This window comes from Paenibacillus sp. Soil522, from assembly GCF_001428245.1.
Classification (GTDB): domain Bacteria; phylum Bacillota; class Bacilli; order Paenibacillales; family Paenibacillaceae; genus Pristimantibacillus.
In genome coordinates this window covers 1-57,671 of sequence record NZ_LMRV01000024.1, presented here as the reverse complement: position 1 = coordinate 57,671, position 57,671 = coordinate 1, and the positions used below count along the sequence as shown (strand labels likewise).

Below are 57,671 nucleotides of genomic sequence, written 5' to 3'. Positions count from 1 at the left end.
ACGACGTTATCCGGCGAATACTTGCAATCTATGCTGAAAGGGCTGGATGCTGCGGGTAACGGTACTTCCCTCTATTATTATCCGGGAGCCGAGATGATTGCAGATGGTACAGTGGACAGGATATTGATCCCTCAGCTTCGCGCAGGGGGCGTCTTTGATGTAAATATTTCATCCATTCATCCAAGGCTTACCGTACTCAAGATGAACGGTGAGCAGTATTTGGTCCAATCGGTAAGCAGTCCATCGCTTGGGGGCATGATTGTGAGCTATATCCGATTGGACGAGTTTCTGCGTCCCCTTCAAGAAGCAAGATGGCTTGTCAATGGCAGCCTGTTGTTTCTCTGTATTGCAGGCATTGCTATTTCGTATTTATTTTTCCGCCATTTCCGAATACCGTTCAACTATTTGGTTCGCAAGATCGAAAGCCTTGGAGAAGGCAATTATTCCATTAGAGCTACGGTCAAAACGAATAACGAGTTCGATTATTTATTTGAACGGTTTAACGATATGGCTTCACGGATTCAAGCATTAATCGAGAACGTGTATGAAGAAAAGGTTCGCACGCAAGAAGCGGAATATAAGCATTTACAGTCGCAGATTAACCCTCATTTTCTGTATAATTGTTTGTTTTACATCATAAGCATGGCGAACAAATCTCCTTCGGCCGTCATATCCATGGCCAAAAATCTGTCGCATTTTTACCGCTATATTACACGAAAGGCCGGTACGGAAACGACGCTTGAGGATGAAATCCGATTAATCGAGAGCTATTTGGAGGTGCAGTCGCTTCGCAACAAAAGATTAGCTTATACGATTGACATCCCATCCTCCATGCACGCTCTATCCGTACCTATCCTGCTTCTGCAGCCTCTTGCCGAAAACGCCGTCGTGCACGGCTTGGAACAGAAGCGTGACGCTGGAATTATACAAATTAAAGGCATGTCAACCGCGGAGCACTATATCATAGTGGTCGATGATGACGGCACTGGCCTTACAGACAAGGAGCTGCGGGCGCTGGAGGATCGCGTATTTAATACGGCCGCTCCCTCTGAGGAAATAGGCTGCGGCTTACGAAATGTGCATCATCGGCTTATCCATCGCTATGGGCCCGAATCCGGCCTCAGCTTCTCCAGAAATGAGTGGGGTGGCTTCCGGGTAACTGTTCAATTATCGCGCAGAGAGCAGGGAGATTAGTATGAACGTATTACTGGTAGATGATGAGGACTATGTACTCGATTATTTGGAGGAAGAAATTCCATGGCGGACGTTCGGCATATCTTCGGTATATCGAGCCAGCTCAGCCATGGAGGCAATCGACATTGCAAGGCAAGTAGAGCTATCCATCGTCATAACCGATATCCGAATGCCTGAGACGAGCGGACTGGAGCTGCTTGAAACGCTGCAGAAGCATTATCCCGGGACGAAGGTTATCTTATTGTCCGGGTACTCTGAATTTCATTATGCGAAGAAAGCCTTGCAGCTCGGCGCAGTCGATTATTTATTAAAGCCTGTAACCGAGGAAGAAATGACGAGCTGCCTTCGAAAGGCTTTAGCTAACCTTGAAACGGAGGAGCGGAACAGGAAAAATCTTTCTTCTGCCCAAGATGTGTTGAAGCTTGGACTTATTCGCATCCGCGAGCATTTGCTGCTTGATTTGCTGCTCGGCAAAAAATATGAAGCGAAGGAGCTTGAGCGGCAGCTTCATGCTTTGCAGCTTCCGTTTGAGCCCGATCAAAGCTGCGTGCTGGCTATGATTCGCATTGAAACGGGAGATGAGCCAGCGAGCCGCGAAGATTTCGAGCTGTTCAGTTATGCGGTTCTGAACATGGCGGAGGAAATACTTTTTGAGCAAATTAATGAAGTTCCCTCCCTCTGGACCTGCAAGGATACACATCGATTCATCATAGCGGTTATGCCCCTGCAACCATCCGAGCCTTATTCTGTACTGAAGCAACGGATTGGCAGCTTGAAGCAAGCGGTAGAAACCTTTATGAAGCGGACAGTATCTGTTTTGTTAACGCCCGTCACCTCCTTTAGGCTGGAGCTGCATCGTCAATATTTGCAGTCGCTAAATGTTTTCGGAAGAGTCATCGGCACGTCAAATAATCGCTTGATCGAGCTTCATGACAGCGAAGACGAGATCGCGTTAAAGCCGTTGACACGTCTTCATCAATCGCCTACTTTATTGCAGCTTATGGATGCCGGACGCTGGGAAGAGGTTCAAGGCAAACTTCAATCCATTTTGGAGGAGCTTGATATGCCTGCTTACCAGACGCAGCAGCATCTCATGGAGGTCGTGTATTACTTGTTTAGCAGCTTCTCGTATATTGCTCATAAGCAAGGTGATTCGTTCGCTGAGCTGATTGACAGCCCCACCTTCCTGCATGATCCGTTTTATTTTCACTCCACATACAGGATCAAGGAATGGGCATTTCCGCTCATTGAGCAATTCGAACGGGCGCTTCAGGAGCCGTCATCTGGAGGAAACCATATCATCAGGCAAATCCATAGCTTCATCGAAAAGCATTTGCAGGAAGACGTATCGCTTACCCGCGTTGGCGAGCATGTATACCTTCACCCTGTTTACCTGTCGCGGCTGTATAAGAAGGAAACGGGAGAAAGCTTGTCCTCCTACATTTCCCGAGTCCGTATGGAGAAAGCCGCGCTGCTCCTAAAGACAACGAACAAGAAGGTATCCGATATTTCCGAAGAGGTCGGCTATCAGAAAACACAATATTTTATAAGGCTGTTCAAGGAATATTACGACGTTACGCCGCAAGTCTACCGGAATCGATAAAAAAAAAGGCTGCGTCTAAGTAGAAAGTTACTCAGACCAGCCTTTTCTCAATTCTTATGGATTAACGCTCTTGTACCATGCGTTCACTTCTTGCTCGATCTGGTCGCCGCCCTTGCTCTTCCAATCCGCTACGAACGTATCGAATTTATCCAACGGCTCATTGCCATAAATAATTTTGGCAAATGTTTCAAGCTCCATCGTCTTTAAATTTTCGCCCTTGCTTCTCATCGTTTCCGTAGGCGCTCCCAAAAATTCGGTAGGCGCGTTAATGCCTGTCATTTCATAATTCAACGCACCGGCGCGCACCTGCTCCTCAGGCTGAATCAATATTTCTTTATGTGCTTTTGTCGTGGGTGTGTTCCCTTTGAAAATATAATCATAGTTTGCAGAGCCTTGGAAAGGAATGGCCGGAACGTTCCAGAACAGATTGTATTTGCTCGATGAAGCCACTTTCTCAAGCGGAGTAGGGAATTTTTTCGGATCATAAACAACCTCTCCATCAACGATAGCATAATCATAGCCTTCAAAGAATCCATTCTTGAAATCGCCCGTCTCGAATGCACTATCATATATTTTATCTAAATAGAGGAAGAATGCATCCATATGCTTAAAGTTTTTGTTAAACATCATAACCTTGCCTTCATTCACATAGCCGGTGTAGCGGGCGGATTTGCCGTCAACTCCTGCAGGCAGCATATATGCCCGAAGCTGCGCATCGGGATTAACGCCTTTTACGTCCCCAAGCGGCCAGCCATATGACCAGAATGGAGCGGCAATCATACCGGACTTCCCTTGAATGAAGCTTTCTGTCGCTTTTACTTCATCAACGGCAGCTAGTTCCGGATCTAAGTATCCTTTCTTGTACCATTCATTTAGTTTGCCAAGGCCTTGCTTGATTTCCGGCTGCACCGATCCATACTTCAAGCTGCCGTCTTCCGCTTTCTGCCATGCCCCTGGAATGAACTTGCCGGTAAAAGCACCAAATACAAAGCTGACATCCGACATCCAATTAGAAAATCCATTTCTCGCTGAAAAACTGAACCCAAACGTATCGTTCTTGTTATTGCCGTCCGGATCTTGAGTCGTAAATGCATCCATAACCGTCTCGAACTCTTCGATTGTTGTAGGCGCTTTCAACTTCAGCTTGTCCAGCCAATCCTGACGAATCCATAAAACAGGGTTTGTCCCGTCTCCACCGGAATAAATCGGAAGACCCAGCAGCTGCTTTCCATCTTTCACTTGATTCAGCGCTTCGCTGTTATCCGCATAAACCTTTTTAATCCGGTCTGATGCGTATTTTTCAAAATCCTCTCCAATATCCTTTACTTGCCCGGACTGAATCAAGTCCGCAATCAAGTTAGTGTCCTGGACAATAAATACATCGGGCAATTGATCTTTCGTCGTGAGTGAAAGTCTAATTTTTGTATGATAGGCTGCATTATCCGGTGTATCCCACAGATCTTTAATTTCTATGCCAAGCTTGTCTTTCGCCCATTTATTATGGACATTATTATTGATATCCTCTCCGTTGATAAAGGTATAGTCCGACCCTACAACACGAGCCGTCGTTATCGTAACGGGAGGTTCAAATTTCCCTTCGGCATTTTGGGCCGGCGCTTCTTCGTCAGCTGCTTTTGAAACATTATTCCCCCCATTCGAACAACCAACAACGGTTAAGATAGCAAGTATGAGCATGATCGCTATCCATTTACTTTTCATCATTGCATTTTCCCCTCTCTATTGTATATTTGCTGCCTATTTATCGTAGCAAACCGAGCCGTTTTCCGTATATGCCCCAATCTAAACAATTGTAGCCTTCATGTAAACTAACCCGAAAGTTGCGCTCTCATTCCTCGTCCGCTTAATTGCCCGCCAACCAAGCAAAAACAAATAAACGCAAGCCGATGATCGTGATGGGCTTTGCGTTTATTTGTTAGGCCGGATGTTTAATTAATGCTATTCACAAGCTTCATAACCGCATCTCTCGTTAATTTATTGCCGCCGGCCGCAATTAAATTAACCGTCGCATGCGCTAAGGTAAGCGGAATTTTACAGAAATCCAAGGCCGGACCGCCTTTTAATTCCACGATATAGGCATCCGCCAATTTCAGATTGCGGCGCGTATACTGGATCATCTCCTTCGGCCCCCAGCCATCAGGAAAAAAGTCTACGCCGCGTTCCAAATCCTCCGTGCGATTGCGAAGAATATTTACGGCTTGCAGCCCTCTGCCAAAAGCAACCGCTTTTATTTTGTCGGTTTTCGTACCGTCATACCAGAACCATATTTCGGACAGCATTTCCCCTACCATACCGGCTACGCTATAGGTGTAACGGTCCAAATCGTCCTCCGTTCGAATGTTCCAGCTCTCATGAACCCAATCAGCCATCTGCTTGGCCATCATCGCAATATAACGGTATACCACTTCGGCGACGGAAGGAGGACAAAGCTGTGCCCACTCGTCCAACTGCAAGGTAACGGCTGGCAGCACTTTGCTATATGGGGCCATTAGCTTTTGCGTGCCCGCGATAACGTCAGTGGATTGGAATATATCATGGATCCCGAGTAAGAGCTTCACCTTCAAATCATCCGCAATTATTTCATGATCCTCGATTTCATCAATAGCCCTCATGCATAGATAAGCAGACGCGACGGCTTCTTTTAATCCTTCTTTTAAACGGTTAATGGGAATATAAAAAGTTCGGCTCGTTTTCTTTAACATGATCATTGCATCATTCAAGATAAAAACTCCTTCATCATGGCAGCTTGGCTTTAGCTTATTTTACTAATATATTTATCATGATACCATACATAGATTTAGATGTGCACCGTTACTGCGATTTACAGCTCCTATCCGCTTAAGTTTTGGCAGCGCTTAATCTATACACTTCTATCCAGGGCCTTTATCCTTAGGCTATAACGTTAATATCTCCCAAAAAATGCGGTTTAATAATCATCCGCTGCATGCCGCGGAACAAAAATAAAAAACGCCTATCCATCGGCAAACTGCCGTTTGGATAGGCGCTTATATGCTTAAGATAAACTCACCGTTCGACCCGCTAAATACGCCTTAGTCTCCGTACCCCAGCGCCTTCAGCTGCTCGAATCCGCTATCCAGGTACGCTTTATAATTCATGGATGTCTCCAGCGTTTTGATGAACGCGTCGTATTCGCTAAGCGGACGCTTGTTATAAATAAATTTCGCGATCTCTTCCTCGATATACCGGATGGCGTCTGCCGAATTAAAGCCTTCGGGATTATCGACAAATCCGTTGAGTGCTTTGATGCGAGGCTGGTCGTTAGAGAACTTGATGAAATCGGACTGCATGGCGAATTTCGCCTGCAAATATTCCATTTCCGGCCTTCCGGTAAATTGATACAGCCAGGAATAACCGACGTCGCCTGCCTTATCCGTCATTTTCGGCATCCCGTTATCGAGGGTGAAATGCGTGTCCTTCACTCCGAATTGAACGAGCATCGAGCCGCCGTCCGGATTCGAGATATAGTTCAACAGATCGAAGACGCGCTGCAGCTTCTCCGGATCCTTTTCCAATGCCTTCGGAACAGCAACCCGCCCCGGTGCCGCGCCAATATCCCACGGGCCGTCGAATTGTCCTGCTGGTCCGCTCGGCGCGGCCATTTGCACCCACTCCGCATTCGGATTAACGGTCTTGATTTGATCAACAAATTGCTGCTTCGTCATATTCGGCCAATCGATATAGACAATGCCCGCTTGCCCCTTAATTGCTTTCTCCTGATGCTGCAGTCCGCTGTTGGCCAGCAGCTCGGGATCAACCGAACCTGAAGCGATCATCTGCTGAATGAACGATAGTGCGTCTTTCATTGCCGGATCGTACAAGGCATTAACGACAGCTCCATCCTTCTCGTAGAAATTTCCAGGCATACCGACGTCGACAGGCATACCTACGCCGAATGCTCCGAATACGGTAGAAAATGCGCCCAGCTTTGCTCCCGTCAAACCAAACGTGTCCGGTTTTCCGTTGCCATCAGGATCCTGAGTGGTAAAGGCCTTGGCTACGTCCGCTAATTGTTCAATAGTCGTCGGTACCTGCAGCTTCAGCTTATCCAGCCAATCTTTGCGGATCCAAAGGGTATTATAAGGAATTTGCGGCGATTTGGTAACGGCAAAAACTTTTCCGTCCACCATGCTCTTCTTAACGCTTTCTTCGCCGATGTAGTTCACCGTCTGCTGCAATTTATCCATATAAGGCGTCAAATCAAGCAACAAGCCTTGATTGGAAAATTGGACGAGCTGCTGCCGGTTGTCCACCATGAACAAGTCCGGAAAATTGCCGGAGGACATGCGCACATTCAACTGGTTAATATAATCATCTTTCGAAGGATAGACGGTCAGGCTCAGGTCAATGTTTAGCGCCTTGTCCAGCTCCTGCTTAATGATATCCTTATCTGGCGTTGGGAGGTTATTGCCGATCCCGATGATTTCCAGCTTAACCGGCTTACCGCTAGCTTCTTTACCCGGCTCAGCGGAAGTGCCTGGCGTGTTACTCTCGTTTGTACCGTTGCCTCCCGAACAGCCCGCAAGCAAAGCTCCTAACAGTGAAATGGTTAACAGAAAAGAAAACATTTTTCTCATCATTTTATCCCCTTTCTTATCACTATCTATTGAATAGCCCCGTATAGCTGGTCAGTTATTCATACGGCAGCTAGATCAACCTTTAATCGATCCGAGAAGCATCCCCTTCGTAAAGTGCTTCTGAAGGAAAGGATAAATAACGATAACAGGCAAACTTGCAATCATGACGGAAGCCATCTGCATCGTCTGGGTAGGCAACACGTTCTCTGCATTCTCAAGCGGCTGCTGGCTTTGTATCAAAATTTCTCTGACGATGACCTGCAGCGGGAACAGTGTCCTATCGGTCACATAGAAGATCGCTTGAAAAAACTCGTTCCAATGACCGACTAAATAAAACAATCCGACAGTAAGCAGTACCGGAATCGAGAGCGGTATGACGATCTGGAGCAAAATCCGGAATTCTTTAGCGCCGTCCATCCTTGCGGATTCGAACAATTCTTCGGGAAGCCCCTCGAAGAAGCTCTTCATAATGAGCACGTTAAAGCTCCATACGGCGTTTGGCAGGATCATCGCCCAAATCGAGTCGAGCAGCCCCATCGATTTTACTACCAAGTAGGTCGGAATAATTCCTCCGCTAAACAATAAGGTAAACACGATCATGAGAAGAAAAAACTGTCTGCCCGGCAGATTTTTACGGCTGAGCGGATAAGCCATTAATCCGGTCAATACGATATTGACAGCCGTACCGATAACCGTAATGAGAACCGTAATTTGAAACGCCTTCGGTATGTTCGACTCCGTTAACAGCGTGCGGTAAGCAGTGAAAGTGATCTCCCTTGGGAACAAAATAAATCCGCCGTTGCGCAGCACTTCACCGAATGGAGTGATGGATACCGATAACACATAAAGCATCGGAAGAATGGCGGCAAGACCGCAAAGCCCGAGAATGACATATACGATGCCGTTAAATATTTTATCGTCCAAGCTTTTTACCATATTCCTCCACCCCACCTTTTCGCCAGCCGGTTAGCTCCGAGCACCAGTATCAGTCCGATGAGAGACTTGAACAATCCGACTGCCGACGCCAAGCTGAAATTCAATTGCTGCAAGCCTGTTCGATATACCCAAGTGTCCAATATGTCGGCGACCGGGTACACCTGAATGTTGTACAAAATATAAATTTGATCGAAGCCGGCATCGAGCAGGTGGCCCAGCTTCAGTATAAAAAGCAAGATGATGATGCTTTGAATTCCTGGAAGCGATATATGCCATATCATCCGCAGCCGACTCGCGCCGTCCACCTTGGCCGCCTCGTAAAGCGTAGGATCGATGCCTGCCATTGCTGCCAAGTAGATGATCGCGCCCCAGCCAAGATTTTGCCATACTTCGGAACCGACCAGGATTCCGCGGAAATAGTCCGTCGAGGTCAAGAAAGGAATGGACTGGCCGCCTGCCTCCACGATCCATCGGTTTACAAGTCCCCCATTCTGGGAAAGCAGCGTCAGCAAAATACCGAAAATAATAACCCATGATAAGAAATGCGGCAAATAAGTGAACGTTTGGACAATTGACTTCAACCAGCGAATGCGGCATTCGTTCAGCAGCAGGGCGAGCAAGATTGGAGGAAATGTCCCAAAGATTAGCTTGTAACAGCTAATTAATAACGTATTCGTCAATAGCTGACTGAAATAAGGCGACTGATAAAAATCCTGGAAATGCTTATACCAAGGGTCTGCCCAGCCGCTTCCCGTTATGCCGTCCATGATCGAGAAGTTTTTGAAAGCAATGATGACTCCGTACATCGGAAAATACCGGAAAATTATAAAATAAATCACACCCGGAAGCAGCATGATGTAGAAAGCCCGGAAACGCCAGACGGTTCTCAGAACCGACTGCAGCTTCGTTTGCTGGGCAGGCTGTATCCGTACGGTGGATATATACCTTCGATTGGCTTCCATGTAATCCCTCCTTTTATGAATGCGCTTCCAATCTATGTTTTAAGTATAAACACTGCCTCAAGCGGCCGATATACATAAAAACGTAAAAAGTGTATGAATTTCTGTGAACGATTCTAAACAGCACAATAACCTTCATATGCGTGAAGGTTATTGTTAAATGCGGATATTAAACTCGTTAGGGTAAAACCATAATCGGTTTGCTGCCTCTTGCCCATGGTATCCGGCTACCGCCATCCTATGACGCCTATGCAAAAAGGCCAACCAGATCATTCTGGCTGACCTCATAATACGAAAGCCGCCCCGTGGGGCGGCTTCAAATCCATCATTTCCGCTTAGCTCAAAACACCTAAACGCTCATCATGTTCGGTAAGAACAGGGATATCCACGCGGATTACGGTTCCAACGCCATGAGCGCTTCCTATTCGCAGGCCATATGGTGCGCCATGATGAATACGGATTCTGTCGTGCACATTGCGTAAACCGATTCCGGTAAACCGGTATTTGGAGCGTTCCTGTTCAAAATTGTCGTGCAGCGCTTTACGAACTTCGATTTGTGAAATGCCGATGCCGTTATCGCGAACATAAAGCCTGATAATACCCCGCTCCAGCTTCCCTTTAATGACAATTAGCCCTCCCTTATGCGGTAAAATGCCATGAAACAAGGCATTCTCGACAAGCGGCTGCAGCGTCAGCTTCAGAATCCGGTATTGCAGCAGGCAGGGCTCAATATCCAGCTCGTATTTATACTGGTTGCCATAACGCACCTGTTGGATGTACATATACATGCGCAGCCCTTCCAATTCTTCTTCGATCGAGACATATTCCGATTGTTTATCGAAGCTGAAGGCTAACAGCTTGACCAGGGATCTAATCGTCTCGCGCACCTCATGAATCCTCTGCTGCTTGGCAAGGCTGCTTATGCAGGCCAGCGTATTATATAGAAAATGAGGCGCGATTTGGCTCCGCAGCATTTTCAGCTCATATTCCTTTTTCTGCTCTTCCGCCGACTTCGTCTTTTGCAGCAGCGTTTGAATCCGCTCCAGCATGTCATTATAGCTCTGTGTCAGCCGGCCGATCTCATCCTTTCTTGTAACGGGCAGTTTAGCGACAACCTGGACATCGTTTAACCGGTCCATCTTCTCCACGAACCGGCGAATTGGTCTTGTGAAGGAGCGGCTCAGCAGGTAGGCGCTTAATAGCAGTACAATCATCCACACAATGCTGGCTGTGCGGTAATTGTTATAAAGCTTCTGTAAATCCTGATAAAAATAGTCTTCCTCAATAAACGCGGCCAAGGACCAGCCAAGACGATTTTTCGCCGACTTTACGGCCACAAGCGGCTCGGAGCCGGTTCCTTCGATTTCGCTGACCCCTATCTTAAGTGAAGCCAGCTGCTCCCGAAAGCTGTCCTGCAGCACAGGAGGATACGTCCCCGCCTGAAAAGGAAGCAGCTTATCCCGGGGATCAAACCGGTTAATGATGTTCCCGTCTCTCGTTATTAAAGCATACGATTGATAGATCATCGGAGTGATTCGCTCCGTAAGAATACCCAGATTCACCTCGGCAACGATAACGCCCTTCACTTGCCAGTTTAAATCGGTAACCGGCAAAACATATGCCAGCGTTTGGCCGGACATCGGCGAATAATAGGGCTCGCTTACGTTAATCGCTCCGTAATTCTCCAGCGCAAGCTTATACAGCTCCGGCAGCATCGGATTGCCTATAATATCGTAATTTACCTGTGCATTCGAAAATACTTTCCCGTCGGTACGGATCAAATAAAGCGTCTTTGCTATCGAACTGTTATAATTCGCAAATTTACGCAGGGTGTCGGCGGCAAGCGACTCGTTGCCTTCCTCGAGCAGATCGGAACGGGTAGACAGCTGCAGGAGCATATTTTCAACATTGTCGAGGCTGGCATCAATATATTGATTCGTCCGGCCTACAAGCAGCTCGGCATCGCGAATGACTTGATTTTTCAACAGATTTTCAGCCTCACTGAGATTGCGCCACGCAAGCACCATCACGAGCACAAGCGTCACAACGAATAAATAGATAAACTGCTTCGTGGCAAGACCGAGGCCACTGTACCAATTGACCAACCTAAACATATCCTCTATCCCCCCGTATCCAAGCTCGCAGGCCGATTAAGGATTCCGTTTATAATCCGTCGGAGACACCCCTGTCCAATTGCGAAACGTAACGGTAAAATAGCGATAGCTCGGAATTCCGACCTCTTCCGCGATCTCGTACACCTTTTTGTTCGTTCGTTTCAGCAGCTCGACCGCCTTCTCCATCCGCAGCCTTGTAATATATTGATTTACGGTATCGCCCGTCTCTTCGCGAAATAAACGGCTGACATAATGCGGGCTTAAGCCGACCTGCTCGGCAATGATCCGTAGTGAGATAGGCTGCTTCATGTTTTCTTGAATCCATTGGATCGCGGAGCGGATTTCGACGCGCGAGCATGTCCCGCCGCTCCCGGCTGCTGTAATATTATGAACCAGGCAAACAATCATTTGCTGCAAGGATTGCGCTCCCATCAATTGCGTGACGGCCCGGCTGTCGAGCTCGGCACCCTCATGCACCTTCAGCCATTCCATTTGCCAATTCAGCATGCGCTGCTTGAGCTGCTGAGGCCGGATGCGCCGCGCTGCACACCACTCGGGAAATTCCCCTTGCAGGCAGTTCTTTAGAAGTGCAGCAGACCTGCTGGCCATTCTTAGCAGCTCATTCATTTCCTTCGTATGCTTATCCGTCATCCCGGTCAAAAAAAGCGGTCTGCCTATCAACACGCCGCTCACAGGCAAGCCATCGTAAAAAAGCGCTTCCTTCCATTCGGTCGTATAGGCTAGTGAATAAGCAAGCTCTTCCTTCGAATTGAACGGTTCGCTGACAATCGCATGCACCGTTACGATTGCTTCAGGCAGATCTGCATATTCCTCCATAATGACAGCCAACGTTTGCACGACTCCGCGAAACGATTCAGCCGCATGAGCTTCGGATTGCTGCGCCGCCACAAGAATGAAATATTCCTTCTCGCCAGTCGGCAGCCAAGTCAGCCATTTTGGATCAGATTCTTCTCTGTCATTCAACGTCTGATGAATGCGCTGCCTTGCGGAAATGTAAGACGCATCCGGCGCATCAATGATCAGGCGTACCAACAAATAAGGCATCGCTCCATCCAGTCCGAAATGCTTCCAATCCGCGCTGCTGAGCTCATGACCAATCAGAAGCTTGCCGAACGCTGCCGCTTGCAGCAGCCGCCGTTCAAATTTTTCATTTTCCCGCAAACGGCGATCCTTCTCGACCGCTTCTCTTACTTTGATCAAAGCCTGCTTCATTTCCTCTTCTTCCATCGATACCTTTAATAGATATTCAAGAGCTCCAAGCCGGAGCGCATCCTGAACATAATGAAAATCGCTGTGACAGGTCAGTAAAATAATTTGAATGGCAGGATATCTTTGCCTAAGCTCCCGTATGAGTGTAATTCCGTCCATAATCGGCATCGTGATATCCGTAACGACGACATCCGGCGCGCAGACCCCGCACATTTGAAGCGCTTCTTCGCCATTGCCGGCCTCGCCGATTAAGACGGCGCCGCAGTTCTCCCATGGGAAAAGGCGAAGCTCCTGCCTAAGCGGAACCTCGTCATCGACAATTAGAATGTTCAACGGTTTTGCAGCCATGATATCGTCTCCTTTCAATTCGCTAAAGCCATTACTAGTTTATGACGTAAGCGATTCCAAAAGCAACAGGTTAGGATAAAGAATAGACTCTGATCTCGTAAATCTCCGCACGCGGACTGCCATTCGTCGCTTCTACGCATAGTTTTAGTTTGTCGGATATAATCGCGTCCTTGAGGCGATGCACTTTTTTTCGTTTATAATTATTCTGCTCCGTTACGATCGTAACCCACTCTTCGGCAATGTAAGCTTGAATCCGATAGCTTTGCACAACTTCGGGAATGGCCGCGAAAGGTGTTCGATGATGATGCAGGTTGATTAGATCTTCATTTACGTCATCATTAAAGGTTAGATGAATTTCTCCAATTTCCTGCTCATTATCCCAATTTAATTGTATCCATTCTTCAGTACCTACGGATAAGTTTCTGGATACCCAGATATGCGGGCCTGCAAAAGGCCGGATATAACCGTCGGTAACCTGGCTTGCCGCGTATGACTCCGTATTTGGCGTTACCCGCAAACATACCGGCCGTCGGTTCCAATTACGCATGCTCCATTGCGCCACCGGCTGATCGGGCTGATGATCCTCCAGCAGCGAGGATACGACCGGCCGGGGTCCCTTCTCGAAGCAAAGCACGCCGGTTAACGGCTCGTCCGATCCGTGCAGCGTGATGGCCTCATTCGTTTTGACAATAACAAAAGCGTTGCAAGCTGACTCCGGCTGCCAATTCAGGTCGAGTTTAACCCACTGTTTATTGCCTGCAGCAACGGTTGCGGAGGCTGACTTCACCCACTGCTTGGGCACATAATTCTCCCCTATGCCAGTATGCCACAGCTCCGCCTCAAGCGTCGTCATTTGCTTTGCATCGACGAGCAGCTCCACCGAGGCCAGCTCAGGATGAACCGGGAACAATATACCGATATCCTTATCGAGCGGATTTGTATATACGGCGGTTTCAATCGCAATCCTCTCCAGCGTGCTGGATGTGGTAACACGGGCGAATTTCGCCAGATCGTCCGGATCATCTCCGGCCACTCCGATAATTGACGCATCCTGCCTCAGCATAACCTGCTGCAAATCATTCATATATTCGCGGTTAAGCATACGCGGAGTAATTCCTTTCTGAAGGGAAAGCGCAGCGCCGCTGCCTGCCGCTTCCCCGATAACGGCACAGGTCGCCATCACTCTTGTCGTGCCGAAGGCGACATGTGTCGCGCTGATGTCCCGGCCCGCAAACAGCATATTGCGGACATTGTTTGAATACAAGCTTCTGAACGGGATGTGGTAGACACCGTCCGAATAGAGATGCTTGGAACCGCTTTCTGCCGAGTACATGCCTTGCGGGGGATGAAGGTCGATCGACCAGCCCCCGAAGGCGATACGGTCTTCGAATGGCTCCTGCGCGATGATATCGTTCTGGTTCAGCACATAATCCCCGAGAAAACGCCGATATTCCCGTTTACCGGGAATCGATCCGACCCATTCCAACGTCATCTTTTCCGCATCGAATTGGCCTGAATTTTTAATATAGTCCCATATCCCGTAAATAACCGACCACAGCTCATCGCGTATTCTTTCGTTGTCATGGACCGTATCCAATTCTCCGCCCCATTCGATCCACCAATAGTGACATCCCGAATCCCCGCTGCGGATGACCCGCTTCATCGGAATCGTCGTTTGCGTGATGTCCTTGGCAAAGCTGGGCGGAATAAATTTGACCGGCCGGTCGGCCTCCTTCGTATAAAAGAGCAGCGTGCTGCCGAGCGTAATGTCATCAGCCTCCTCCGGCGCCCAATCCTCGTTGTATTCATCCTTCGCTTCACGGCCGATTCTGTATTTCGCTCCGGCAAGGAAACCGACGAGACCGTCGCCGGTACAATCGATGTACATGCTGCTGTCGAAACGGATTTTACGCTCTGAGCCCATCATCCAGCCTGTTACGGCTCGAATGACCCGGTCATTCTCCGGTCCGTCCGCTTCCACCTCATGTACATCGGTGTTGAGAAACAAACGGATATTTTTCTCTGCGCGAACGGTCTCAAGCACAACAAGATCCCATAAATATGGATTCCCTTCGGGGTTACGGTATTGGTTTTCGACGAACATTTCACCCATGATGCCGGTTTCTCTTGCAAAACGCTGCGTTCCATGCGCCGTTGCGCCGCATACCCATACCCTGACCTCACTGCTTGAATTGCCACCGAGAACCGGTCTGTTATTTACTAAGGATACAGTCTGCCCAAGGCGGGCAGCAGCGACGGCGGCACATACACCGGCAAGCCCTCCGCCGATAACGGTAATATCGGATACAATATGTTCACTCTTCATAAGACAATCCCTCCATTAAATAGATTTGAATTCATCATAATATGGAGGCTAGTGCTTTAACATGCACTGCGCTATCATATAACCATATACTTTATTTCACCCTTGGAGGTGCAGCTAGATGATACTTCAAAGCTCAAGCTTTTATCCTATTCTTTCTCATCATATATTTTGGAACAGCAAATCCCGGTTTCAATTAAGCGTGGATACATATGAGTATTGGGTGCTGTTTGCAGTGGAGAGCGGGAGCTTCGCCTATCGGATTGGGGAAGCGGAGGGAACGGCCCGCATGGGAGACGTTATCGTCTGTCCGCCGGGCCTCAGCTTTCATCGCAGCGTAATCCATGCATTAACTTTTCATTTCATCGGTTTTACGCTCGAATCGCTTTCAAGCGATACACTCGGCAAGGCTGAACGCAAACAGGCCGTTCAGCTTCAGCTGGCCGAATCGGCGTACAAGCTGAACATTCAGCACCGCAATCGTCTGGCCGAGAACTTGAAGATCCTGAAGAAGCATTCCCTAAATACCGAAGATCGGAATTCATATTGGCAAAATCATGTGCTGAACGATATTTGGCAATTTTGCCGGCAGACTGCAACCGCCCCCGTCAATCAGGAGATGAAACTTACTGATCCGCTTATTGAACAGGCCAAGATCTTTATTCAGCAAAATTGCTATGAGGATTTTAGCATGCACAATCTTGCAGCTGAGCTCGGAATTAGTCCGGTGCAGCTTAGCCGCAGGTTTCAGAGAAGCGTAGGAACAGCGCCGTCCCGCTACCTGGCCGCTCTTCGAATAAATAAGGCCAAATCACTGCTGACCGAAACCCGCTTGTCCCTGGAGCAAATTGCCCAGGCATGCGGATACAGCAACGGATTTTATTTAAGCCGCATATTTACAAAAAAAATGAAGATAAGCCCCTCAGAATATCGGAAGCTGAATCGGGTATAAGCGCTGTTACGCAAAAAATCCCCGAAGGACATATTCCTTCGGGGCTTGCTTTGGATATTTCACATTTACTTTTTACCAGGTCCTACATGGTTTGCACAAGCGGCCTTGCGTTTACAGCGCACACTTTAAAGCCAGGCATTCTGCATGTCGGATCCAGTGCTTGATTCGTAATTTTGTTAACATTTTGAATATCGCCCCAATGCATGGGAACAAATACGGTATCCTCCCGAATCTCCCTCGTCAGCTTGCTGCGGACTACGATGCTTCCGCGCTTCGACTCCAGCCGTATTAACGAATCATCCTCGATCCGGTATTTCTGAGCTGTTTTCGGGTGAATTTCCATGAAGGATTCAAAGCTGCGTGCTGCCAGCGTATGGCTTCTCCGGGTTTGAACGCCGGTCAAATAATGCGAGAGAACGCGGCCGGTTGTCAAATATAGCGGAAACTCCTCGCTTACCTGTTCATCAGGGAAGTGATTGTTTACCGCAATCAGCTCCGCCTTACCGTCCGGATGCGCGAATGTCTTCTCGAATAACCGCTTCTCACCCGGATGATCGAGGCTTGGACAAGGCCAATAAACCCCTTCATCACGCCGCAGCCGGTCATAGGTGATGCCATAGTAATCAGCAATTCCGCCGCGGCTCGCAATACGAAGCTCCTCGAAAATTTGCTCTGCAGCCGTATAGGAGAAATAAGCTTCTTTTCCAAGGATATGGGCGATGCCGCACAAGATTTCCCAATCATGCTTCACTTCGCCCGTCACTGCCCGGCTTGCCTCCCGCAGCAGAACGCGGCCTTCCAAGTTCGTTAACGTGCCTTCATTCTCCAAATAAGAAGAAGTAGGCAAAATTAAATCAGCCAACCGTGCCGTTTCCGAGAGGAACATGTCGGCAACGACGAGGAACTGCAGCTTGCGCAGACCCTCTTCCACCAGGTTTGCGTTAGGATTGGATACGATCGGATTGGAGCCCATGACAAACAGCGCACGAATCTCCTCTTGATAGATTTTCTCCATCATTTCATAAGCGGAGACGCCTTTTCCGGGCAAATCGTCAGGCTGTACGCCCCATACGTCTGCGATATAAGCGCGATCAGCCGGATTTTCAATCGAACGGTAACCCGGAAGCTGATCGGCCTTTTGACCATGCTCTCTGCCCCCTTGGCCGTTTGCTTGGCCGGTGACCGCACCGTAACCGCAGCCTTCTTTACCGATCTTACCTGTAATCAGCACCATATTAAGGAAGTTCCGCACGGCCATATAACCATCCGTCTGCTGCTCTACGCCTCTTGCGGTAAATACCATTCCGGTTGCTGCTTTGCCGAAAGATTCGGCCGCTAGGCGAATTTGCGCAAGCGGAACGCCCGTAATATCCGCAATATCGTTCAAGTCAACAGTCGCAAGATGCTCCTGCAGCTCATTAAAGCCTTTGGTGCGGTCGCGGGTAAACGATTCATCCACATAACCTTCGTCCATCAGCACTTTCAGCATGCCGTTGACTAATGCGGCGTCCATCCCCGGTTTTACCTTTAAATGCAAATCCGCCAACTCGGTCGTGCCAGTATTTCTTGGATCAATGGCAATTATGAATGCGCCGTTCTCCTTCGCCCTCGTAAAATAAGGCATTAACGTAGGCTGGCATTCCGCAATATTTGTCCCCGCCAAAATGATGCACTTCGCTGATGAAATTTCGGATAGCTGGTTGGTCAATCCACGGTCAATTCCGAACGCCTTATTGCCGGCCGAAGCTGCCGCGGACATACAAAACCGGCCATTGTAATCGATATATTTGGTTCGCAGCGCGACCCGCGCGAATTTTCCGAGCAAATAAGCGGATTCGTTAGTCAGTGATCCTCCGCCATATACGCCAATCGCATCGCTTCCGAACTGCTGTCCAATTTCCGTAAAGTTGGATTGAATCAGCTGGTATGCCTCCTCCCAGCTGATTCTCACGAATGCTCCATCCACTTTCGCCATCGGGTAAGTAATACGTTCGCTGCTGAGAGCATGCTGATACGCGTTCATGCCTTTGATGCATAACCGGCCTTCCGAAGCGGCATTCGGCTTCGGAAGTACGGTATACGTATTTCGTTCGGCGCCAAAATGCTCCATGACCTGCATTTTACATTGCACGCTGCAAAAAGGACACTGTGTGTCCATAATATGATCATATTGTGCAGATGCTTCTGCTTTATTAGTAAGTACCGTTAATGGTTTCATCTGATCACCTTATCACTGCAGCTGTCGGCTGCTGATTTGCTTGCTCCGGCGAATCTGAAAGCGTCTTCTCCATGCGGCTTCCTAATATTTGCAAGAGATACGGATCAAATAACGCTTCTCTAATTTGCATCAGGCCGAGCCGTTCAATCCATTGCGGCACCCGCTCAGCATAATAACCTGTTTCTCTGTAATACTGCAGGAATGCAGCTACAAGCGTCTGCAGCATCTCATCCGTTTCTGCTGTATATAACAGCTGGCCCGGCTTAACATGGCGTTCTCCGCTGCCGCCTACATAAATCTCCCATCCACCGGGCGCTCCAACGATTCCGATATCCTTCGTAAGCGATCCTGCATGGTTGTGAGGGCTGGCGGAAACCCCGATTTTGATTTCATGCGGCACTTGCAGCCGCTCCAGCTTCTTCTCCAAGGCGACCCCGAGTGCGATCGAATCCTGCATGGCATCTACGGCGTATTGAATACCGCTGCATGTTCCAACCGTGCCCACCGTCTTCCCGTATACCGGTCCGCTGTTCGGTAAATTCAGATCTGTCATAACGTCCTTGACATCCGCTGCCGCAATACCGAACAGGCCAAGCTGTGGTCCTTCCAGCAGCTTCACGAGCGGAATTTCAAATTTCTCAACAATGTCCGCAATTTGCCGCAGCTGTTCCGCGGTCGTTATGCCTCCATGCATTTTAGGCATAACCGCATAGGTGCCATCGGCTTGCCTTCCCATCGGCACACTCTCGTCTGCATGCAGCACAGCCGAGCCATGTACGCCTAGATAGTAATGCAGCGCAGGGCGGCATACGTCGCAACCCGCCTCCGTTTGCCAATCCAATGCGGACCTGATTTCAGCCGTATCGGCGAAACGGCGGTTCTGAATCTCCAGCATAAGCTCATCGTGGCTATATGTTGTGCAGGCGCAGACGGTTTCTTTCTCAATCGTCTGCTCAAAGCCGTGAAGGTGCACGTAATCCAAAATGCTGCTGACCATCGTTTTGCAGCTGCCGCATGAGCTGGATGCTTTCGTACATTTTTTCACTTCATCTACCGTTTGCAAGCCTTGCTCCCTAATAGCCTGCATAATCGTCCCTTTAGTAACCCCGTTGCAAGAGCACACCAGTTCCTTATCGGACATGGCCGCGATTAAAGAGTCCCCCGCTTCCTGGCCGCGTGCTCCGGCACCGTTCATTTCTTTCTCGTAGACAGAAATATCCGTCTGCTGCTTGATCATGCCAAGAAGCTTCGTGCCCTCGCTAATGTCGCCAAACAAAACCGCTCCGACAATTTTATTATCGCGGATGACAATTTTTTTGTACGTATTGCGGATACCGTCAATCCATTTCAACGACTTTACCTCGTCGCTGTCCATAAATTCGCCGGCAGAGAATACGTCTACTCCCGAAACTTTCAGCTGGGTTGCCAGCACTGAACCATGATAGCCTTCGTTTTCCGTACCGCACAACGTTTTTGCAAGTACCTTCCCCTGCTCATAAAGCGGCGCGACCAGCCCGTATACAATGCCGCGATGTTCCGCGCATTCGCCGACCGCATAAACATTCGGCACATTCGTCTGCATAAAATCGTTAACGACGATAGCGCGGTTCGTTTCGATCTTACCGTCCTTAGCCAGCTGTACGTTAGGTCTGACGCCTACTGCCATGACAAGCAGATCGGCATCGGTTTTGGTGCCGTCTTTGAACTTCAGCCCCACGATACGGCTCCGTCCGATTATCTCTTCCGATTGCTTCTCGAGCAAAAAGCGCATTCCTTGCTTTTCGAGCTCAGCCTGCAGCATTTTGGCTGCTGTCCGGTCGAGCTGTCTTTCCATGATACTGTCAAAAATATGAACGACATCCACTCTCATGCCGAGGTTTAACAATCCGCGAGCCGCCTCAAGCCCAAGCAAGCCTCCGCCGATGACAACCGCTTTCTCATATTTTTTGGAGGTTTCGACCATCGTTTCACAATCGCGAATATCCCGGAAAGCGGTAACGCCCTTTTTATTTGCACCCGGCAGGGGCAGCATAAAAGGCAAAGAACCCGTAGCAAAAATAAGCTCATCATAGATGACGCTTTTCCCGGATTCGGTTACGACACTCTTGCGTTCCGTATCTACATTCGTTACCGTTTCATTTGTGAAAAGCTGGATATGATTGTCTTTATACCACTGCCAGTCATTGATCGTAATATCTTCTATCGTCGTGTCGCCCTGCAGCACCTTCGATAACAAAATGCGGTTATAGTTCGGATGGGGCTCTTTGCCGAAAATCGTAATTTCAAAAGCTTCCCGATCGATGTTTAATATTTCTTCGACGCAGCGTACGCCCGCCATTCCGTTTCCGATCACAACTAATTTTCTTTTCGCCATCATTAAACCTCCATTTAGATAGAAACGACTGCACCGCCTTTAAATAGAAAGAGCAGAACCGTTCGCATCTCCGGTTTTTTCCGGTACGCGCTGCCGGCACCGGGCATCTATGCTGTATACTCCATGCTCTTCTGAACTCCCGTTTGTTTCGGCCTTCTGGTAAAGTAATTAAGGATTAAACATGCCAGGGCAAATATCATCATAAAAATAAATCCCAAATTGTATTGACCTGTCATGTCTTTGACGAAACCGAGTACGATCGGCGGAAAAAATCCGCCAATGCCGCCTGCGGCGCCGACAATTCCCGTAACCGCTCCTGTATTTCCGGAAGATATTTCGGGCACCATTTTGAACACGGCCCCATTGCCTAAACCAAGCAGTAAGGAAATAAACAAACATAGGAAGCTGAAATAGACGAAATGATTAAGCGTTATAGATAAGAGAAGAGCTGCAGCTATAATCCCGCAAAAGACATACGTTAATACTTTCCTGCTGCCGAAGCGGTCAGCCAAATAGCCGCCTGCCGGCCGAATCAGCGTAGCCGCCAAAACAAAACCCGCAGTCCGGAGTCCCGCATCGAAAGCGCTTAGCTGAAACAGATCTTTAAGAAACGTCGGCAGATAAACGCTAAAAGCGACAAAACCGCCGAAGGTCAGAAAATAAAAGATAGACAAATACCAAGTTGCTTTATCCTTCATGACGGATAATGATTGTTTCAAGGTTTTTGGTTCGGCCGGCTTCGGAGCATCCGTGGTAAACGTGTGGAAAACCAAAGCCATAACCGCGATACCTATTGCCAGGCTAAAAAATACCCATGAAATGCCGTACGCCGATGATATGGAGGGAAGCAGAAAATTTGCTCCCGCTCCCCCTAAATTGCCCATACCGGCAATGCCCAATATAAATCCCTGGCTTTGCGGCGGATACCATCTGGATACAAAAGTTAATGAGATAGCAAACGTGGTGCCCGCCATACCGATAAATAAGGCGCAGACCAGCATCCATACATAAGAATCAGCAAATCCGGCCGCTACCACAGGCAGGATCAAGAACAGCATCGTGAGCGTGAACACTTTCCTGCCACCATGACGGTCAGTTAAAATACCCATCGGAATCCGCATAATCGATCCGAGCAGAACAGGAGTTGCAATCAGAATGCTCTTCTCAAGCGTACTCAGATTGAAAAGCTCCTGAATCTGCCCTGCAATCGGCGGAAACACTGACCAGATCATGAAGGACACGGTCATAGCGAACGTTGAATATATAAGTGCTTTTGTTTGATTCATTGCCATTGGTCCGTTCTCCCCGATGTCTCCCTTAGGATGCTTGATAGGCCTTATCTTCCACGTATAGAATTAAATCGCCGCTTTCAGCGTCCGCTTCAACCTTGAAGGAAACGACACAGCCTTCATCCGGGTCTTGTACCTTGCCGTCGTTCAAATCGATTTTCCAATCATGCAGCGGACAAAATACGTGATGATCGCATACGATACCTTCGGAAAGCTTGCCTCCTTTATGCGGACATTTATTTTCAATCGCTTTTATTTCACCGTTCGATAGCTTGAACAAAGCAATTTCCAAATCCCCGATAGAGATTACTCTTGAACGCATGCTCTCAATTTCAGAAATATGACCGATTTTAACTTGTTTCATGCTGATGACACCCTTTCTAGTTCATTGTGGGAATAGGTAGATTTTCGAATGTTGTGCGCAATTTATCAGTTTCCACAATTTCTTTCCATGGATCTTGGGTCAGGCTGAGCGCAAGTTCAATCCGCTCGACGAGTGCCAATCGGTCTTCTTTCTTCTCCAAGGCAGCCTTAATCGTATCCAGGCCGACTCTTTCAAGCCATTCCGCCGTACGTTCGTTATATTTGCCGGTTTCACGGTAATACTGCATGTACGCTCCCGTCCATTCCAGAACCTCTTCCTCCGTCTTCACCTTAACGAGCAGGTCGGTGACTCTTACTTTCGTACCGCCGTTTCCGCCGACATGAATTTCCCATCCGCCGTCGATCGCAACGACGCCCAAATCCTTGATCGTCGCTTCCGCACAGTTACGAGGGCAGCCTGATACGGCCATCTTAAATTTCGCCGGTGTGCTCAAACGTTCGAAGCGCTTCTCCATTTCGATACCCATGGCCATCGAATCCTGCGTTCCGAATCTGCAGAACGTCGATCCTACGCATGTTTTAACCGTACGCAGCGTTTTACCGTATGCGTAACCCGACGGCATGTCGAGATCCGTCCACATCGAAGGCAAGTCTTCCTTCTTAACGCCCAGAAGGTCGATCCTCTGTCCGCCTGTAATTTTTACTAGCGGCACTTCATATTTCACCGCTACTTCGGCAATTTTCTTCAGATCCTGCGGTGTCGTTACCCCGCCGTAAATTCTCGGAACAACAGAGTACGTGCCGTCCTTCTGAATATTGGCATGATTTCTTTCATTAACGAATCTTGATTGGCGCTCGTCCTCGTGATCCTCCGGCCATACCATGCCGAGGTAGTAGTTCAAGGCCGGACGGCATTTCGAGCAGCCTTCCGGATTGTTCCAATTCAGAACGTGCATAACTTCCTTAGAAGTCGTTAATTTCATTTCGCGGATACCGTCAACCACTTCATCACGACTAAGCGTTGTACAGCCGCAAATGCCTTCCTTGACCGTTTTCACGCCGTCCGCGCCAAGTACATACGTCAGCACATCTGCAATTAGCGGTTTACAGCCGCCACAGGAAGCTGAAGCCTTCGTACACGCTTTAATATCATTGACGCTCGTGCATCCTTTTTCATTGATCGCAGTTACAACTGCGCCTTTAGAAACGCCGTTACATCCGCAAACAATTTCATCATCGCTCATCGAGGCAATCAAATCAGCGTTGGAAGGAGCCGATCCGCCCGAGCCGAGCAATATTTCTTTTTCTTTCCCCGTTACATCCTCGCCGCTGCGGATCATGGCGAACAGGCGCGCGCCGTCGCTTATATCGCCGAATAACACAGAGCCGACAACCTTGCCGCCCTGAATGACGACTTTCTTGTATACGCCGCCGAACTCATCCTGCACACGAACAGCGCGTGTATCAACATCATCCAAGTATTGACCCGCCGAAAACACATCCACACCCGAAACCTTCAGCTTCGTAGAAACGACGGAGCCGTGATAGCCGTCCGTTTCTAGGCCCGCCAGTTTCTTAGCAAGCACGGCGGCTTGCTCGTACAATGGCGCGACTAGTCCGTACGAAATGCCGCGGTGCTCCACGCATTCGCCAACCGAGTAAACATTCGGAATATTCGTTTCCATGAAATCGTTGACGAGAATACCGCGGTTAACTTCAATGCCGCTCTTCTTAGCCATCGCCATGTTAGGTTTAATGCCGACTGCCATAACGAGAAGATCTGCAGGCTCTTCGGAGCCGTCCGTAAATCTTAGACCCGTTACCCGCTCTTTCCCTAAAATCTTCTCTGTATGTTTGCCGAGAAGGAATTTCATACCTTGCTCCTGAAGTTCCTTCCGCAGCATAATCCCAGCCGTTTCGTCCAGCTGTCTGTTCATCAAAATTTTGTTGCTATGAACGACGGACACTTCCATATTCAGATTCAGCAGTCCCCGCGCCGCTTCCAATCCGAGCAAACCGCCGCCGATAACAACCGCTTTTTTGTACTTTTTCGCTGTCTCCATCATCGTTTCGCAATCTTTAATGTCGCGGAATGCGATAACGCCTTTTTTGTCCGCGCCTGGCAGCGGAAGCATGAAAGGCAGCGAGCCGGTTGCAATAATGACATCATCGTAAGGTACTTTAATGCCGCTTTCGGTGCTTACGATCTTGCGTTTCGTGTCGATGTTGCTTACCGTATGCCCCGCGTGGAGAATAATGTTGTTTTCTCTATACCAGTCCCAACTATTGATAACAATATCATTCATATCCGCATCGCCTGCAAGAACAGATGACAGCATGATTCGATTATAGTTCGGATGAGGTTCGCTTCCGAAGATGGTAATGTCATACCGGTTCGGGACCAGCTTCAAAATCTGCTCGATACAATTCACACCCGCCATACCGTTACCTATCAAAACCAGCTTCTTCTTCATCCCATTCACACTCCTAAATAGTTAAGCATTCGTAAATTTGACCATCGATATTTAAGATAAGCTCTCAACTTGACGTCATATATACTCACACATTTAATCCTTACCTCTAATTTAACGCATTTTGACGTATATTTCAATGAAAATTTGTGAGGTAATTTAACATTTGTAACAAAATGACGTATGTTATAAATTCTAAATGTATAATCGTTCGCTTTTTACCCGATTTTAGCACTTGAATGCGTCATCAATTGTATATTGATTCCAGCAACTTCGAAATGTGAACACTTGTTTTCTTATTATGTTAATTTATCTCACACTTACAAGTGATGATTCTACGGCAAGGCGTATGGATCTTTTGCGATTCAGAACTTAAATAAGCGAAAAATCTGTTTAAACAAGAAAAAGGTGTTTCCTTGTGAAGGAAACACCTCTTTCACATATTCCCGGTATTCAGGCTTCGAACATAAATGAAGTTTATTGTCGTTTGCTTGCGATTATATTAACGTTCAAGAAAAACAGATTATACGGAAAGTTTAGTCAACTTCCAGTACTGTTCGTTTCCTACAAATGCCTCGTTAAGATTACTTACACAATCGTCTTCTACCTTATTATAATTAACTACTGACAGCATACCTGCAATAATAAATAACAATTTCATCGCAACCACTCCTCATGACTATTAGTTGAAACCAACGATGCGTAAAATTATATAACACGAGAACCACGTTTTTTTCTTTGCGTAATTGTTTATATGTCACATAATATAACACGGCCGTTAAAGAGTCAATTCATGAGGATAACAAATGCTATTCGGTTTTATTATAGAGATGTTCATTTATTCTAATAAAGTGGAGTAGCAATAGCCCGGCTGTACAATTACGGTCGAGATTTCTGAGAGTATGCAAAAAAGCCACGTCATCTGACGTGGCTTTTGCGTGAGGCTGCACAAATTTAGATGAAGATACTCAATACCATAACGAGGGCAAAAGCCGTAAAGCCGAGAATAGTTTCCATTACTGTCCACGTTTTCAACGTTTGCGGTACGGATAAATTCAAGTACTCCTTAACGATCCAGAAGCCGGAATCGTTAACATGGGACAAAATAATGGAACCTGCTCCTGTAGCGAGAACAAGCAGCTCCGGACTAACACCAGGCATCGTTGCCGCTATCGGGGCAACAATTCCGGCAGCGGTCGTCATTGCGACAGTTGCCGAGCCAACGGCTGCCCGTATGAGGCCGGCGATTACAAATGCAAGCACAAGCGGCGACAAATTCGCATTTTGGGCAAAGCCGGCAATCGCATCGCCTACGCCGCTGGCAGTCAAAATTTTGTTAAAGCCGCCGCCCGCGCCGATCAGCAGGATGATGGAAGCTACCGGACCAAGACAATCATTCGTGAATTTCAACAGCTCATTGCTGTTGAAGCCGCGTGCATAGCCGAAGGAGTAGAGTGAGAACAGCAGCGCGAGCAGCAGGGCAATAATCGGACTTCCAATGAAGTCAATGACCTGTCTGAAGATGTTTGTTTCCGGCAGTATCAGGTCGACAACTGTCGCCAGAAGCATGATAATAACCGGCAGCAAAATCGTAAAGATCGTAATGCCGAAGCCCGGCAGTTCTTTTTCTTTCGTTTCGGTAAACTGCGCCATCAGATCGCTCGAGGCTTCCGACTTGATGCGCTTCGCAATCCAAGAACCGTAAAGCGGACCGGCAATTGCGGCCGCCGGCAAGGATACGATTAGCGCCAGAAATATCGTTTTTCCGATATTGGCATTGAAGATGCCTACCGCCAGCATCGCTGCCGGATGAGGAGGAATGAGACTGTGCACGACGGCCAAGCCCGCAACGAGTGAAAGTCCGATTTTAATCAGCGAGGTGCCCGTGTGCTTGGCAATTACGAATACGAGCGGGAATAAAAGCACAAGTCCGACCTGAAAGAACACCGGTATACCACAGATAACAGCAACGACCATCATCGCCCAGTGGACATTTTTCTCACCGAATACGCGCACCATCGTTTTGGCAACCCGTTCGGCACCGCCTGATTCGGCCATCAGCTTGCCCAGCATCGTACCGAGTCCTAATACAATCGCTATAAAACCAAGAACGTTAGCTACCCCTTCTTGAAAGGCCTTGACGATACCCGTCAACGGCATTCCCGAAATGAGCCCCATAAATACAGCTCCTACAATAAGAGCGATAAAAGGATTCATTTTCACTTTAGCGATAAGCAGGATCAAACCAATAATAGAAATGACCGCATACAGCAGCAAACTTGCATCATGACTGAGTCCAAATATAGAATACATCGTTATAACCCCCCATTTAATGTAAACGCTCTCTTGTTAAGAAATGAAAACAGGGTCAAGCCCTGTTTGCAAACAATGAAACGAAGCGGCTCATGGCCGGTACAATAGCGTTCTCCAGCTCAGCCATAACTGACGACAGATGAGTGCTTGGATAAGCTGCCACATGATCTTTCAGAAACGATACGGCAGCCAGCGAAATTTCGGTATTTACATTAATTTTACAAATGCCGCGTTTGATCGTTTCGACAATGATGGCATCCGGTGTGCCGGAGCCGCCATGCAGCACAAGCGGAATGTCAATTGCAGCGCGGATTTGCTCCAGCAGCTGAAGATTAATGTTCGGCTCGCCGCTGTACATGCCGTGTACCGTACCGATGGCTGCCGCCAGAAAGTCGACACCCGTTTCCGCTACGAACTGCTTGGCATCAGCCGGGTTAGTCATTGTTCCGCTGCCTTCTTCCTCGTCTGAGAAAGAACCTCTTGCGAGCGAGCCAATCTCCGCTTCTACGGATACGCCCGCAATGTGTGCGATCGAGACGATCTCTTTTGTTTGTTCAACATTTTGCTCAAAGCTGTACTTGGAGCCGTCGTACATAACGGAAGAAAAACCGCTGGCAATCGCACGCTCAATCGATTCCTTCTCGTAAGCATGGTCCAGGTGAAGCGCAACCGGAACGGATGATTTGGCTCCGATAGCCTTGACCATGGCAGCGAAGCCTTCAACATCAACGGTAGGGAAATAGCGTTCCCCGAGAGCAATCATAACCGGCATACTCTGGCTTTCAGCCGCGCGGACAGCTGCTTGTACCGTTTCCTGATTGTATACATTGAACGCAGCTACCGCATAATTTCCTTGCTGTGCCGCTGTCAGCATTTCTTTAGTATTCACGATCACGAACGGCTTCACTCCTTTCTCTTTTAATTTGTTCGGTTGTTCTATGGGCGACTATTAGCTCTGCTATTTATTCTCGATTTTCTCGACCGTCTCAAGCAGCGTCCGCTCCCCGCCTACATTGCCCGGAAACACGATGTAAGGAATGCCGCTGAATTTGGCCTCATCCCCGGTTTGCCACACGGGAATGCCCGCCGCAACCTGGCCAAGCACACGCGCCTTGCGGATGGCAAGACCCTTTGTCGCCACATCGCTGGAAGTAATGCCTCCTTTGGCAATAATAAACTTCGGAACGACCTTAAGAGACTGCACAATTTCAACAAGCGCTCCCGATACCGTCTGGCTTATTTTGAAATTGTCGGCTACGTTATCTACTGCGATGAGCTTGCGGCTGCTGAATACGACGACATTGCTGCCTTCGGCAATATGTCTGTTCGCTTGAGCAATGACGCGGCCAATCTCAAGTTTGTACGCTGCAGGATCGAGAACCTGCTCTACGTCGATCTCCAGCGCAACGATACCCGGAAAAGTGAGCAAATGCCCCAGCTGGCGCGTTGTTTTCTGCACATAAGATCCTACGACGACAATGCCGCCATGGCTCTCCTGTCCGCTTGCAATCAGCTTCTCCTTCGGGAGGTATTCCTGATCCGAGATGCCGGCATATGATTTCACGAACGATGCCGCTGTGCGGAAAATAAACGATTTGCCTTCCTCCTCCGCTTGCAGCAGAGCGAGCGAGAGCACATCCATGTCCGCGTAAGTTAGCGCGTTGACGATTACCGGCACATTGCCCACAGCTCCCAGCAGCACTTCTTTGACCGCTTCCGGTCCCTTGCGCAACTGATCCAGAGAAATAACGAGGCATTGTTCACTTTTGATACGGCCCTCTGTCTTCTCTTCTACCCATGCAGTCAAGTTGCCGTTCTCGTAGCCAAACACTTTATCCTTGGCGAATTCCGTCTCTTGCACGGGAATAAGCTTTTCTCCCTCTAGCATGTAGTGGGTGTTATCATACGTTACGCGTCCAGCCTCGAAGAAAGCAGGGATAATAAGCTGGCCGTCGTAGCTTTGACCGCTCAGGCGCGACACTTCCTCGGAAAGGACATCCGTTTCAAGCGGGTAATACCCGCGCAGCATGGAATCGCTGCGGCTGACAAAGGTAAACGACTTGCCCTTCTCGCTCGCAACCGCTTGCACGTTGCGGGCAATCTCACGATTGATCCGCTCTGCGGTTTCAGCGTCAAGTCCCCGGGTATTTGTCAAAATATAAAAGAGCGATTCTGGAGCATCGAACGCCTCCGACAGCAGTTCTTTATCCCACTCCGTCAATACATCAATGTCATGAACCGTCTGAACGCCTGTTGGATCATCGTCCAGCACGATAATTTTCCGGTTCCGGGAGTCGTTGAGCCGTTTGATTTCCTGCCGCAGACCGCTGTTATCCCATTCGGCCGGCAGCTTCGCCTGTACAGCTGCAAGCGTAGTATGTTTCGCCTCGCTAATCATGTTATATCCACCTCATTTTGAATGACTTAACATCACTATTTCATAACCGTGTGAAACTTTACTGTTGCCCAAGCATTTGTTACACGCCTTTAACCTCAACGCCTGCAAGCTTCTCGAAATATTGCACGATGCCGCCATGATCATCGGCAGCTTTGCCATCGACTTTAAGCGCGTGGAAAATTTCCAGCAGCTGGCTACTCAGCGGCAGCGGCACTCCGATATCATGAGCGGTTTCCATCACATTAGTCATGTCTTTAAGGTTAATATCGATGCGTCCGCCGGCTACGAAGTTACGCTTCAGAATGAGCGGTACTTTAGCATCGAGTACGGCGCTGCCCGCCAGACCGCCGCGAATGGCCTTGTACATCTTCTCGACATTGATTCCCGCTTTCGCCGCGAATACGAGCGCTTCCGACATCGCCGCGATGTTGAGATTGACGATAATCTGATTAGCCAGCTTCGCTGTTGCGCCGCAGCCATTGTCGCCGACCAGCGTAACATCTTCTCCGAGTACGTGAAGCACATCCTGAACGCTGTCAAATACGCTCTCACTGCCGCCAACCATTATCGCAAGCGTACCGTTGATTGCTTTCGGCTCGCCTCCGCTTACTGGCGCATCCAGCATGGAAAGACCAGCATTAACCGCTTTCACGGACAGCTCCTTGGATACAACCGGCGAGATCGAGCTCATATCGATGATGACGCTTCCTTTAGATGCCCCATTCAAAATCCCGTTCTCACCCAAAATAACTTCTTTGACATGCTGGGAATTCGGCAGCATCGTAAATATAATCTCGCTGTGCTCAGCAACTTCCTTAGGCGATGCCGCTGCCCTGGCTCCTTCGGCCGCAAGTGCTGTGACAGCCTCTTTATTAATATCGAATACGCTCAGTTCATAGCCAGCTTTCAGCAGGTTTGATGACATCGGGCGGCCCATAATACCCAAACCGATAAATCCGATTCTCTTCTTCATGTTGTTATCCCTCCAACTCATATTGTAAACGTTATCAATCTCTATCACTTCCCATATTGTAAACAATAATTATGATTTTGTATACAATTATTTTATTATGGAATACATTTTTAATAAAACGAGCGATAAATGATTGTTTAAAGCCGAGCTTTTCGCTAAAGTAGACAGTAGAGGTGAATAAGCATGCAACGCAGCAACCATAAATCCATAACGGCATATCAACAGTCTTACAAAGAGATAAGAGACATGATTCTGAACGGAACGCTTGCCCAGGGAACTAAGCTGATCGAGGAGAAGCTTGCCGCCGAGCTCAACGTCAGCCGCACACCCATCCGCGAGTCCATCCGCAAGCTGGAGCAGGAAGGGCTTGTCGTCAATAAGCGAGTCGTGAAGCTGTCGGAAACCGATTTGCGCAACACCTTCGAGCTGAGAAAGCTGATCGAAGGACATGCGGCACAGTGTGCTGCTTCCTACTTATCTGAGAAAGAGCTGCTGGCTCTGGAGCAATGCGTGGAGATCGGCCGCTCCGGCGAGCTGGACGAAATTATGGAAGCCAACAAAGAGTTCCATGAAATCATCATGCGTGCCAGCAACAATTCGCTCATGATCGATTTATTCGACCGCATGCAGTCCGTTATTTATCTGTTCCGGCACACGGTCGTCTATCATCACCGCCCCTTTCTCATTGATGAGCACCATGAAATCTGTGAAGCCATAAAGGCGCACAACGGCAATATCGCAGAGCAGCTGATGAAAGAACATCTGCAGTCTGATCTGGAGTTTTGCTTACACCTTATCCGTTAGCATCTTTGCATTTCCATCAAACGATACGCATTATGATCTCCTAGCTTTGCACAAAAAAAACGGCTCTTCCATCTCCATGATGGAAGAGCCGTTTTTTTTTGATAAAGCATATTTCATTCGAACTATAATGAATAAAAGGATGGACTTCCGGTAAATTAAAGATGGACTGGCTATGGGAATCGGAATGAAGTAAAATTTTATATTTTTTTGCCTCTTGCCCGTTATTGCCCCTTGCCAAGAAAGCGCCAAAAGTTCCGGTTCAACATATCATCCAAATCTCTTTTTATTTCCTCTTCTGTCACGTTCCAACCGCTATGATGCAGCTTTTCGTATTTGTCCGCCAGCACATTCCCGATGATTTTTCGCGAATGCTCCCATTTATAGATCAGCTGCTCGAAGACACGGCAGTCAGAGTGCTGCGGGATCATCGAAGTACCTAGCAGCTCCAAGCGGAATCGCGTCATTTCCTCAACCATGGATTCGATATGCAAAAACCACCAGCAGCCGAAAATCATCAGGTTGCGGAACTTACGGGCAAGCACCGTCAATTCATGCTGGTTTTCTCTTGCCAGCATCGTAATAAGAAACTTCTGATCCGGATAACGGCGGCATAATGCTTCAACTGCCGACACGTCTGACAGCATGCTCATATCGCCTGCCAATCCAAGCGATGGATTCACTTTTCTCCGGACGCCTATCATAAGCGCAAAAGGAATATTTTGCTCTTGGCATACCGGTACCATAACCTCGTCAATCATCTTGCTTCGATGATCTTCGGCCGGATATTTAAAGTCGCCAGGCATGGAAACCGCAAGGTAGAGAGCATCCATTTGAATAATCCATTCCGATAGAAAACGGCGGGATTCCGCTTTCGTCCGTTCTGTCCACTCAGCTTGCACATCATAACCAAGACTTTGAAGCTCGCTCACGGCATGAGGCCAGTCATTTAGCAGCGCATCAACCCGAAGCGCCGCATAAAATCGGGGATCTGTTTTTCCTTTTCCTGACAGCCAGATTGGACGTTCTGCGGGATCGAACGGGTCGTTAGTCATAACGATTTTTTCGATCCCCGCGATTTGCATCACAGTATCGACCTGTTCATACACGGTACGTTTCTCGAGTGCCTTACGGTAATCGTTCAGGTTACGCGAGGATACGTCCAGTCCAAGGCGTTTAAGAATCGTAATAAAGCCGCTAGCAGCCTCGCTTACCGGAGAATGATCAAGGAATAGCAATTTCCATATCCAATCCGCTTGCTCACGCTTCGACATAGACCAGAAGTGACTGTATTCTTCCTCTGACCAGCGGAACGATTCCGAAATCAAATAATGATAAGTCAGTAAATCATCTATGCCCCACAAAAGCAAATTTCCAAATTCAGGCGCATATAAATGCGTATGCATATCGGTGACGGGCATGCTGAGAGCCAAGCGCTCAACAGTGTGCCGAAGGTCAGCCAAACTAACAACCGTTTGAGTATTCATTTTCATTTCCCCTTTTTTTAGTTATTTCATTGTTCGTGATAATTGCCTTCTCTCCATTTATGTTATATCCAAGACAATAACAACATTGTTAAAAAAGACCGCAATTACTTTATCAAATAGCTTACTCCAAGAACAAAACTGAACAAGCAAGCCGCATACATCGTAATTGGAAGCATGGGACGAATTTTTTTGGATAAATCATGAAACCAAATACTTATAATGGCTATAATTGCATGGGAAATAAGTAAACCGCAGCTGAAGGCCGTGACTGCAAAAATCCCGTGATTAACCGCCGCGGCTCCGGCCACAGTTGTGAACAGCAAAAGCTGAGTCGGTGTTTCCGCACCAATGCCATGTATGATTCCGATCGTAAATACATTCCGCCGCGTAAACGTAAACGGCTCGCTGTTTCTCCGCCTAAGCTTCTGAAACATGCTAATCCCGCGACTCCAATAGGCAGCTTTACCGTTTCGTCTTCCAAGCAGCATAAGGACCGACATGAATATTAGGGTAAGCCCCACCGCTTTGCCCATCAGATGGTCGGCCCAAATAGGCACGGTCCAGGCAAACAGCAAAATGCTGCAGCCCAAAATAAAAATGACAGTCTCATGACCGCCCGCGTACCAAAGTGACAGCTTCAACCTTTCTTTTTTCGAACCTATGCTCCCGCCGGTTATGTCGGCCAAAGCCGCTATATGGTCATAATCAATACCATGACGTAAACCAAGCAATATTGACAACGCTAACAAACCTATAAACTCCACTAATATCCTCCTATTCGTTTAACCGTTTATATACTTCGCGATAGACGGTTTCGAGAGGAACTCCAAACGTTCTTGCTGCTTGAGCCGCATCTTCAAATTCTGGAGATTGGCGAATGATCCTCTCTCCGGCAACAGCCTGCTTCACCCGAATGGACCCAAAAGGGGTTTGCACTTGAATCCACTGACGTTCAAGCGCTCTTCGCTGCCATTCGCTCCTGCGTACGCCGAAGGTGGACGTTTCCGCGAGGAGCGTCTCTTCACAACGATCGCTGTTTGCCGGATAGCATAGAACACTAACGAGGACACCAGGACGATTTTTTTTCATATATACCGGAGTATGAAAAACATCGAGCGCTCCGGCTTCAAACAGCTTTTCCATCGCATAACCTAGCGTCTCTCCCGTCGAATCATCCACCTGCGCTTCGAGTACGACAATCGTCTCTATAGAGCTTTCCTTCTGCTCCTGCTGAAATAATATCGCTCTTACAACGTTCGGATGGTCGAAATTTTTGGTGCCTGCGCCATATCCAATTCGGTCAATCGTCCCAGCAGGCAATGGACCGAAGTCAGAGGCCAGCGCTTTGACGATCCCGGCGCCGGTTGGCGTCGTCAATTCACCCATAGCCGTGAACGAAGATAAAGGTACGCCGCGCAGCAGCTCCGCCGTCGCAGGAGCCGGAATCGGATACAAACCGTGAGCCATACGGAGCCTGCCAGTTCCTGTTGGTACGGGAGAAACGATTATTTTGCCGGCATTGAGGCTCTCGAGAGCCAAGCAAACGCCAATAACGTCCAAAATGGAGTCCATAGCTCCCACTTCGTGAAAATGGACGTCGGCCGGGTCCATGCCATGGATCTTGCCTTCCGCTTCGGCGATTAGGCGGAATATCGTCAGACTCCTCTCTTTAACACGCTCAGGCAAGCTTGAAACCTCGATCATCCGAAGAATGTCGGAAGCTTTTCTATGCTCATGAGTGTGTTCATATGTGTGTTCATGAGTGTGTTCATGAGTGTGTTCATGAGTGTGTCCATGAGTGTGTTCATGAGTGTGTTCATGTGAATGCCCATGTGAATGATCATGAGAGTGCGCATGTGAATGCTCATGATGCGTATGAGACTCAACAGAAATAAGCTTTTCATAATGGTGATGGTTGTGATCATGATGGTGATCATGGTGATGCTGATGCTGCTGTAAATGACCTTCATTACGTACAATCTGATCAAAGTTTAGCTTCAGCCATTTCGCCGAAATTCCCCTTCGGTCCACCTGTACGAATTGCATCGTAAATGGATCGATAGGCAATTTCGCTAAATGGCTGATAATGTAATCCCGATCTGCACCCAGGTCCACCAAAGCGGACAGCGCCATATCTCCTGCGATGCCAGAAATACAATCCAAATAGACCGTCCTCATCCTAAGTGCCCTCCGCTACCAATTGTAAAATCATAGCTGCTTGAAAGCCCGCACCGAAGCCGTTATCGATGTTGACTACCGTAACGCCGGCTGCGCATGAGGTCATCATAGCAAGCAGCGTTGTAATGCCTTGTAAATTTGCACCGTATCCGATTGACGTAGGTACGGCTATAACCGGTCTGCGGACGAGTCCTCCGACTACGCTAACCAAGGCGCCCTCCATACCGGCGACCCCGATCACAACCGAAGCTTCCCTTATCCGTTCCTTTTGGCTAAGCAGCCGGTCGATTCCAGCGACGCCGACGTCAAATATCCGATCAACCTTGCAGCCCATCCATTCAGCTGTCCCTGCCGCTTCCTCTGCCACCGGGATATCTGAAGTTCCTCCGGTCAGCACCGCTACCTTTCCCGGGAGCATCCGCGGTGATTGACCTAGGGCGATTAGTCGAGATTTTTCATCATAACTCGCTTCCGGGTACCTTGCGGTCACCCGCTCCGCCATCTCGAATGTCGCCCGGGTAACAAGAGCCCTGCCGTGAATCTCCACGAGCCGGGAGAAGATCGTTTCAACCTGATCCACTGTTTTTCCCTGCCCAAAAACGACCTCCGGATGTCCCGTCCGTTCGCTGCGTCCCACATCAAGCTTGCAGAATCCAAGATCCTCAAACTCATTCATATCGCCGAGCCTCCACGTTCAAGCACTTTATTCATACTGCCGCTGCGATAACCGGAAAGGTCCATTGCCACATAGATAAAACCAAGCTCTTTCAGTCTGTCTGAAATGTTCGAGGCATGACTAATGAGCAGCTCCATTGCTCCTGGCTCCACTTCGATGCGGGCGATATCACCATGACTTCTTACCCTTACTTGACCAAAGCCAATTGAACGAATATAACGTTCGGCTTCTCCGACACGACCAAGCTTTTCGATCGTGATGGTCTCTCCGTATGCGATCCGGGAGGAAAGACAAGCGAATGATGGCTTATCCCAAGTTGCGAGTCCATGCTCACGGGATAGATCCCGGATTTCTTCTTTATAAAGGCCCGCTTCCTGCAAAGGTCCTCGCACGCCTCGTTCTTTCGCCGCTTGAACCCCTGGCCTATGCTCATTCATGTCGTCTGCAATAAGCCCATAGACGATATGACGGTAAGCCCCGTCCTTTACAAACGGTTCTAAATGCTCGAATAAGCTCTTTTTGCAAAAATAACAACGGTTTGCGTTATTCTCTTTGTAGCCTGGAATATTCAGCTCAGACGTCTCTATCACCTTATGATCCGCTCCCAGACTCTCCGCCAGCTTAATCGCTTCCGCAAGCTCTTCCGTGGGGTACGTTTCCGAATCAGCAGTAACGGCCAAGACACGCTCGCTTCCAAGCGTCTTTACTGCGGCATCCAGTAGAAAAGTGCTGTCAACGCCTCCTGAGAACGCAACGACTACGGATTCCATTTCAGTTAGAATCGCTTGCAGCTTGCTATATTTATCATGCATAGTTTTGACCCCTCCTTTAGCTAAAGTCACCCAGCAGATGTAAGCTGCATTCTGCACTCATTTTGGTAAATAACCTTCCTCGTCGAACTTCCACTCGTAAGGACCTTCCAAAATTTCAATGCGTGGATTGCTTTTTGCTTCCTCAAGCAGTGCTTCGGAAATTTCAATGGTTCCGAGATGAAGCGTATCGCGAATACGAACCAGCTTACACTGTGAATAATCCAGAATGTTACAGGTTTTGATGGCGGCTTTTATGGCATCACGGTCATTCTCAAGCGTTGTCGCCTGTTTCGTAGGCGCACAGACTGTTGAGGTTAGCCCATTCGCATAAGTGGCGGGCCAATCTGTCTTGCTGACTAAGCGGCTCGTCGTAAAATCGGCTGTGCCTACCCCATTGGCATTGCCCTGGGACTCCGGCGTCAGGTCGAGGACAACCATCTTGTTCACCTCAGGTCCCCCATGCGCATAAGGTGTCGGGTATCTGCCCGTAATATTCGGGTCGGCTCCATCTCCGCTGATGTTCTTACCGATGTAATCGATAACGAGAACGTCCAGATCGGAAAAAAGAATTTGCGGGAGCCGGCTCTTCGCCTCTACCAGCAGCTCCTTCTCTCTTTCCTCCATCGTATCTGTTCCAAGTACCTCAATCCGGCAGATTTGGTCGTACGCATTTTCCACAATCGCTACCCCAAACCGGATCGGAAGCTTCTCGATCATAACAAGGGCCATTGCCGGTACGTTCTCCGCCATATATTTAAAGCCGAGCTGGTGGCAAGCCTCCGCTCCCTTCTGCTTTCCTAGCCCGATAGAAATCATTTTAAACATACCGCTTTCAATTGCCCCTCGAAAAGCGGTATGCGGCTTAATACGGTTAATCACGACGATTGCGTCAGCCTCCGTAGCTGCGATTTTGTCACAGTAAACCGGCAAGCCATTCGGCAGGCGATCCAGCAGGACAACCTCCATCGATGATCGAACCGGGCAACCCATCCGTTCCTCGTCTATACCTAGATGGGCAAGCACCTCCGACTGCCCTTCCGCTGTCGCTCCTCCATGACTTCCCATACATGGCACAATGAAAGGTTCTGCACCGATCCTCTTCAACTCGTCGATGACTGTCCTGGTCAGCTCATCAATTCGGGAAATCCCACGGCTTCCGACGGCCACCGCAACCTTCTGGCCTGCAGTAATCCCCTTCATGGAATCAGCCGTTCGCAGCTGCTCAATCAATTCTCCGATCGGATCCACAAGTATCGTGTCGTCAAACGATTGACGAATCTTCACTAACCTTGGAATCGGCGTATTCTCAACTAGCTTTCTAAGAATTTCACTCATATGGTCATCGCTCCAAATCCGCCATCTACTCGTAATAAAGTGCCCGTGACAAACGAAGATGCTTTTGGCGAAGCCAAGTAAACAACCGTTCCCTTAAGCTCCTCCGGATCTCCAAAGCGGTTCATTGGCGTATGCCGCATAATCGATTCCACTCTGTCTGGAGATAATATTTTTTTATTTTGCTCAGCAGGGAAGAAACCTGGAATGATCGCGTTAACCCTTACCTTGTCCGGAGCAAATTCACGAGCTAAAAATTGCGTAACGCTATTCACTCCCGCCTTCGACGCGGAATAAGTAAACACCCGTGAAAGCGGTGGTTCAGATGATACGGAAGAAATATTTATAATGGAACCGCCATCCCCTTGTTCAATCATCCTTTTGCCAAAAACTTGGCTTGCCAGCACCACGCTTTTCAGGTTAACATCCATGATTCGGTCCCATTCATCCATTTCTAAGTCAAAAAACGGCGTCGGACTGTTCGTTCCTGAGGCATTAACGAGGGTATCTACGCGTCCGCCCCATAACAGCACGTCATTCAAAACAGACTCAAGCTCTTCCTTCTTAGTCGCATCCGCCTGGAATGAGATCGCCGTTCCGCCATTTTGTTCTATTTGCTCGCAAACGAGCCTTGCTTTCTCCATGTCTCTGCCGATGACAGCTACTTTTGATCCTGCTTCTGCAAGCGCAGACGACATAGCACTGCCTAACACACCATTGCCGCCGATAACGACTGATACCGTATTTTGTAAATCAAACATGAGTCAATCCCCCTTAAACACAAATTAACAACGTTGTTATTTTTATGATATCCGATTATACTAGTACTGTCCAGACGAAAAACATACCGCTTTCTTTGGCTAAACCTGTATATTATGATAAAGTGAACGACATAAAATAGTACTCGTAAACGTTCCTTCCGGAGGGCTTCCATGGTAACGATCAAAGATATCGCAGAGCGAGCAGGCGTCAGCTTCTCCACAGTCTCCAAGGCGTTAAGAGACAGTCCGCTCGTTCAAAACAAAACAAAACAGCATATCCTTTCAATCGCAAAGGAGATGGGTTACCAGCCCAACATCGCAGCCCGGAGTCTCGTCTCCAAAAGAAGCGGTGCAATAGGCGTCGTATGGCCATCCATCGAGCGCGCTGCGCTCTCCACCCTCATTACGAAAATAAATGAACAACTCGAAAAGCAAGGCTACGTCACATTACTATCGATGAGCAATATCGATTCAGCGATTGAAATCTTCCGCAGGTATCAGGTGGACGCGATTCTTGTCTTCGGGGATAGGGATAGTGATTCCAGCTCCATGTACTTAAATCCGCTGCAAATACCGATTCTTACCTATGGGGCTGCCGGTTATTCGCCGTATTCGGCGGTTGATGTAAACCGGGGCCAAGCCGTTCGGCTAGCCGTTGGTCATTTGGCGGAATTGGGACATAAAGAGATCGCCTATATAGGGAATCCTCAGTCGCCTGATCCGCTGCAAACCGTGAAAATCGAAGCATTCCGAGAGGAGCTCAGACTTCTGGAGCTTCCATTCGATAACGACTCCATTCTCCAGATGAACGGCCTGGAATTTCACGACGGATATATGGCCGCGCGGGCGATGCTCGACAAGCCGATACGTCCGACTGCTGTCATCAGCGGCGGCATCGATCTGACCCGCGGCATTCTTAGAGCCGTCGGCGAGCGCGGGCTCACCGTGCCACATGATATCTCTATCGTTAGTTACGATAATTTGCCACAGATGGCAGACCTTGAAATTCCGATGACGGTGGTAGGCGTTGCCGTAGCCAACATAACAACCGTAATCGCAACAACGATTCTCGAGCTTATAGAAGCCCCGGATTCGCTTAAGACCGTTTACTTGGAGCCAGAACTGGTTGTGCGCGCTTCCACCTCCCGACGGAAAGATTAATTATATGGGTGGACGAATCCCTATTATTCTTCTGCCCGATTAGTTGAACGATATCATGCTATCCGGTTACGGTTAAGGTTCATTTCGTCGAACTGACGGATTGTAACTAGTGTACGATGTAGCGGAGAAGGTCGGATATGTTGGTGTTAAGCATTTCTCCCATGTGTTCAAGCAGTACTACCAAATACCTCCGGGCGAATACCAGGAGACACACAGCTCCAAATAAAAGAAGGGAAGGCACCTGCATGCAGGCGCCTTCCCTTCTTTTTGTTATACGAGACGATGTTTCTATTCTTTATTAAGAGGCCAGTGACGATTGTCTGCCGAAAAATAAATTAATTTCCCTTTCAGCACTTTCAATTGAATCGGAACCGTGAATAATATTGCTTGCTACGTCCGTTGCAAAGTCGCCGCGAATCGTACCTAAAGCTGCATCTGCAGGATTTGTTGCTCCAATTATAGACCGCGATTGTTTGACGGCGTTCTTGCCTTCCCACACCATTGCAAATACAGGGCCCGCGGAAATAAAATCGACCAGCTCTCCAAAAAATGGTTTTTCTTTCAGATCAGAATAGTGCGTTTCTGCCTTCTCCCTCGAAACCACCATCAGCTTGGCATCCCGCAGAGTGAAGCCCTTCCGTTCAAACCTCAAAACAATATCACCGATAAGACCCCTGTTTACTCCATCAGGCTTAATCATAATAAACGTTTGTTCCATCGTAATACCCTCCATTAATTTAGTTGAACATACAGGCATTGGCTATCCATACCGTTCATTAGACAGCGGCTGTAATATCCTTCTCTTTCTGATAATGTATAGCTGCTTGCGCAGCGGCAATTCGGGCCAAAGGAATTCGATAAGGTGAACAGCTCACATAATCCAACCCAATTTCGTGGCAATAGAAGATGGACTTAAGATCACCGCCATGCTCCCCGCAAATTCCGGTTTTAATGCGGGGTTTCACGCTGCGCCCTGAAGCAACGGCCAATTCAATCAGCTGCCCGACGCCTTCTGTATCCAGCACCTGAAACGGATTATGCTGCAAAATTTTATGATCAAGATAATGAGCAAGGAATTTATGCTCTGCATCATCGCGGCTATACCCGAAAGTCATTTGGGTCAAATCATTGGTGCCGAAAGAAAAAAAGTCAGCATGTGCAGCAATTCTTTTAGCCGTCAGTGCAGCGCGCGGCACCTCGATCATCGTACCAACTTTGTAAGGGCAGTAACGTATTTTTTCCTTGCCGAGCACTTGTAAAGCTACCCTGTCAACGAGTTCCCGCATGACCTTTAATTCAGTAACGTCCCCAACCAGCGGGATCATTAATTCCGGGATAACATCAACTCCCTCGTCTAAGCAGCGGGACACTGCCTTGAAGATGGCTTCGATTTGCATATCATAAATTTCCGGATATACAATCCCGACTCTGCATCCACGCTGGCCTAACATCGGATTTTTTTCTTGCAATGCATCGACCTTTTGGATCATTTCGCTTATCTGCTGCCGTTCCGCCCGCAGAGCCTTCTTCTCTTCTGCTAATACAGCAAGCTGCTCCTGACGCTCAACATACAGCTTTTGCTCGTGCAGCTCATCGAGATTGGGTAAAAATTCATGAAGCGGCGGATCCAGTAACCGGATCGTCACAGGAAGCCCGGACATCGACTTGAACAATTCATAAAAATCGGATTGCTGCATCGGTAGTATTTTTTCCAAAGCCGCTTTTCGCTCATCGATTGACTCCGCCAATATCATCCGCTGCACAACAGGCAGTCTGGCTGGAGAAAAAAACATATGCTCGGTCCGGCAAAGTCCGATACCTTCTGCACCAAGGCGCCGTGCCACTGCCGCATCACGGGGAGTATCCGCATTTGCCAATACCCTCAAATCTCGAACTTCATCACTCCAACGAAGAATTTCCTCCAGCTCCCTTGACATTTCTGCTTCACGCAAAGGAACCTTCCCTTCGATTATACGTCCTGTTCCACCGTCCAAAGTAATCCAATCACCTTCGCTCAGGACAGATGAACCTGCATACATCACCTTGTTTACCGGATCAATTCGAACAGCCTCGCATCCGCATACACAAGATCTCCCCATTCCGCGAGCTACGACTGCAGCATGGCTGGTTAATCCTCCTCTGCTGGTAAACACGCCCTCAGAAACTAACATGCCTTGAATATCCTCAGGAGTCGTCTCCGGCCTAGCCAGAATGACTTTTTTACCGGCTTTGCTCCATTCAACGGCTTGCTCGGTATCGAATACAAGCTGGCCCGTCGAAGCGCCGGGAGACGCTGCCAAACCAACGGCTAATACATTTTGAACCTTGGATTCGTCCAGGCCTCTATGCAGCAATTGATCAAGATGGGATGCTTCGATGCGCATGATGGCTTCGTTCTTGGTAATGACCTGCTCGTGTACGAGTTCGACTGCCAATCGCACAGCCGCTTGAGCATTTCGTTTACCGTTTCTTGTCTGAAGTATGTACAATTTTCCCTGCTCAACCGTAAACTCGATATCCTGCATATCCTTAAAATGTTGTTCTAATTGCTTCGCCGCAGTAATCAGCTGTTCGTATACTTCTGGCATGCCTTCTTCTAACTGAGCGATCGGAAGAGGAGTCCTAATACCGGCAACCACATCTTCTCCTTGAGCGTTGTAGAGAAACTCGCCAAATAACTCATTTGCACCTGTAGATGGATTTCTGGTAAAAAGAACGCCCGTTCCGCTCGTTTTGCCTGTATTACCAAATACCATGCTTTGAATATTGACAGCTGTCCCTTGCTTATCTGAAATATGGTTTATTTTTCTGTAGTATTTCGCTCTAGGATTATGCCAAGACTTGAATACCGCTTCAACCGCCAGCAGCAGCTGCTGCCGTGAATCCTGAGGGAAAGGCCGTCCGGCCTGCTCAATTACACATTCTTTATATATTTCAATGAGCTGCCGTAACGCCTCTTCGGAAAGCTGCTGCTCCTGATTAACCTCTTCCTTTTGCAGAAGCATAGAGAGCTTATTTTCGAAATAATGATGCTCGATGCCAAACACAACATTGCCAAACATTTGGATCAATCTTCTATAACAATCAAAAGCAAAGCGGGCGTTGCCCGTTGTATCGGCCAGACCTTGAACCGTCTCATCATTTAATCCTAAATTTAGAATGGTATCCATCATGCCGGGCATAGATGTTACTGATCCGGATCGAACCGATACAAGAAGAGGATTCTGAGGACCGCCAAACCGTTGGCCTTTTTGTGTCTCTAATCTCTCCATTGCTTCAAATATTTCACATTTCAATGAATCATCCATAAGATCTCCGCGTTTAAAATAGTGCAGACATGCTTCAGTCGTTATCGTATAACCCGGCGGAACAGGCAGGCCGGCCCGTGTCATCTCTGCCAAATTCGCTCCCTTGCCTCCAAGGAGCGATCTCATTTCTCCGTCACCCTCAGTGAAGTCAAAAACCCGCTTCGTACTAATCAAACTCCTTCACTCCCTCGTTTTCATTTTCGCAGCCTTCAGAGCATTCACTATAGAAACGTTTTACGCGGTTTGTTGGAAGAGTAGCGATTATTGAGCTGCATCTTTTACAAATCACATAACCAAGGTCCAAATTATCCGTCTTTTTGTTGCTAACGCTATTCACAACGCTTTGGCTTTCCATCCGTACTCCGCCTCCCGAAGACCGTTTTGTCATTTTGCAAATGCATCCATAATATCAACTAATCTATACGAATACCCCTTACGTAGACGTACCTAGCAAGCTGTTATGCAAAAGGCTGTGAAATGATCGACACCCCCTTTATATGTTACATCATAATTCTAATTTAGAACACACTATATAGCAATAAAAAAAGTTCATTAAAACACATTAATTACATCATAATTCAAATATTCGTCACAATATAAAGAAAGTGAGCAATAAAAAAAGCACTTTAGACTCATTGGTCCAAAAGGCTTATTATTATGATGATTATATAAAAAAAGGCTGAGGCTGCCGTACTAAACCGCCGCTTCGTCCATTTCCCCCTTCCCCCTAGCCCAGAAAATTTATTCAGAAATCAATTCAACATGATGCTCGCCCCATGCGCACAAATGGCCGTTTGCTTCTAGGCTTCTTGATCACAGCGTTCGGTTATGGCGGAAACGTTTGTCGCTTTCACTTATTTAACGCCGCTCCTGCATGATGTAACCGGACTAAGTCATGGCGTCATAAATATCCTCTTGATCGCCTATGATATGAAAGTAAGATAAGGGGAAATTCACATGTTTGAGCATCACCGGACTTATCAAAGCAAAGCAGGCAGGTTTGAAACGTTGTTCAATAACGAAATATGGCGGAGCAGGAATCATCCCTGCTCCGCCATTTATTCGGTTTGGTAACCAATAATCTATAATTGTCACTAAATTCAAAATCTGCAGCTCATGTTAGCTAATCATCGAATCTCAGAGCTCAATTTCGCATTTACCGGATAAATCTCCTCTAAATAATTCAAAATATGAATGGCGGAATCCGGCACTTTATCGTAGCCTTGAAGCATATTACCTATCCGACTCGAAAATTGAGGGAACCTTTTTTCTACCCTTCTTTCATTTCCAAACTTATCGGGATAAAAGTCTACCTCCGGCTCTAATAAATACAGCACAGATAGTAATCCGTTAATCGCATAGCTTTCAACAAACCTTGAGGCAGATAACTTCTCTCCCCTTGCGTATCTGCCCATTCCCACATATAGGTTGGTTAGTGCCTCATTTACGACATGGTCTAAGGATGCCGATTTCGTTCCTGGAAAATCGCTTTTTGATGTTAAGATGCTTTCACTATCGTAAGAAGGATGCTTCCAAACGATTCTTACTCCGGAATAGGAAGCGCTCTCTAACTCCAATTCTTCAAATATTGCAAATTCTCCGTAAATGCTATCCTCAAACATGATCTTATATCCAATATCACAATTTTTAAAGGAATAAGCTAAAGGGTGAGTTTCCTCCAGCCAGTCTAATTGATCTATAAATCGCTGTTTGTAACCCGCCGAAACGATAACAAAGAAATCAAGATCAGAATACTTGTCGATTCGATCCGTCTCCATTCCCACAGAGCCAAGTCCTAATAACGCAAGCGTTCCTTCTTTTTTTTCAAGCACTTTTCCTATTTCATCGAGCCTTTGCAGCAAAATATCTTTTCTTTGCATAAACAGCCTCCTCCATATAATGTCATAACGGCATTCCCATGAATGCAAAAAGGGCTCAACCCTGCATGAATGCGAGGTTGAACCCAAAGGTTACATTGCCTATTAATTAAGATCAAAGTTACAGCCTTACTTCCTTGCCGAGCCGCGCAGATTCATAAATCGCCGACAATATTTGAATCATATGCACGCCGTGTTCAGGCCGGATGATCGGCTCGGCGCGCCGCTGCACGACGTCCACAAAATGATTGATGTTGCTTGTATGATCCGATATCTGCTCCTCCGGAAAACGCGGAATAATATCGACCAGCGTACCTTCTATTTCCGAGAAAATCTTTAAATCCCCATCTTTGAAGCTTGCGCCCGATTTTGTACCCCGCAGCTCATAGAACTTGGTCTCCTCTTCGATGTTGGAAGCCCAGCTGAACTCGATCTGCAAGGAGGCGCCGTTATCAAACCGGATAAAACCGCTCGCCAAATCTTCGACGTCGAAGGTGCCGCCGCTTTTCTCATCCGCATTTGCGAATTTGTTGTAGGCTGCTCCGACGACCGCTACCGGCTTCGGATTGCCCATCAGCCATATGACTACGTCGATAAGATGAACGCCGAGGTCGATAAGCGGTCCTCCCCCGGACAATTCCTTGGTGGTGAACCATCCGCCCCTGCCCGGAATGCCGCGGCGGCGGATCCATCCGCATCTCCCGGTATAGATTTCTCCCATATGTCCCGCATCCACATATTTCTTCATAAACTGAGAAGCCGGATTAAACCGGTTGTTGCGCATGACCATCAACACTTTACCACTCTCTGCAGCGGCATCCTCCATCTTCTGCGCTTCCTCCGGATTCACCGCATCCGGCTTCTCGCAAAAAACATGCTTATCCGCCTTCAGCGCCGCAATGGAAACCTCAGAGTGCAGCACGTTAGGGGTACAAATATCGATAATATCAATTTCATCCAATGCCAACAGCTCTCGGTAATCTGAAAAAACATACGGCACATTATGCTCTTGAGCGAATGCTTCCGCTGCCGATTTAACCGGATCACTGATGGCGACGATTTCTATTTCAGGATGAGCCAGCCATGCTGGCGCATGAGCGTGTTTAAAGATGCCTCCGGCACCAACGATGCCAAGCTTTAATTTTTTCGTCATAATCAGCGTCCCTTCTTCAATTCCTCAATGCCTTCAGTATAGAAAATCGAAGCCGGCCTTGAAATGCCGGATCCTGCCCCCTTTTTATTCAAAAATGTCATTCCTTTAATTTTCGTCCATAAAAAGACCGTAAAAACAGCATAAATGATCCACCCTGCATTTCCAAATATGATGCTATCTAAAAAGCGCTGGGCTTTTACCCGAAGGAGAAACCCCTTTAGAAATACATAATAGCCCTTCCTCATTCATACCTTTTTATTATTAACCAAAAGGGCGTGAAAACCTTGAGGATCTATGTTGCCCAATCCGGAGAAACCCTTCTTACCCTTGCAAAAAAATATAACATCGAGCCGACGGAACTCATTACCCTAAATCCGCACATTGCAATCACGGATAGCAGCATTGGGGGGCAGAGTGTCTATCTTCCTTCTCATTCTGCTACTCCTACTCCTTCTCTTTCTGATACAGATATGGATGCTTATCAAGAAATTCCATATTGTCCTCCAAGCGGGCTGCAGCCCCTCCATGAATGGATCCCGCTGACACCGCTCGATCAAATGGCCCAAACGGAATACGATGTGCTTATCGTCGGCTCCGGCGCAGGCGGCGGAGCCGTTCTCTGGAGATTATGCGAAAAGTGGAAAGACAGCGGGCTAAAGATTGGCGTGGTAGAGGCTGGAGGGCTCGTTCTGCCGAGCCATGTAAATGGTATACCAACGCTCGGAAGTATACGTAAAGAGCGGTATATAGCAGGCCATAAATTACCGTATCCCGCAATCGAAAATCCGGTCGCATTCCCGATGGTCAAACAAGTTCTTGCGCTTGGCGGAAAAACTATATTTTGGGGGCTGGTTAGCCCGCGCTTCCCGCCTTCCGCGTTCGCCTTTTGGCCGGTGTCATATGAAGAAATGAATCCTTATTACAACCTCGCTGAACAAATGATGGAAGTGAGTTCGGATTTCTATGACGATTCAACCGCTCAGCAGCTGCTGTTCAAACGTCTGCAGGAAAACGGATTTCCAAATGTAATCCCGTATCCGTATGCCGTTTATACGAAATCATCGAAATACGGCAAAGTTTTCTCCAATCCTTTTTTCAGCTCCATGACTTTTTTTGCTTATGCGTTAAATCTTCGCAGCTTCGACGTCGCCATAAACGCCCGTTGTGTCCGCATTCATGCGGATAAAAACATCGTTACCGGAGTCACCGTCATGGATCCGGCTCTGAGAGCCTATCACATCAAAGCGAAAAAGGTCGTTTTAGCTGCGAGCACGCTGGAAAACCCGAGGCTTCTTCTCTATTCCGGCATACCGGGCAGAGCGATTGGACATTATTTGACGGATCATTCGTTTATCGTTGCCGCCGGTAAGGTAAGCCGCAAGGAATTTACGGAAATACCCGGAATTGTCGGCCTGCTCACTCCTGCTTCGGAGCGCGAGCCATTCCAAATTCAGATGAGCGGAGGAAACGCCGGGACAATTTCTTATCAACAGTATGAAAATATCCCGGTGCAGGAAGATCTTACGATGTCTATATTGGGATTCGGCGAGGTAGAGCCCCGCTATGAAAACAAAGTCGTGCTTGATCCGGCCAGAGAAGACCGGTACGGCGTTCCGTTCATCAAAATCGATTTCTCTTACAGCGAACGTGACTTAGCGGTCATTAGCCGGATGGCGGCGACTTTGAAACGCTTTGCCGCAGCTGCGGGAGTTGCTCTGCAAAGCGAGCCGGGCAAATCTAAAATCTGTGCGGTCCGGCCCGGGGGAAGCATTCATGAGGCCGGCACCTGCCGTATGGGGAATGATCCTTCAACATCCGTAACGAACCGATTCGGTCAGGTGCACGGCATCTCCGGCTTATATGTAGCAGACAACAGCATATTCCCGACGGTTAGCGGAACCAACCCTGTTCTAACCATCGTTGCGCTGGCGATTCGAACGGCCGATTATATCGCCTGGCAGCAAAATAACGAATAATGAAACAAACCGAACAGATCGCCGGCAGGCACTGTTCGGTTTGTTTGCATGGCTTCTCTATACGTTACAAGTGCATGTATAAGCGGAATAGTTAACAGGAAAAACTCCCGTTAATTTCCTCCAATTCTCTCTGCAGTACCATTTAACTGGAATTTCTCCCTATAATCCGGAGAAATTCACCCTTCTACAGGCTAAATCACTAAATTAGATGGAGAAATTCCTTATAAATCAAGCACAAGCCTGCTCGCAAGCAAATTACATGGAGTTTTTCCTGTTATCTGAAGTGAACCAGATTGCTCTACTGCCGCTCTCTTACTCCTTCGGCATTTGACTCATATCCATATACAGCACATTCCACCGATGGCCATCCAAATCAGCGAAGCCGGCGCCGTACATCCAGCCCTGGCCTCCAGGCTCGCTAAAGACTGTGCCTCCTGCCTTTACCGCCTTCCTTACCATTTCATCTACTTCTTCCCTGCTTTCCGCATCAATGGAAAGTAACACTTCAGTGGCTTGCTTCGTATCTGTAATTTCATTTCTCGTAAATTTTTTAAACGTGGACTCCGGAAACAGCATCACGATAACATTTTTATCTCCGATAAGTAACCCTGCCGCTTCATCGCTGTTTTCATGCCGCGGATGAAATGAAAATCCGAGTTTGGTGAAAAACTCTTTCGACTTATTGAGATCTTTTACCGGCAGATTTATCCAAAATTCTTTTGCCACCGCTATCTCTCCTTTTCATGAGCATCCATTTTTTAACGCCCTTATCATCGATAGTAACATAAAAAATGAGCCAAGGTTTCTTCTGGCTTGCTCAATTTATGAAAGCTGCTTCTACGGAAATAATCGTTTGAAATGGCATGGCTTCTCTAGCAAATTGTACTTAGCTTGGCTAGGCGCGCAAAAAAAAGAAAAATCCTGATCATAGAGATCAGGATTTTTAGGATTTTTAAGTGTGCCTATGTTCTACACCCGCTAGCAGCAGCCAAGTATTTGTTCCAAGGAGAGCTCGGCTGTACTGCCGTATACAAGGTCCGCATGACGTAACGATTCCTTCGGGCCGATGGCTACCGCAAACATTCCTGCGCCTTTGATCGCAGTAACTCCGGCTACCGCATCCTCAACCCCAATGCAAGCGTCGGCTTCCACCTTCAACAGGCTGGCGGCCGTCATAAAAATTTCAGGATGTGGCTTGCCCTGCTTGATCGTCTTAGAATCTACAATAATATCAAACTGCCCCATCAGGCCAAGCGATTCTACGACTGTAAATGCATTTTTGCTTGCGGATGCGATCCCCGTTTTCAGACCGCGCTCTTTAATCTCGGCAATGAAGGCCAGTATCCCGGGTAAAACATCCGCAGGATTAATCCGCTGAATCAAGGTTAGGTAATACTCGTTTTTCTTATCCGCTAGAGCTTCCTTCTCTTCTTCGGTAAAATCCTGTTCTCTTCCCCCGTGTGCCAAAATTTTTTCCAGGGAGTCCGTCCGGGACACTCCTTTTAATTCCTCGTTAAATGCCCGTGAAAAGGGAATGTTCAGCTCTTCGGCCAACACCTTCCACGCCTCGAAATGATATTCGGCCGTATCCGTAATAACACCGTCTAAATCAAATATAATCGCTTGAACCGGCTTATTCATCCGTTTTGAATCCTCCTTATACAACGGCTTTGTTGATCAAAGCCGATTTCAGTATCCGATTATGCTGCAGCGTAATCTCTTCACCGTACAGTTTCATCGTTAATTCATCGCCCTCTACCAACGTCAGGCTTAGGTACTCCTGGTTAATCTCGATGGAAAGCTGTACCCCCTGATACTTAAGACGGAATGCATAGCCCTTCCATTTGGACGGTATGGCTGGCGCCAGCGACAATCCGGTTTCTTTCAAGCGAAGACCGGCAAAGCCATAAACAATGGACATCCATGTGCCGCCCATGTTGGCCATATGAAGCCCGTCTTTTGTATTCCCATGCGTATTATCGAGATCAAGCCGTGCGGTTTCGATAAAATAATCGTAAGCTTTTTGTTCATATCTGACCTTCGAGGCCATAATGCTGAAGATGCAGGAAGAAAGTGACGAATCATGCGTCGTAATATTTTCGTAGTAGTCGAATGAATTGCGAATGGTTTCCAGATCCTGCTCATCCTCCAACAGGAAGTGGGCCAACACCGCATCCGCTTGTTTGCATACTTGATAACGATAGAGCGTTAATGGGTGATAATGCAGAAGCAAGGGATGATGATCTGCCGGCGTATTTTCGAAATCCCAGACTGCTTTTTCCAGGAATGTGTCGTCCTGCGGATTAATGTTGAGCTTCTCGTCGTATGGCAGGAACATCAATTGTGCCGCCTTCTCCCATACGGAAGCTTCTTCGTCCGTCACCTGCAAACGCGCGCTGAGCTCATTCAAGACATTCCGGTCGGTTTCTGCGAGTAAACGATAGGCTTTAGCGGCCCATTTTAAATTGTGCTTGGCCATAACATTGGTATAGAAATTGTTGTTTACGACACACGTATATTCATCGGGACCGGTGACGTTGGCAATTTTAAATTTACCGTCGTGATAATGTCCCGTATCCATCCATAGACGCGCGGTTTCAAATAACAGCTCGGCACCGTAATTTTGCATGAAATCATAATCTTTAGTAGATAAATAATATTGCACGTAGCTATAGGCAATATCGGCGCTAATATGATACTGGGCTGTCCCCGACGGGAAAAACGAAGAGCATTCCGTTCCGGAAATCGTACGCCAAGGAAATAACGCTCCCTTCTTATGCCCCATTTCTTTGGCACGCGCTCTGGCCTGGTCCAGCGTGGAATAGCGGTAAATAAGCAGCTGCCTTGCCATATCCGGTTTGGTCATTAGAAAGACCGGGAACATATAAATTTCCGTATCCCAGAAATAATGGCCTTCATAACCTTCTCCGGAAAGCCCTTTAGCGGAAATATTGCTGTATTCATCCCTGCCGGCCGACTGCAGCAAATGATACAGGTTAAAGCGAATGCCCTCCTGTAGGCTGTCGTCACCGTCGATCTTTACGTCGGCGGCTGCCCAGAAATCGTCCAAATAGTCCTTCTGCTCTGCAAGCAGGCCTTCGAAGGAGAGGCCGCTGAATGTTTCATGTATGCCAATCGCTTTTTCTACGAGCGCTTCCTTATGCCGCAAGCTATCTGTGTATACATTCCACTTTGTCATTTGCACCGTTTCGGACAGATGAAATTCAAATACCGTTTCAACCCTATCACCGATCGTCTGCGTGTTGACGGCCGGGCTTCCGCTGACCGCATGCCGGCTTACGCAGGCCGTCTGCAAGCCGGATGTATAAGTGCCGTTAACCGCAAAGGAATAGCCGCTCTTGCAGCCAACCTCTTCTACATGAAGCCGCTTGGCATGTCCCGATGCAACGCGGGGATCATTGGGATCGGCAAAATTGGATACGTCTCCGTTCACGGTAGAAACAACTTTGATGCGGCCGGCAAAATTTACCGGTTCGATTTGAAGATCAATCGCAAATAATTCTCTGCATGTAAAAGAGGCCAGACGGCGGAAATGAAGTTTGACTTCCTTTCCAAGCGGCGACCTCCAATGGATGATTCTTTCGGAATAACCGCGATCGAGATGGAGATGACGTTGGTAAGAAAGTACTTCGCCTTCGAATAAAGAAAACGGCTCTTCTTCTTCTCCAAAGTAGATCAGAATCGTTTGAGCATCCATGATATTAACCAGCTTTTGCTGCGTTTCAGGAAACGCGAACAGTTTTTCCCCATAAGGGATCGAAATGATATCGTGAAACGCATTTTGATAAGTTCCGCGGATCGAAAGCATATCGCTTTGATACCCTTCTTCAAAATTGCCCCGTACGCCAAGATAGCCGTTTCCTAATGCAAATAAACTTTCCAAATTCACCAGGGCTTTCGGCGACAGCTCGTTATTCGTTAATGTCCACGCCATCGTTATTACCTCCCGATCATCGTTTTTATTGGCCACACATTTTTTGAAAAGCTTTTCAAATATCATTATTGCTAAAACCGTATTTCTTGTAAAGTGTTTTTGTTTTTATTTTTATTTTTCATGGCAAGTCGATTATAATTAATAAGAATGAACGAAGAACAAACCGGAAAAGAGGGACGCAGGGGTGACCCCAACGATTCATGATGTAGCGGATATGGCGAAGGTGTCCATTTCGACAGTATCGCGTGTAGTAAATAATCCGTTATCCGTCCGCAAAGAGAAAAGAGAGCGTGTTTTGCAGGCCATACAAGAGCTTAGCTACGAGCCGAATCCTTTCGCCTCCGGTCTCCGCGATAAACGGTCGATGACCATTGTGGCTATGATCCCGGATATAACCAATCCTTTTTACGCGGAGTTATTCCGCGGGATCGAGGATATGGCCAGAGCGAAGAAGAACAATGTGATTATTTGCAACACGGATGAGAATGAAATCCGTTTTTTGGAATATATGGCCTATTTCAAAAAGAAAAAGATCGACGGGATGATCTTCGCGAGCGGTCCCATCACCAAAACCTATTTTGAAAGCTTTGATAACTTGAAAATTCCGGTCGTGCTGGTGGCTACCCAAAGCGAGGAGTTTAACCTGCCGTTCGTTAAGGTGAATGATTTCCAAGCCAGTTATGATGCCGCTTGTTTTCTGATCAAAAACGGCCACAAATCTATCGGCATGATCAGCGCCGACATCAATGACCCCATTGCCGGAAAACCGAGATGGGAAGGCTTTCGAAATGCAATGCTTGATCATCAGCTCCCGTTTGACAAGAACCAGGTTGTGTTTGGTGACTTGCATTTTGACAGCGGCTATGAGGCGATGCGTAAATTATACGGGTTGATGCCTGAAATCACCGCCGTTTTCGCAGCAAGCGATACGATGGCTCTGGGAGCCATGGCCTTCTTGCAGCGCAGAGGCATAGATGTTCCGAGACAAATTTCAGTCATCGGCTTTGACAATTTAAATTTGTCCCGCATGGTGACTCCCGCTTTGACAACCGTTTCGCAGCCGATCTACCAGATGGGGAAGGAATCGACGGATTTGCTGTACCAGTGGATTGAGACCGGGCAAAAACCGGACAAAAGCTTGCTGCTCGAGCATCAAATCATCGTAAGGGATACAGTATGGAACCGGAACTAAACCGAAATCTGCCCACATATTTCGGTTTTTTTATGCTGCAAAAAACGGTCCGGCATCGTTAGGACTTAGATTAAAGTTTTTTTTATTGACTGATTCTTCTTTTATCTTATATAATCCAATTAGCATTTTTTGAAAAGCTTTTCAAAAATTAAACAAAGCAAACGTTTTCAAAAAAATCATCTGAAAAGGAGATGCTATTGATGTCGGCTTTACGGAAGCTTCCCGCCTTAATTCTAATTTCTTTCACTATGTTTCTTTTGGGTGGTATTTCCAGCACCAAGGGAATTATTTTGGAGGAAGTCAAACGCGATATCGGCCTGGATATGAGCCAATTTGGACTTGTCGTTTTTATTTTTCAGTGGGGATTTGTGATCGCGAGCTTGATTACCGGCTACTATACCGATAAACGCGGTTTGAAGCTAATGACTATCGTCGGCTCCGTCATCATGGGGATTGGTATGCTTGGTACCGGTTTAGCCCCTACCGTTATGTTTTTCCTGGGATTTTATTTGATTGTCGGATTCGGTCTTGGCGCAATGACCGTAGCTTCCAATGCGGTTGTGCCCGCCTTGTATCCCCATAAGCAAGGGATGATGTTTAATCTCTCCATGGGGGTTTACGGCATCGGCATGTTTGTAACGCCGATCGTCCTCAACGCGATGTTCTCAGCAGGTCTTTCTTGGCGCATGTTCTACATCGGAATTACCGTCCTTCTTATCGCATTCATAGCGTATACCTCGAAGATCAATTTAAACGAAGGAAAGGCCGCCAAAATTAATATCAGCGCCTTTGTGGCCATGCTTAAAAACAATCAATTCGTCCTTGTTATGATGTTCTTGGTTTTCTATGTATCTGCAGAAGTGGCCTTTATGAACTTCTTCCCTAGTTATTTGCAGTCTCTAAATTTAAATGGCGCCTCAGCCGAAGAGAAAAAGGCTTTGGTTGCTACCATCATTTCCATATTCTCAATCTTGTTCACCATCGGTCGATTGGTTGGCGGGTTTATAAGCGGTTTCATCGGTGAAAAGAAAACGCTTATCGTCTTCTCCGGTCTAGCCGTTATCGTATTAACCTTAAGCAAGCTTTTTACGAATGATTTGATCTACATGTTTGCGGCTGCCGGATTCTTTTTCTCCGTCCTGTTCCCTACCGCTACGGGTCTTTGCACCAAGCAATCCGAAACCGGAGGCTCGGCGCTCGGTCTTGTTTATGTAGCGGCCGGAATCGGAGGCGCTTTCTCCGGGTGGCTTGTAGGCGCCGTATCCGAATCATTCGGACCTTCTCAAGGCTTTATGCTGCCGATCGTTTTCCTGGTCTGTTTATTCTTCATCTCTCTGGCGCTTAAGGATAGGCCAAATCAACAGTCCAAGGTTATAGTTAAAGAGGCTGCTTAGCAGTAAACGGTGAGGAGCTTCTACTGAAAAAGCCGCTAAACACTTGGAGATCCTTGTGTTTAGCGGCTTTTCGATCTTCACCTAAGCTTGCGCTAGATGGTGTAGGAAGCTACTCTAATAATTGGGACTGTTTGGTATTGAAGCGCATTTCGATTTGTTTCCGCAGTATCCATGAACGCAGTGCAATCATTTGATTTGGACTTAAATCCTTAAAGTCGCACCCAAAAAACTTGCTATCTTTATGTTCCCTTTTATGAACAACCTCTAAAATACATGATATAGGCGTATCTAACTGAATGATTATCGAAAGTAAAGAGTTTGTTGGGATCGGTAAGTTTGAGCTAAAGCCAATCCCTCCTTGGCTAATATCATGGATCTCTACCGGCAACTCCTGTTGACTCTTTTGATCGCTGTTCCCATCATCATTTATCAAATGAATCGTCCCCGAAATAGTAACCTTAAGACGGGGAAATTTCCTCCTCTTTAGGAACTGACTATAAATATCAGACGGGAATAAAAGAAAAAGCTCTTTAAACCCTTGTGCGATAACTGACGTATCAAAAAAAAACATGCCTTCAGGCGTATAGATGGTTACTTTTACAACATCTCCCGGAGCAAAATATTTAGATTGGGGGAATTCGATTTCAAACACTTCTCCTTCGGCAAAGCTAACCTTACCCGAGTGTAAATTCTTAGTACCTTCTAGAGTCACGAAACAACCTACTAAAGAATCTTCATTCAACAACGGCACAATTTTGTAGTTTTTCATAACTTCCCCACTTCCATGTAAATTAGAACTTACCAATCAATGAATCGTTTCTATCATCTGAGTATCGGGAAGCTAAACGGTTCGCCCATTCTATTAAATCTGAGAAGCAACTCAACATCCTGCAAAAAGTTTTTATAAAATCGCCTGTGGTTAGCAAGCATCAAAAATTCATCTCTTCTGGAGTTTTCCATAATGAAACTTTCGGAATACCATTATTTAGTTTTCGACAAAAATAGACATGAGTAAAATTTTTCCAATCGACAATTTACCTCATTATTATACACTATACACCGATTACATGCGCCATAGAAGATTTACTCACATTTCACTTCTTGTCGACTTTTGCATTATACTTGCGTCAAAAGACTCTTTTGTTTATTTATAAATGGGTCTGCGGGATGGAAAAAACATTCGATAAAGGCAACCCTTTTGAAAGAAAGGTATGCAAAGCTATGGGCCCATCTCTAAGATTTAAGATCGGATTATAAACATGGCTAAAGAGTAAATTTATAATCATTAAAAAACCGCTAACTGCTTGAGAATGAACTGTGACCCATAAGAAGGACACTTTGAAAAAAGTGCCCCTCTTATGGGTTTTTTGTGTTTTAATCAGAGTATTGGTGAGGGAGCGGGATAAGAATATGCCACTGATATAGAGGAGACCATACAAATCATCTAAACCATTGTCTATTCCCAGAAAANATATCCGATCCCACGATTCGCAACTGAACTGTGACCCATAAGAAGGACACTTTGAAAAAAGTGCCCCTCTTATGGGTTTTTTGTGTTTTAATCAGAGTATTGGTGAGGGAGCGGGATAAGAATATGGGAAATTTAAATCGTACGTTATTCACAGAAGAGAACATGAGGAGATTAGAAACGAATCCGAATGTGCAGCATGTTTCGGAGACGAATATTACCTATACGCCTGAATTTAAGCTAGCTGCAGTAAAGGCCTATGAAGAAGGAGAAACACCTGCAGAGATATTCATTAAGGCTGGTTTTGACCTGGATCTCATTGGTCACAAAAAGCCCAAGGATAGTTTAAAACGCTGGCGTGATACGTACGCCAAGTACGGAGAGACGGGAATCAAGGAAGAGCGGCGAGGTAAAGGCAGCACCGGACGAAAGCCGACGGGTGATTTGTCTGCAGAAGAAGAATTGAAAAGAGCGAGAGCCAAGATCAAGCTGCTGGAAGCCGAGGTAGACTTTCTAAAAAAGCTCGAGGCGCTCGAACGGCAGAAAAGGAAACGTTAACGCCCTCCGAGCGCTACGAGATTATCAATCACACAATACGATCGCATGGGCTAAAACGTATGACGCGCTATCTCTGTGCTATCGCGGCAGTGAGCTCAAGTGGCTACTACAGGTGGCTGGAAGCTGAGCAGTATCGGCAACTTCGTGCAACGGCTGACGAATGCGACTTCATTCTCATCAAGCAGCACTTCGACGCTCTGCGGGGTAAAGCTGGTGCACTGGTGATCAAGATGCGTCTTGAACAAATCAGCGGCGTTACTATGAATCACAAGAAGATCCGCCGCCTTATGCGCAAGTTCAATCTCGTTGCGGTGATACGCCAAGCAAATCCGTACCGTAAGATGGCTAAGGCAACTCATGAGCATCAGACCTGCCCGAACCTTCTGAAGCGTCAGTTTGACCAAGGCGAGCCGGAGAAAGTATTCCTTACCGACATCACTTATCTGCGGTATGGAGGCGATCAATGGGCCTATTTTTCGTGTGTGAAGGACGGTTCAACCAGACAAATTCTTGCCGAATACGTCGCTTCTACACTGGAGCTACCGCTCGTCGAACAAACGATTCAACGCTTGTTGGAACGGCTTGACGGAAATATACATCCCGAAGCCATCTTTCACTCCGATCAGGGCATGCACTACACGCACCCCAAAACACGGCTGAAAATTAAGAAGGCCGGTTTTAAGCAATCCATGTCGCGTAAAGGTAACTGCTGGGACAATGCTTCGATGGAATCGTTCTTTGGACATATGAAAGATGAGGTTGATTTTAAGGATTGTCAGACCCTCAAGGAGGTAAGGGCACGTGTAGCTGACTACATAGCCTACTACAACTCGGAGCGGTATCAGTGGACGTTAAAAAAGATGACCCCCGACGAATTCAGAGGTCATCTCCTTGCTAGTTAAGCCTAGGGCTGTTTGTTATAAACCGTCCACAAATAGGGTCACAGTTCA

At 47.5% G+C, this 57,671-nt stretch carries 43 protein-coding genes (1 of these 43 running past the window's edge); 10 read left to right on the top strand and 33 right to left on the bottom strand.

The window, feature by feature from the left end; all coding sequences use genetic code 11:
- Positions 1-1,194, top strand: partial view of a sensor histidine kinase gene (locus ASG81_RS04095; protein WP_056629496.1) — the 3' portion only. Its footprint begins 537 nt before the window's first position; the window shows 1,194 of its 1,731 coding nt (coding positions 538-1,731); the start codon falls outside the window, past its left edge; its stop codon occupies positions 1,192-1,194.
- A 1-nt stretch (position 1,195) separates the two neighbouring features.
- Positions 1,196-2,797, top strand: a complete 1,602-nt coding sequence (locus ASG81_RS04090) for a response regulator (protein WP_056629493.1) — start codon at positions 1,196-1,198, stop codon at positions 2,795-2,797.
- A gap of 54 nt (positions 2,798-2,851) precedes the next feature.
- Here the strand turns inward: ASG81_RS04090 and ASG81_RS04085 are convergent, their stop codons facing one another.
- The 8 genes from ASG81_RS04085 to ASG81_RS04050 form a co-directional block, all read right to left on the bottom strand.
- Positions 2,852-4,519, bottom strand: coding sequence for an extracellular solute-binding protein (locus ASG81_RS04085; protein ID WP_056629490.1), 1,668 nt, complete (start codon positions 4,517-4,519; stop codon positions 2,852-2,854).
- Between the two features lie 224 nt (positions 4,520-4,743).
- Positions 4,744-5,523 carry a squalene/phytoene synthase family protein gene (locus ASG81_RS04080; protein ID WP_056629726.1) on the bottom strand — a complete coding sequence of 260 codons (780 nt, stop codon included), beginning with the start codon at positions 5,521-5,523 and terminating at the stop codon, positions 4,744-4,746.
- Positions 5,524-5,865: 342 nt separating this feature from the next.
- Complete coding sequence (locus ASG81_RS04075; RefSeq protein ID WP_056629487.1) at positions 5,866-7,413, bottom strand: extracellular solute-binding protein; 1,548 nt, start codon at positions 7,411-7,413, stop codon at positions 5,866-5,868.
- Between the two features lie 72 nt (positions 7,414-7,485).
- A complete protein-coding gene (locus tag ASG81_RS04070) occupies positions 7,486-8,346 on the bottom strand; it encodes a carbohydrate ABC transporter permease (RefSeq protein ID WP_056629485.1) in 861 nt (286 codons plus the stop codon).
- Positions 8,340-9,308, bottom strand: coding sequence for an ABC transporter permease (locus ASG81_RS04065; protein WP_056629482.1), 969 nt, complete (start codon positions 9,306-9,308; stop codon positions 8,340-8,342). The genes ASG81_RS04070 and ASG81_RS04065 overlap by 7 nt, the downstream gene beginning before the upstream one ends.
- Before the next feature lie 332 nt (positions 9,309-9,640).
- On the bottom strand, positions 9,641-11,419 hold the full coding sequence (locus tag ASG81_RS04060; RefSeq protein WP_056629480.1) for a cache domain-containing sensor histidine kinase: 1,779 nt from the start codon (positions 11,417-11,419) through the stop codon (positions 9,641-9,643).
- 36 nt (positions 11,420-11,455) lie between these two features.
- Positions 11,456-12,997, bottom strand: a complete 1,542-nt coding sequence (locus ASG81_RS04055) for a response regulator (protein ID WP_056629478.1) — start codon at positions 12,995-12,997, stop codon at positions 11,456-11,458.
- A 70-nt stretch (positions 12,998-13,067) separates the two neighbouring features.
- Entirely contained in the window at positions 13,068-15,323 is a 2,256-nt protein-coding gene (locus tag ASG81_RS04050) for an FAD-dependent oxidoreductase (RefSeq protein ID WP_056629476.1), read from the bottom strand.
- A gap of 118 nt (positions 15,324-15,441) precedes the next feature.
- On the opposite strand from ASG81_RS04050, the gene ASG81_RS04045 reads away from it, so the two are divergent.
- Positions 15,442-16,272: a helix-turn-helix domain-containing protein gene (locus tag ASG81_RS04045; protein ID WP_056629474.1), complete on the top strand. Its 831-nt coding sequence runs from the start codon at positions 15,442-15,444 to the stop codon at positions 16,270-16,272.
- A gap of 82 nt (positions 16,273-16,354) precedes the next feature.
- On the opposite strand, the gene nasC is transcribed toward ASG81_RS04045, so the two are convergent.
- From nasC to garR, 9 genes are all read right to left on the bottom strand, one after another.
- Positions 16,355-18,490, bottom strand: coding sequence for an assimilatory nitrate reductase catalytic subunit NasC (gene nasC, locus ASG81_RS04040; protein WP_056629472.1), 2,136 nt, complete (start codon positions 18,488-18,490; stop codon positions 16,355-16,357).
- Between the two features lie 4 nt (positions 18,491-18,494).
- Positions 18,495-20,864 (bottom strand): nitrite reductase large subunit NirB, encoded by a 2,370-nt coding sequence (gene nirB / locus ASG81_RS04035; protein WP_081417122.1) that lies wholly within the window; start codon positions 20,862-20,864, stop codon positions 18,495-18,497.
- Positions 20,865-20,971: 107 nt separating this feature from the next.
- Positions 20,972-22,150 carry an MFS transporter gene (locus tag ASG81_RS04030; protein ID WP_056629723.1) on the bottom strand — a complete coding sequence of 393 codons (1,179 nt, stop codon included), beginning with the start codon at positions 22,148-22,150 and terminating at the stop codon, positions 20,972-20,974.
- 31 nt (positions 22,151-22,181) lie between these two features.
- Complete coding sequence (gene nirD, locus ASG81_RS04025; RefSeq protein ID WP_056629471.1) at positions 22,182-22,517, bottom strand: nitrite reductase small subunit NirD; 336 nt, start codon at positions 22,515-22,517, stop codon at positions 22,182-22,184.
- A gap of 16 nt (positions 22,518-22,533) precedes the next feature.
- Positions 22,534-24,951, bottom strand: a complete 2,418-nt coding sequence (gene nirB, locus ASG81_RS04020) for a nitrite reductase large subunit NirB (RefSeq protein ID WP_056629467.1) — start codon at positions 24,949-24,951, stop codon at positions 22,534-22,536.
- 951 nt (positions 24,952-25,902) lie between these two features.
- Entirely contained in the window at positions 25,903-27,261 is a 1,359-nt protein-coding gene (locus ASG81_RS04015; RefSeq protein WP_056629466.1) for a GntP family permease, read from the bottom strand.
- Between the two features lie 55 nt (positions 27,262-27,316).
- The gene (locus ASG81_RS04010; RefSeq protein WP_056629464.1) at positions 27,317-28,156 is read right to left on the bottom strand and encodes a class II fructose-bisphosphate aldolase; all 840 of its coding nucleotides are present in this window, start codon (positions 28,154-28,156) and stop codon (positions 27,317-27,319) included.
- Positions 28,157-28,219: 63 nt separating this feature from the next.
- On the bottom strand, positions 28,220-29,659 hold the full coding sequence (locus ASG81_RS04005; RefSeq protein ID WP_056629462.1) for a four-carbon acid sugar kinase family protein: 1,440 nt from the start codon (positions 29,657-29,659) through the stop codon (positions 28,220-28,222).
- 79 nt (positions 29,660-29,738) lie between these two features.
- The gene (garR, locus tag ASG81_RS04000) at positions 29,739-30,632 is read right to left on the bottom strand and encodes a 2-hydroxy-3-oxopropionate reductase (protein ID WP_056629460.1); all 894 of its coding nucleotides are present in this window, start codon (positions 30,630-30,632) and stop codon (positions 29,739-29,741) included.
- Positions 30,633-30,815: 183 nt separating this feature from the next.
- Between garR and ASG81_RS03995 the strand changes: the two genes are divergently transcribed.
- Positions 30,816-31,436 (top strand): GntR family transcriptional regulator, encoded by a 621-nt coding sequence (locus ASG81_RS03995; protein WP_056629458.1) that lies wholly within the window; start codon positions 30,816-30,818, stop codon positions 31,434-31,436.
- A gap of 221 nt (positions 31,437-31,657) precedes the next feature.
- Here the strand turns inward: ASG81_RS03995 and ASG81_RS03990 are convergent, their stop codons facing one another.
- From ASG81_RS03990 to ASG81_RS03960, 7 genes are all read right to left on the bottom strand, one after another.
- Positions 31,658-32,920 (bottom strand): glucuronate isomerase, encoded by a 1,263-nt coding sequence (locus tag ASG81_RS03990; RefSeq protein ID WP_056629456.1) that lies wholly within the window; start codon positions 32,918-32,920, stop codon positions 31,658-31,660.
- A gap of 104 nt (positions 32,921-33,024) precedes the next feature.
- A complete protein-coding gene (locus tag ASG81_RS03985) occupies positions 33,025-33,684 on the bottom strand; it encodes a HoxN/HupN/NixA family nickel/cobalt transporter (protein WP_056629453.1) in 660 nt (219 codons plus the stop codon).
- A gap of 10 nt (positions 33,685-33,694) precedes the next feature.
- Positions 33,695-35,098 (bottom strand): nickel pincer cofactor biosynthesis protein LarC, encoded by a 1,404-nt coding sequence (gene larC / locus ASG81_RS03980; RefSeq protein WP_056629450.1) that lies wholly within the window; start codon positions 35,096-35,098, stop codon positions 33,695-33,697.
- A gap of 1 nt (position 35,099) precedes the next feature.
- Complete coding sequence (gene larB / locus ASG81_RS03975) at positions 35,100-35,774, bottom strand: nickel pincer cofactor biosynthesis protein LarB (protein ID WP_056629449.1); 675 nt, start codon at positions 35,772-35,774, stop codon at positions 35,100-35,102.
- Positions 35,771-36,586 carry an ATP-dependent sacrificial sulfur transferase LarE gene (gene larE, locus ASG81_RS03970; RefSeq protein WP_056629448.1) on the bottom strand — a complete coding sequence of 272 codons (816 nt, stop codon included), beginning with the start codon at positions 36,584-36,586 and terminating at the stop codon, positions 35,771-35,773. The genes larB and larE overlap by 4 nt, the downstream gene beginning before the upstream one ends.
- A 57-nt stretch (positions 36,587-36,643) precedes the next feature.
- Positions 36,644-37,921, bottom strand: coding sequence for a lactate racemase domain-containing protein (locus ASG81_RS03965; RefSeq protein WP_056629446.1), 1,278 nt, complete (start codon positions 37,919-37,921; stop codon positions 36,644-36,646).
- The gene (locus tag ASG81_RS03960; protein WP_056629444.1) at positions 37,918-38,679 is read right to left on the bottom strand and encodes an SDR family oxidoreductase; all 762 of its coding nucleotides are present in this window, start codon (positions 38,677-38,679) and stop codon (positions 37,918-37,920) included. Before ASG81_RS03960 ends, ASG81_RS03965 begins: the two co-directional genes overlap by 4 nt.
- A gap of 171 nt (positions 38,680-38,850) precedes the next feature.
- Here ASG81_RS03960 and ASG81_RS03955 point away from each other — a divergent pair, with 171 nt between their 5' ends.
- Both ASG81_RS03955 and ASG81_RS33810 read left to right on the top strand, forming a co-directional pair.
- Entirely contained in the window at positions 38,851-39,840 is a 990-nt protein-coding gene (locus ASG81_RS03955; RefSeq protein ID WP_056629443.1) for a substrate-binding domain-containing protein, read from the top strand.
- A 109-nt stretch (positions 39,841-39,949) separates the two neighbouring features.
- Positions 39,950-40,066: an AraC family transcriptional regulator gene (locus ASG81_RS33810; protein WP_442952801.1), complete on the top strand. Its 117-nt coding sequence runs from the start codon at positions 39,950-39,952 to the stop codon at positions 40,064-40,066.
- A 72-nt stretch (positions 40,067-40,138) separates the two neighbouring features.
- Here ASG81_RS33810 and ndk read toward each other — a convergent pair whose 3' ends face one another.
- From ndk to ASG81_RS03930, 5 genes are all read right to left on the bottom strand, one after another.
- Positions 40,139-40,558, bottom strand: coding sequence for a nucleoside-diphosphate kinase (gene ndk / locus ASG81_RS03950; RefSeq protein ID WP_056629441.1), 420 nt, complete (start codon positions 40,556-40,558; stop codon positions 40,139-40,141).
- 58 nt (positions 40,559-40,616) lie between these two features.
- Complete coding sequence (ppdK, locus tag ASG81_RS03945) at positions 40,617-43,319, bottom strand: pyruvate, phosphate dikinase (protein ID WP_056629722.1); 2,703 nt, start codon at positions 43,317-43,319, stop codon at positions 40,617-40,619.
- Positions 43,320-44,036: 717 nt separating this feature from the next.
- The gene (locus ASG81_RS31585) at positions 44,037-44,252 is read right to left on the bottom strand and encodes a hypothetical protein (RefSeq protein WP_162254991.1); all 216 of its coding nucleotides are present in this window, start codon (positions 44,250-44,252) and stop codon (positions 44,037-44,039) included.
- A 23-nt stretch (positions 44,253-44,275) separates the two neighbouring features.
- On the bottom strand, positions 44,276-45,028 hold the full coding sequence (locus tag ASG81_RS03935; protein ID WP_056629436.1) for a hypothetical protein: 753 nt from the start codon (positions 45,026-45,028) through the stop codon (positions 44,276-44,278).
- Between the two features lie 118 nt (positions 45,029-45,146).
- Positions 45,147-46,178 carry a Gfo/Idh/MocA family protein gene (locus tag ASG81_RS03930; RefSeq protein ID WP_056629434.1) on the bottom strand — a complete coding sequence of 344 codons (1,032 nt, stop codon included), beginning with the start codon at positions 46,176-46,178 and terminating at the stop codon, positions 45,147-45,149.
- A gap of 284 nt (positions 46,179-46,462) precedes the next feature.
- Between ASG81_RS03930 and ASG81_RS03920 the strand changes: the two genes are divergently transcribed.
- A complete protein-coding gene (locus ASG81_RS03920; protein WP_081417120.1) occupies positions 46,463-48,154 on the top strand; it encodes a GMC oxidoreductase in 1,692 nt (563 codons plus the stop codon).
- Positions 48,155-48,466: 312 nt separating this feature from the next.
- On the opposite strand, the gene ASG81_RS03915 is transcribed toward ASG81_RS03920, so the two are convergent.
- The 3 genes from ASG81_RS03915 to ASG81_RS03905 form a co-directional block, all read right to left on the bottom strand.
- Positions 48,467-48,880, bottom strand: a complete 414-nt coding sequence (locus tag ASG81_RS03915) for a VOC family protein (RefSeq protein WP_056629428.1) — start codon at positions 48,878-48,880, stop codon at positions 48,467-48,469.
- Positions 48,881-49,132: 252 nt separating this feature from the next.
- Positions 49,133-49,795 (bottom strand): beta-phosphoglucomutase, encoded by a 663-nt coding sequence (gene pgmB / locus ASG81_RS03910; RefSeq protein WP_056629426.1) that lies wholly within the window; start codon positions 49,793-49,795, stop codon positions 49,133-49,135.
- A gap of 16 nt (positions 49,796-49,811) precedes the next feature.
- Positions 49,812-52,109 (bottom strand): glycoside hydrolase family 65 protein, encoded by a 2,298-nt coding sequence (locus tag ASG81_RS03905; RefSeq protein WP_056629424.1) that lies wholly within the window; start codon positions 52,107-52,109, stop codon positions 49,812-49,814.
- 184 nt (positions 52,110-52,293) lie between these two features.
- Here ASG81_RS03905 and ASG81_RS03900 point away from each other — a divergent pair, with 184 nt between their 5' ends.
- Positions 52,294-53,301 (top strand): LacI family DNA-binding transcriptional regulator, encoded by a 1,008-nt coding sequence (locus ASG81_RS03900; protein WP_081417119.1) that lies wholly within the window; start codon positions 52,294-52,296, stop codon positions 53,299-53,301.
- A 200-nt stretch (positions 53,302-53,501) separates the two neighbouring features.
- Positions 53,502-54,695 (top strand): MFS transporter, encoded by a 1,194-nt coding sequence (locus ASG81_RS03895; protein WP_056629422.1) that lies wholly within the window; start codon positions 53,502-53,504, stop codon positions 54,693-54,695.
- A 109-nt stretch (positions 54,696-54,804) separates the two neighbouring features.
- Here ASG81_RS03895 and ASG81_RS03890 read toward each other — a convergent pair whose 3' ends face one another.
- Complete coding sequence (locus ASG81_RS03890; protein WP_056629420.1) at positions 54,805-55,464, bottom strand: flagellar brake protein; 660 nt, start codon at positions 55,462-55,464, stop codon at positions 54,805-54,807.
- Between the two features lie 825 nt (positions 55,465-56,289).
- Between ASG81_RS03890 and ASG81_RS29590 the strand changes: the two genes are divergently transcribed.
- Positions 56,290-57,623 (top strand): IS3 family transposase gene (locus ASG81_RS29590; protein WP_155971189.1). Its coding sequence is split into 2 segments (ribosomal slippage): positions 56,290-56,671 and positions 56,671-57,623, totalling 1,335 coding nucleotides; the frame shifts between segments, so codons are not numbered across the junction.
- The last annotated feature ends 48 nt before the right edge of the window (positions 57,624-57,671 follow it).

What these genes read in the sequence shown, in the direction of transcription:
- ASG81_RS04090 (WP_056629493.1), top strand. Translation starts at nt 1,196, where the DNA reads ATGAACGTATTACTGGTAGATGATGAGGACTATGTACTCGATTATTTG.
- ASG81_RS04085 (WP_056629490.1), bottom strand. Translation starts at nt 4,519, where the DNA reads ATGATGAAAAGTAAATGGATAGCGATCATGCTCATACTTGCTATCTTA.
- ASG81_RS04080 (WP_056629726.1), bottom strand. Translation starts at nt 5,523, where the DNA reads ATGATCATGTTAAAGAAAACGAGCCGAACTTTTTATATTCCCATTAAC.
- ASG81_RS04075 (WP_056629487.1), bottom strand. Translation starts at nt 7,413, where the DNA reads ATGATGAGAAAAATGTTTTCTTTTCTGTTAACCATTTCACTGTTAGGA.
- ASG81_RS04070 (WP_056629485.1), bottom strand. Translation starts at nt 8,346, where the DNA reads ATGGTAAAAAGCTTGGACGATAAAATATTTAACGGCATCGTATATGTC.
- ASG81_RS04065 (WP_056629482.1), bottom strand. Translation starts at nt 9,308, where the DNA reads ATGGAAGCCAATCGAAGGTATATATCCACCGTACGGATACAGCCTGCC.
- ASG81_RS04060 (WP_056629480.1), bottom strand. Translation starts at nt 11,419, where the DNA reads ATGTTTAGGTTGGTCAATTGGTACAGTGGCCTCGGTCTTGCCACGAAG.
- ASG81_RS04055 (WP_056629478.1), bottom strand. Translation starts at nt 12,997, where the DNA reads ATGGCTGCAAAACCGTTGAACATTCTAATTGTCGATGACGAGGTTCCG.
- ASG81_RS04050 (WP_056629476.1), bottom strand. Translation starts at nt 15,323, where the DNA reads ATGAAGAGTGAACATATTGTATCCGATATTACCGTTATCGGCGGAGGG.
- ASG81_RS04045 (WP_056629474.1), top strand. Translation starts at nt 15,442, where the DNA reads ATGATACTTCAAAGCTCAAGCTTTTATCCTATTCTTTCTCATCATATA.
- nasC (WP_056629472.1), bottom strand. Translation starts at nt 18,490, where the DNA reads ATGAAACCATTAACGGTACTTACTAATAAAGCAGAAGCATCTGCACAA.
- nirB (WP_081417122.1), bottom strand. Translation starts at nt 20,864, where the DNA reads ATGGCGAAAAGAAAATTAGTTGTGATCGGAAACGGAATGGCGGGCGTA.
- ASG81_RS04030 (WP_056629723.1), bottom strand. Translation starts at nt 22,150, where the DNA reads ATGAATCAAACAAAAGCACTTATATATTCAACGTTCGCTATGACCGTG.
- nirD (WP_056629471.1), bottom strand. Translation starts at nt 22,517, where the DNA reads ATGAAACAAGTTAAAATCGGTCATATTTCTGAAATTGAGAGCATGCGT.
- nirB (WP_056629467.1), bottom strand. Translation starts at nt 24,951, where the DNA reads ATGAAGAAGAAGCTGGTTTTGATAGGTAACGGTATGGCGGGTGTGAAT.
- ASG81_RS04015 (WP_056629466.1), bottom strand. Translation starts at nt 27,261, where the DNA reads ATGTATTCTATATTTGGACTCAGTCATGATGCAAGTTTGCTGCTGTAT.
- ASG81_RS04005 (WP_056629462.1), bottom strand. Translation starts at nt 29,659, where the DNA reads ATGATTAGCGAGGCGAAACATACTACGCTTGCAGCTGTACAGGCGAAG.
- garR (WP_056629460.1), bottom strand. Translation starts at nt 30,632, where the DNA reads ATGAAGAAGAGAATCGGATTTATCGGTTTGGGTATTATGGGCCGCCCG.
- ASG81_RS03995 (WP_056629458.1), top strand. Translation starts at nt 30,816, where the DNA reads ATGCAACGCAGCAACCATAAATCCATAACGGCATATCAACAGTCTTAC.
- ASG81_RS03990 (WP_056629456.1), bottom strand. Translation starts at nt 32,920, where the DNA reads ATGAATACTCAAACGGTTGTTAGTTTGGCTGACCTTCGGCACACTGTT.
- larC (WP_056629450.1), bottom strand. Translation starts at nt 35,098, where the DNA reads ATGAGGACGGTCTATTTGGATTGTATTTCTGGCATCGCAGGAGATATG.
- larB (WP_056629449.1), bottom strand. Translation starts at nt 35,774, where the DNA reads ATGAATGAGTTTGAGGATCTTGGATTCTGCAAGCTTGATGTGGGACGC.
- larE (WP_056629448.1), bottom strand. Translation starts at nt 36,586, where the DNA reads ATGCATGATAAATATAGCAAGCTGCAAGCGATTCTAACTGAAATGGAA.
- ASG81_RS03965 (WP_056629446.1), bottom strand. Translation starts at nt 37,921, where the DNA reads ATGAGTGAAATTCTTAGAAAGCTAGTTGAGAATACGCCGATTCCAAGG.
- ASG81_RS03960 (WP_056629444.1), bottom strand. Translation starts at nt 38,679, where the DNA reads ATGTTTGATTTACAAAATACGGTATCAGTCGTTATCGGCGGCAATGGT.
- ASG81_RS03955 (WP_056629443.1), top strand. Translation starts at nt 38,851, where the DNA reads ATGGTAACGATCAAAGATATCGCAGAGCGAGCAGGCGTCAGCTTCTCC.
- ndk (WP_056629441.1), bottom strand. Translation starts at nt 40,558, where the DNA reads ATGGAACAAACGTTTATTATGATTAAGCCTGATGGAGTAAACAGGGGT.
- ASG81_RS03935 (WP_056629436.1), bottom strand. Translation starts at nt 45,028, where the DNA reads ATGCAAAGAAAAGATATTTTGCTGCAAAGGCTCGATGAAATAGGAAAA.
- ASG81_RS03930 (WP_056629434.1), bottom strand. Translation starts at nt 46,178, where the DNA reads ATGACGAAAAAATTAAAGCTTGGCATCGTTGGTGCCGGAGGCATCTTT.
- pgmB (WP_056629426.1), bottom strand. Translation starts at nt 49,795, where the DNA reads ATGAATAAGCCGGTTCAAGCGATTATATTTGATTTAGACGGTGTTATT.
- ASG81_RS03905 (WP_056629424.1), bottom strand. Translation starts at nt 52,109, where the DNA reads ATGGCGTGGACATTAACGAATAACGAGCTGTCGCCGAAAGCCCTGGTG.
- ASG81_RS03895 (WP_056629422.1), top strand. Translation starts at nt 53,502, where the DNA reads ATGTCGGCTTTACGGAAGCTTCCCGCCTTAATTCTAATTTCTTTCACT.
- ASG81_RS03890 (WP_056629420.1), bottom strand. Translation starts at nt 55,464, where the DNA reads ATGAAAAACTACAAAATTGTGCCGTTGTTGAATGAAGATTCTTTAGTA.